A 57,464-nucleotide genomic window follows, 5' to 3' on the forward strand; every position below is an offset into this window, starting at 1 on the left:
TCGGCTACCACGTGGTGGCAATCGTGGTGATGGTCGTATATACCGTCCTTGTTGGGTTCGGTTGGTGGATGGTTGCGGTACTGGTGTTGGCGCTGGCCCGCGCAGTGTACTTCCCACTGAGCGCGCGTCGCGGAAAGCGGTGGACTGCCAAGGACATCGGCAAGGCGGAGGTTGTGCCGTGCGTCCTGGCGGCGCTCGCGGCACTTGGGGTGCTGCTCACCGGATAGAGCGGCGCCTGACCAGATTGAGCAGGGTGTATCACAGATCTTCCGCTTCTCTGGCGGTAAAGCTGGGATACTGTAGTTTATGTCCTCTCGAAAAATTCTGCTTCGTCCAGAGTATAGCCATCCAAGCTCTTTATGGCCGTCTAAAGAACTAGTAGTCTCTGAGCCTAAAAACCTAGGGTTCTATCTTCCTGAGGAGATAGGGATTAAGCCAGCTTTAGGAAACGAAATCCTTGAGTGGACGAGGGAATTTCAGGATAATTTTCTCGAGAAACCCGATAGCTTTCATCAGCGCCCGCGCTGGAAAGACCAATTCGATAGATTTCAATGGTATGACGCGGGCTGGGATATCACGTACGCCTTGAGAGATTCATTCCCATCGACGCAGATCATTCCCCGGTTTTCGCAATTTGTTTTTTCCATCAATGAGCGAAGAGAGAATTTCGGAAAGCAGCCACTATGCCTTCCCGGGGACGAACGGGAAGGGTACGTGTCCATCAAGGAATGTCGGGAATAATGAAGAATTGTGGATCGCGCCGTCTGGGACAAATATTGCGAACCAAAACCTAAATAAGTTCAAGGGCTTCTTACCCGCGCCGATATATGCTTTTCCTCATAAAATAATCGATGTTCAAACCTACAAGACCCCGTGGCCGGGTGACCCTCGTGTCAATATTCAAAATGCGAAGGGCAAGGCCAAGCCATATCAAGTGAACCAGGTTCTCGAAGCAATTGAGAAACTAGGCACGCAGAAGAGTGAATCGGAGTAGCCAGCATGGACATCAATAAGTACACCTATCAAGTCTCCTGGTCGGAAGAAGATCAGGAGTACGTGGCGACCGTGGCTGAGTTCCCCTCATTGTCTTGGCTGGATGCAGATCGGCACCAGGCCGAGCGCGGTTTGATTGATCTTGTGACTGAGGTTGTCGAAGACATGGAGGCCTCCGGCGAGGTGGTTCCCGTGCCATTGGGGAGTCGTAACTATTCGGGGAAGTTCAACGTGCGCACGTCTCCGTCGCTGCATCGGCGGTTGGTTATCGCCGCTAAAACAGAGGGAATTTCTCTCAACGCACTAGTCAATCAAAAACTCGCGTCCGTCTAACTGGCGCACAGACCACACGCGCACTGAGATGCTCACGACGAGACGCCACTCACCTGCTAGACCGGCCCGGCGCGCGCCTTCTGCACGGCCCGGCCGACGCGCACGCTGACCTGCACGTCCGGCCCGTCAACCTCGCACGTGTCGACGCTTCCACCGTTGGCCTGGGCGGTGTCGTTGGCGGTGGAGCAGGCCTCGACACCTTGGTAGAGGGCGGTGGCCGCGGCGACAGCTGCGAGGTCGGCGGCGACGCGCGCCCGATGGGTGTTCGCCACCCCGGCAACCACCGCCGCAACCGCAAGAGCCAGCGCGGTCACCGCGGCGATGATGCCCGCCGTGGTGACAGATGCGGAGCCTTCGTCGCTTCGGAGTTGACCAAGCATGTCTAGCCTCCGAACTCGGTTGGGAAGACGGCGGTGGCCTCCATGCCGCGCACGCGGGCGGTCACGGTGACCATGCCGCCGCGTTCCTGGGTGGTCACGCGCCCGGCGGGCGGGTCGTAGTCCAGGCCGATGGCGTGCGCGCGGGCTGCGGCCCCGGCGATGTCCACCGCCGAGATGTAGGCGCCCATCGCGGCCAGCGCCGCCACGATCACACCGGCGACGACCACCAGGGCGCTCAGGGAGAGCGCTGCCTCGATGGTGTTCATGGGCTAGCCCGGCTTGTTGGTCAGCGCGTCGGTGATCACGCCTTCGATGGCGTCGGAGACGCCGTTGCTGGTGACCACCATGTAGAGCACCCCGGCAAGGGCCGCGGCAGCCAAAGTACCAAAGGCGTATTCGATGGTCGAAAGCCCGTCGTCGTTGGATAGTTTCGCCTGCATGCGCGTGATAATTCGGGCAGCTGCAGCGTGAACAAGATTCATAGACATTTTTATCTCCTTATTAGTTGTTGGTGTTTTAAAACAGGGTTTGGCCCAGGCTGACCACCACGGGCGCCAAGCCGAGGACGAAGAACGCCGGCAGGAAGAAGGCAGTCAGCGGGAGTGCGATGAGCACCCCGGCGCGCTCGGCGCGGGCGGTGGCGTGGTCGGCGGCGTCTGCGGTCAGGCTGACCGCGATGCGCTCGCAACCCGCGGCGAGGGTTGCACCCGTGGCATTAGATAAAGCCACCAGGTGCGCGAGCTCCTCCCCGCCCGGCACCGCGTGTAGCTCCGCCCAGGCGCGTGTCGGGTCGACCCCGAGTGCGCTGAGCGCCGCCACGGTGTGCCAGGGGCTTGGGCCCTCGCCGTGGGTGTCGGCCACTGCGCCCGCGGCGGCTGCAACCGGCAGGCCTGCGCGGCAGCACGCCGCGAAGAGCCGGATGTCGGTTGCGCTCCTGCCGGGGCTTGGCGACGGCCCGTCCCGCGGGCTCTTCGGCGCACGGGGCACGTCGCGCCCCACCCGGCCGCGCGGGCTGTGTCCGGCGACGACCATCGCGCCAGCGATACATACAGCGCTAACAAACGTACTCATTGGGTTGCCCTTTCGATGATGTGTTGTGAAGTACAGAAACCGGCCCCCACCAGCGCGGTGCCGACGATGAGCAGCACCCCGCCCAGGTTGGTCCCGGCCAAAAAGTGCAGCGGGCGCGCCCCCATCGCGGCACCCATCCCGATCCCGGCCAGGGGGAGCAGGGAGAGCACCACCGCGCTCGTTTTCGGTCCGGCCAGCGCCGCGGCGGTGGCGGCGCGGTGGCGCAGCGCAGCGTCGATCTCCTCGCGGGCGGCGGAAACCAGGGAGGCGATCGGCACGCCGCGTTGCACCCCGACCCGCCACAGGGCCTCCACGCGGGACAGCTCCGGGGTGCGCAGGCCTGCGGCGTCGCCTGTGCGTAGCACGTGGCAGAACAGGGAGGCGTCGGCTCGAAGGTCGGTGGGGGTGGTGTCGGGGAGTTGGTCGGTGGCGCGCAGCGTGGCGTCGAGAAGCGAGGAACCTGCCTGCAGGCTGGCGCTGATGTGGCCGAGGAACTGCGAGGCCGCCTCCTGGCGCCGCACCAACGCCTGCCCGGCGCGGCGTCGCGAGTAGGCGTAGAGTGCCGTCGCCCCGACGAGCGCTGCAGCGATGACCACCGCCGCACGATCCGTCACGATGACCAGCAGCGCCACCGCGAGCGCCACCGGCGGCACCCACCCCCAGGACACCGCGCGCGAGCGAATCCGGCGCGCGGGTACCCCTCCCGTCCAGGCCGCACAGGCCGCGAATGCGAACAGGTACGTCATGGCCGCTGCCAAATCACTCGCGTGGTCACCGGGTTGCCCTCCAAGACGCCGATCTGGTGCAGGACGCGGCGGCCGTCGGGGCGGCGCTGCATCACAATCACCGTGTCCAGCGCTGGCGCAAGCTGCGCGTGCAGGGCGTCGCGCCCCATCCCGCCGAGCGCGGCGAGCGCCTCAAACCTGGCCGGGACCTCCTCGATCGCGTTGGCGTGCAAGGTGCCAGCACCGCCCTCGTGACCGGTGTTCAGCGCCGCGAGGAGGTCCGTCACTTCCGCCCCGCGGATCTCCCCCACCACGATCCGGTCCGGGCGCATCCGCAACGACTGGCGAACCAGATCCGCAATCGTGACCTGGCCGGCGCCCTCCGTGTTCACCGCCCGCGTATTCAGGTTCAGCACGTGCGGGTGGTTCGGGGTCAGCTCCAGGGTGTCCTCGATCGCCAGGATCCGCTCGTGCGACGCCACCTCCGCAAGCATCGCGGAGAGCAACGTCGTCTTGCCCGAACCCGTCCCGCCCACGATGACGAAGGCGCGCCGGGCCCGAACAATCTCGCGCAGCATCTCGGCGCGTTCCTCGTCCATCGTGCCGCTGGACACCAGCTCGTCGAGGGTCGCGGTGGTGGTGCGCAGCACGCGCAGCGACAGGCACGTACCCGCCACGGCCGTGGGCGCCAGCACCGCGTGGAAGCGGATAATCGAGCCGTCCGGCCTGCGGAAATGTCCGTCGCAGTAGGGTTGGGCGTCGTCAAGGCGGCGCCCGCAGCGCAGTGCGAGGCGCGTGGCCAGACGGCGCACGGACTCCTCGGAGTCGAAGCGGATCTCGCTGCGCTCGAGGCCGTGCCCGCGGTCCACGAACACGCGGTCGGGGGCGTTGACGCAGATGTCGGTCACCCCGCCACCGACGAGCAGCGGCTCCAGGGGCCCGGCGCCGGAGGTGTCGTCGCGAAGTTGGCGCATCGCCGCCAGCACGTCCACGTCACTGATAACGACGGCCTCTTCGCGAATCAGCGCCGCAAGCCGGGTGGCGTCGACCTCCCCGGGCTCGTCGGCCATGCGGCGTTGCACGCGTAGTAACAAGTCCTGATCCACTAGGCCACCTCCTCGAGCACAGCCTTCGCCGCCTTCGCAAGCCCAGTAGGCAACCGCTGCGGCAGGCCGCGCTGCTCAACGCGCTTCGTCAGCCCGCGCACCTGGCCGATGGTGGCCACCACCCGCGAACCCGCAATCGCAGCGATCTCGTCCACGCCGATGCCAGCCCACCCGATGTCCCTGACCACCAGCACGTGCCGCAGTCCTGCTCGCTCGCACTGGGCGACCAGTTGCGCCGCCGCAGACACCGCCCTGACCTGCGGGGCGACCAGGATCGCCACTACGTCGCAGCGCGCGGGCAGCTGCGCGCACGGGGCGTCCACCACGGTCACCCCGCCGGTGCCGAGCACCTCCACCAGCGCCTCAAGATCCTCCACATCATCCCCGAAACCAGCGCCGGAGGCCTCCCTGCTACACGTCATCACCGCCACGCCGTCCGGGGTGGCGGGCAGCGCACGGCGCACGTCCTCGCGGGCGACCGCGCCCTCCCCGATCGCGATCTCGCCCCACCGCGCGCCGATCTCCTCCTCGATACCGAGCAGCAGGTCCAGCCCGCCGGAGTGCGCGTGCCCATCAACCAGGGTCGACGGGGCCGCGGCCCTGGCGCACGCCGCCGCAAACGTCGAGGCCCCCACGCCGCCGGAAGCGCCGACCACGCCGATCACCCGACCCCGCTCCTTCGGTGTCCGCAGCGCCCCGAGCGCGCGCAGCAGCTGCCCGGACTGGTCCGGGACGTCGTAGGCGCCGCGCTGCTGGCCGAGCTCGAAACAGTTCGGGCGGCGCAGTACCGCGGGTGGCAGGTGGGTGGCGAAGTGGGCGTCGATAAGTATGGCGAAGGCCTGCTCACAACGGCGGGCGACCTCCGCCGGCTCGGCGCTACTGAGGTCGGTGACGGGCATACCTGTTGCCGCCGCGAGGTGCATGGCTTCGGGGTGCAGTGCCGCGTCGTTGACGGCGATGGTGATGTTGTGCGTGCTCATGGCTTCGAGCATCACCCACGCCACAACCGCCCCACAACGATTTGGAACGCGCCTGTGGATAACTCCCGTGCTGCCTGAACGTTCAACCTCCTTTTGTGGATAAGACGCTACACAGCCCAACATGTTCGTGTATGTGGCGTTAGAATGTGCCACATGGCTTCGAACTCGGCACCGGTAGCGGCGTTTTTTGATCTGGATAAGACGATCATCGCCACGTCGTCCGTGTTCGCGTTCGGCAAAGAGTTCCTGAACAACGGCATGATCACACGCCAGGAAGCGCTGGACCTCTACCTGACCAAAGCCGCCTACATGCTCATCGGGCAGAGCAGCGAAAAGATGGACACCACCCGCGACAACCTGGCCAACATGATCACCGGCTGGAGCGTCGAGGATGTCACCGCTGTGACCACTGAGACCATGCACAACGTGATCACCCCGGCGATCTACTCGGAGGCCCGCGAGCTCATCGAGGCGCACCGCGCGCTCGGCCACGACGTCATTATTATTTCGGCGTCGGCAAATATTCTGGTGGCGCCGATTGCGAAGGAGCTGGGCATCGACATGATTGTGGCCAGCGAGGTCGAGGTTGTCGACGGCACCCTCACCGGCCGCATCACCCGCTACCTCAAAGGCGACGCCAAGGCCGAAGCCATCCGCGAATTCGTCGCCGAACACGGCTACGACCTGGATCGCAGCTACGCCTACTCCGACTCCGCCACCGACATCCCCATGCTGGAGCTGGTTGGCAACCCCGTCGCCGTCAACCCGGACCGGGCGCTGCGCAAGCACGCACAGGCGGAGGGCTGGGACGTGCAAACGTTCAAAAACCCGGAGCCGCTGATCCAGATGCCGAACGCAAAAGAAGTCGGGATCGGGGCGTCCGTCATCGCGGGCGTGACCGCGTTAGCCGTGGCAGGGACGCTGCTGGCGAAGGCCATTAAGAAAGATAAGTCTGCCTAGACCCTGAGGGTGTGCGACAAATCCCATCAATGGTTGCTAGGGTTGAGTGCATTCAATAATCGCAGGAAGGTTGAACATACAGTGAGCAACGAAGGTCTGTACACCAGTGGAACGTCCGCAGTGTCCGCAAAGGTTAACTCGATTCCTTTGCACGACACCGATGTCACCCACCCGGGCAAGGACTCCATCGGTACGTTGATTTCGAACGCCTCCGAGCAGGTTTCCACGCTTGTTCGCGGCGAGATTGAGCTGGCCAAGGCCGAGGTCATCGGCGAGGCCAAGAAGGGCGCCGTCGGCGGCGGCCTCCTGGGCGTCGCGGGTGTTATCGCCCTGTACTCCTCCTTCTTCCTCTTCTTCGCATTCGCCGAGATGCTGTCCTCCTGGATGCACCGCGGCTGGGCGTTCCTGATCGTCTTCGCCATCATGATCGCCCTGGCGGGCATCCTGGCGCTGGTCGGCGTGAAGAGCCTGAAGAAGATCCGCGCCCCGAAGAAGACCATCGATTCCGTCAACGAGCTGAAGAACCTGCGCCCAGGCCAGGCACAGAAGAACCTTGCCAAGGACAGCTCCGGGCTCTACACCGGCTCGAACTAGGGCGTGCCACACTTTTCGACGTCCCCTTCGGCCATCGACCTACCTGGTCCCTTCACCCACGAGTGGTTGCACACTCGTGGGTTGCGTCTGCATGCAGCCGTCGCGGGCGACCCTACGAATCCGCTGCTGTTGCTGCTGCACAGCGCGTTCGGCGGCTGGTACGACTACCGCAACCGCATCGCCGACTTTGCCGATTCCGGCTATCACGTCGCAGCCCTCGACCTGCGTGGCTGCGGCCTGTCCGACAAGCCGGTGCGCCGCAGCGGCGACGCCCTCCTGCTGCACGCCGGTGACCTGAAGGGCGCGATCCACACGCTGGGCCACGACTCCGCGGAGGTGATCAGCGCTGGCGCCTCCACCGTGATCACGAACACGCTGCGGGAACGCTCCCCGCACCTGGTCACGCGCCACACCTCAGCACCATGGACCGGCAGCAAAGCCGCCTTTGTGCCGACGCCCCTCTACCGCCACTTCCCGGCCCTCTTCGACCAACTGTGGCTGCGTGACCTGCTACGCAACCAGCCCGAGGACGCCACCGCCGACCACCTGCGCCTGCGCCGGGACGGCACCCACATCACCAACGCGCTGCCCTACATTCTGGAACTCGCGCGCATCGAAGCCCGCATGTAGCTAGCGCCCGACGCACGCCCCCGTACCAACCTGCTCACGCAGCCCAGCGATCTCGCCCGTACGCTCCAGGATCTGCTGCGCGGTGAGCACGTAACCGGTCTCCGTGGCGTCCACAGAGGCACCGAACACCATGCCCGCGACACCGCCGGACGGGGTCAGCATCGGCCCACCCGAGTTGCCCTGACGGATATTGCCGCGGATCGTATACACCTGGCGTTGCACGTGCCGCTTCGCGTAAATATCGGGGCCAGACAGGCTGACTTGGTTGCGCACCCGCACCGGCATCGCCTCAAACGGGCCGGACTCCGGGAAACCCATCACCAAGGCACTGTCGCCGGTGCGCAGCGTGCCCTCGGCCCAGCGCAGCGGCGCGATCCCCAGCGCCTCCGCGTGCAGCACCGCGATGTCCGCCTCCGAGTCGTAGAAGACCACTTTGGCCTTCTTCACCCCAAGCACCGTGTCCAAGGACACCGTCTCCGTACCCGCCACCACGTGCGCGTTGGTGAGCACGTAGCCGTCCTCGATCACGAAGCCGGAGCCCATCAGCCGCCGACTGCAGGACTCCGCGTCCCCCATCACGTGCACCACGGAGGCGCGGACGGCGTCGACAAGCTCGGGGCGCGCAACCGACGGGTCCGGGGCGTCGACCTCCGCGTGCCCATCCGAGGCAAACGGGGAAATCAGCGGCGGCAGACCCGAATCCGCCAGCACTGCCGCCACCTGCGACGGCAACTGCTTGCCCGCCGCCGGCATCGCGGCATCAATCTGCGTGAGCACCCGCGAGCTCTGCAAGTGCTTCGCCCACGCCCCCGGCAACGACGCCGCCAACGGCATACACACGCACCACACCAACGCCACCGCCACGGCCCCCTGGAACAGGGCACCGAACAGCGAATCGAGACGCTGCGCCGCCTTCCGTCGGAACCGGTCATGCACCCAGTCACCCACCGTCGATCCCGCGAAGGACCCCAGGCAGACCACCAGCACAACCACCACAATCAGCACCGCCACGCGCACCCACTGCGCGTCCGCGCGCTGAATCAACGGCGGCACCCCCACCACCGCGAGCGTCAGGCCAGCCACGATCCCCAGGGCCGACAGCACCGCCGAAAACGCACCGCGACGCCAACCGCTCACACAGGCGGCGAGCACGATGATGAGGATGAGGACGTCGATAAGCACTAGAGCCCCACCGCTTCCTCAAGCTCCTCCAGCGAGCCGAACTCCTTCGGGAACAACCCAACCTGCCGCCCATCGCGCAACACCAACGTCAACGGCACCACCGCAGGCAGCCCCAACGCGCCCGCGAACGCATTCTCACTGTCCTGGTAACTCGGCACATCGACACCCAGATCCCCCAACAACGCCGCCCCATTCGCAGCGTTACCATCCGCATGCACCCCGACCACGCGCACGTCCGGGTGCGCCTCCGCCAACGCATCAAACAACGGCAACTCCGCGCGGCACGGCTCACACCACCACGCCCACACGTTCACCACCGTCAGACCCGACTCCGACTCCTGCCCCGTGCCCCCACCCAAACACGGCAGCGCGACACCCGCCACAGTGGGCCCAGGGCAATCCGGGCGCTGCTCCACCTGCGCCGTCGTGGCGGGCTGGTTATCCGGCTGCGCCGGATCCCCAGGTTGCAACAACTGCCACGCACCCCCAACCACCAGCGCCGACACCACCACAATCGCAGCGACGCTCGCAACCACCGACCTACTCGCGCTCACACCTGCTCCATCTCGCCCTTGACACGTTTCGCCGCCTCAGCAGGATCCGTCGGACCCTCCAGACCAAAGCTGGGACAATCGTACGCGATAGGGCAGACACCACACGCCGGCGACTTGGCATGACACACCCTCCGGCCCTCAAAAATGATCCGGTGCGAAAACATCGTCCACTCCGAAGGCTCAATCAACTCAGCCACAGCTTGCTCGATCTTCACCGCATTCGAGCCCAAGGAGGCGTCGATAAGCTTCAGCCTGTGCATCAAACGCTGAAAATGCGTATCGACGGTCAGCCCCGGCCTCCCAAACGCATTCCCCCGCACAACGTGCGCCGTCTTGCGCCCCACCCCCGGCAAGCTGACCAGGTCCTCCAACGCGACCGGCACCTCACCCCCAAAATCCGACACCAACTTCTGCCCCAACCCAATCAAGTTCGCAGCCTTCGCGCGGAAGAAGCCCGTCGGGCGAATGATCTCCTCCACCTCCGCCTGCGACGCCGCCGCATAATCCGCCGCCGTCGGGTACGCCCGGAACAGCGCGGGGGTGACCTGATTCACCCGCACATCCGTCGTCTGCGCCGACAACACCGTCGCCACCAGCAGCTCCAGCGGGTTCGAAAAATCCAACTCCGCATGGGCATCAGGGAACGCTTTCGCCAGCGTACGATTAATCCTCCGCGCGCGACGCTTCCGCGTCAACGGCGACTCCTCCCCCTTCAACACCGGATGCTTACCAGGGACCCGCCGCTGCTGCGGCGTCAACGAACCAGACATGCTTTCTCACCTTAACGGGGTAAGCGATACGATGGACGCATGGCAGTACTCTTAGTCGTCGCGATTCCCCTCATTCTCGGGCTGTTCACCATAGGAATGGAACACCTAGAGTCCGCAGTCGTCGACTAGTGGTACAGTTCCAGTGTGGTGTGACTCACGCACACTTCAAGAGCTAACGTGACAACCGACACGGACTGTCACACCCGTCCACAAGGAGGATTCATGGAAGGCGCACACGAAATTCTCGCCCGCGCGGGCATATTTCAAGGCGTGGATCCCGCGGCCGTCGCAGCACTGATCCAAGACATGGAAACAGTCACATTCAACCGCGGCACCACCATTTTCGACGAAGGTGAACCCGGCAACCGCCTCTACATCATCATCAGCGGCAAAGTGAAACTCGCCCGCCACGCCCCCGACGGACGCGAAAACCTCCTCTCCGTCATGGGCCCCTCCGACATGTTCGGCGAACTGTCCATCTTCGACCCAGGACCACGCACCTCCTCCGCAGTGTGCGTCACCGAAGTCACCGCGGCCACCATGGACTCCACGCTGCTGAAGAAGTGGATCGACAACCACCCTGAAATCTCCCAGCAGCTCCTCCGCGTCCTGGCCCGCCGCCTCCGCCGCACCAACGCGTCCCTCGCCGACCTCATCTTCACCGACGTCCCCGGCCGAGTTGCCAAAACCCTCCTCCAGCTGGCCAACCGGTTCGGCACCCAGGAAGGCGGCGTCCTGCGCGTGAACCACGACCTCACCCAGGAAGAAATCGCACAGCTTGTCGGCGCCTCCCGCGAGACCGTCAACAAAGCCCTGGCAACCTTCGCCCACCGCGACTGGATCCGCCTCGAAGGCAAGTCCGTGGTCATCGTGAACACGGAGCACCTCGCCCGCCGCGCGCGGTAGGCTGCTTTTCTAGTTTTTGCCTGTTTTGTGAGCCCCCCGGGCCTTCCCCGGGGGTTTTCTTCTGCACTTGTGGGGACCTCTTTCACCGTCAGTGCCAAAGGACGCTCCTTATTTTGGATAGCCCTTTTACTACCAGGCTGTTTGAATGTCTAGTTTCTTCTGGATTGCGTCCCTTGGCACTGGAGCCCTGGGAGTGTGCACCAAATTCCCACACTCGGCTTCGGCGACCTGGGCTTTTGCAGACCGGCCTGTTGAAATCCCGGAATCTGGTGCCGAGCAGATTGGGCCAAGCACCAAAGGCAACACAAAAGCCCTAGCTGCCAGCATCCACGACTAAGGCAACTAGGGCTCTAGAACTCAAAACACGAACAACTAGTGTTCCTTCAGATAACGCAGGGCGACGCGCGTGGACTGTTCCGCGGCGCCGCGGAGGACTGGGTCGACGTCGTCGTAGATGGCGTCGACAAGGGTGTTGATGTCTACGTCCTCGCCGTACTTCTTCAGGGCCTCACGGATCTGGTCGAGGCGCTGCTCGCGGCGGTCGATGTACTTGCGGGCGAACGCGGAGAGGTCCGGGGCGTCGGGGCCGTGGCCTGGGAGCAGCGGGATGTTCTTGCCGCGGCGCTCCAGCATGGACAGCGTTTCTAGGTATTGGGCCAGGTCGCCGTCGGTTTCGGAGATCATGGTGGTGTGGCGGCCGGCGATGGTATCGCCGGTAATGATGCCTTCGAGCTGGTCGTCTTCGACGTCGTGGGTGTAGACGAAGAAGCAGGTAGAGTCCGCGGTGTGACCCGGGGTCGCGACGACCTGGATCTTGGGGGAGACGCCTTCGATGGAGATGATTTCGCCATCGGTGAGTGGCTCGGCGCCGTGGGTGTAGCGGGCGTCAAGAGCACGGATTGGGGCGCCGGTGAGCTGCGAGAAGCGGCGGGCGCCGTCGGCGTGGTCGTGGTGGCGGTGAGTCAGGAGGATGAGGGCAACCTTGTCCGCTTTAGACTGCAGGACGTTGAGGTGGCCTTCGTCTTCTGGGCCCGGGTCGACGACGATGCTGTACTCGTCTTCGGGGTCGCGCACAACCCAGGAGTTTGTGCCTTCGAGCGCCGCGTAGCTTGGATTGGGCGCAAGAACGACCGCGACGGATGCCGTTACAGGACGCAACTGACTATAAGCGGGATGCTGCATGCCACCCACCCTACCGCCTTGCGCGCGGAATTTGCTGCGAAACAACGCGATTCCCCCGCTTAGGGGCACCGCACGGTATCACTGCAGCTCGACGACGAGCTCCACTTCGACTGGGCTGTCGAGCGGCAGCACGGCAACGCCGACGGCGGAGCGGGCGTGGGCGCCGGCATCGCCAAAAATGTCGCCGATGACATCGGAGGCGCCGTTGATCACGCCGGGCTGGCCGGTGAAGGCCGGGTCGGAGGCGACGAAGCCCACGACTTTCACCACGCGCTTGATGCGCTCGAGGCCCACCAAATTATCGACGGCAGCTAACGCGTTGAGGGCGGCCTGCCGGGCGTAGCCGTAGGCGTCCTCGGCGGAGACGTCCGCGCCGACTTTGCCGGTGGCGGGCAGGGTGCCGTCGATAAATGGGAGCTGCCCGGAGGTGTGCACGTGGTTGCCGGTCTGCACCGCGGGAACGTAGGCCGCGACGGGCGCGGCGACGGCGGGCAGGGTGATGCCGAGTTCGGTAAGGCGCGCGGCCCAATCGGTGTGTGCCATGGCCTACTCCAGCGGGCGCTTCATGTAGGCGACGACGCTGTCCGGCGTCGGCCCTGGGGTGACGGTGACCAGTTCCCAGCCGTCCTCGCCCCAGGAGTCCAGGATTTGCTTCGTGGCGTGTGTGAGCAACGGAACCGTTGCGTATTCCCATTTCGTCATGGCCACTACCCTAGACGAATTCTAGAGGCCGATAATCTCGCGGCCGGCGACGAGGTGCTCGCCCCAGTCGTTGACCTGTGGGTTCTTGCGCAGGACGGCGCGGCGCTGGCGCTCGGTCAGGCCGCCCCACACGCCGAACTCGACCCGGTTTTCGAGGGCCTCGGCGAGGCACTCGAGTTGGACGGGGCAGCGTCGACAAATTTCTGCGGCCTTGCGCTGCTCGGCACCTTGCACGAAGAGAGCATCTGGGTCACCTGTGCGACAGATTGCACGCGTAATCCACTCCCCACGGTCAAACACAAGATCCCCAGCAGAGTTCACACGGCGCGGAATGGCGCGGGTGTCCTCGTACGTCGCGGTTCCAAGAGTGGCAGTCATGAATCGGTCTCCTTTCAAGCGGAGGCAAAGTATAATACTTAGACCCATTAAGCGCTTGTAAGTGTATTCACAGGGTATGCACCTTGTAAAATGCATCACATGAAAGGTGGGGGCGTCCTATTCACTCTCTCCCGCGTTTCATTTAAGGTAACGGTGTGACTGCACTTCGTTCCTTTGGAAACCTTTTGCTCGGCCTTTGCGCCGTTGCGCTGGCGATTGCCCTGTGTTTGGCGCCGGTCGCAGGCCTGACGGGCCTCGCGATTGCGCGCACCGCGAATACAATGCAGTCGAATCTGCTCGACCTGACACACGGCGATGTCCCCGGTGTCACGACCGTTACGGACGTCAACGGCACCCCCATTGCGTGGTTATACAAACAGCGTAGATACGAGGTTCCAAGCGAAAAAATTTCAGCGCATGTAAAACATGCGCTGGTTTCCACAGAGGATCGACGCTTTTATATGCACGACGGCGTTGATATGCAGGGCTTCGCGAGGGCCATGGTGACCAATGTGCTGGCGGGTGGTGTCGAGCAGGGGGCGTCGACAATTAATCAGCAGTACGTGAAGAACTACCTGTGGCTGGTGGAGGCAGGTAACGACGAGGAGGCGCAGGCGGCGACCGAGCAGTCGATCCCGAGGAAGCTGCGCGAAATGCGCATGGCATCCGACCTGGACAAGACGCTGACGAAGGACGAGATCCTCACCCGCTACCTCAACCTAGTTTCCTTCGGAAACCACGCCTACGGCATCGAGGCCGCAGCCCGCATCTATTTCGACATCCCGGCCGCTGAACTGAACCCGCCGCAGGCGGCGCTGCTGGTGGGGCTGCTGCAGTCCGTGGAGTACCTGAACCCGTACACGAACCCGGAGGGCGCGACGCAGCGCCGCAACACCGTGCTGCAGAACATGGTGAACGAAGGCCACCTCACGCAGGCGGAAGCGGACCGCTACGCGGCGACCCCACTGGGCGTGGTGGACAAGCCGAAGGGTTTGCCGGACGGCTGCATCACCGCCGGTGACGCAGGCTTTATGTGCGACTACGCCCTGCAGTACCTGGAGAGCAAAGGCTTAAGCCTCGACGAGATCGAGCGCGGCTCCTACACCATCACCACCACCCTCGACCCGGCGGTGCAGGCCTCGACGGTGCAGGCGGTGCGTAACAACGTCAACCCAGCCACCCACGGCGTGGCCGAGGTCCTCAACGTGATCCGGCCCGGCGCGGACTCCCGCGACATCCTCGCGATGGCATCCTCGCGCTACTACGGCCTCGAGCTGGAGAAGCACCAGACGATCATGCCGCAGCCGACCTCCATGGTGGGCAATGGCGCCGGTTCCGTGTTCAAGATTTTCACGGCGGCTGCAGCGCTCGAGCAGGGCTACGGCCTCGACTCCATGCTGAACACCCCGGCGCGCTCCGTGGTCTACGGCATGGGCAAGGGCGGCGCCGCCGGCTGCCCGCCGGGCGCCTACTGCGTGGAGAACGCCGGCGTCTACCCGCCGCAGATGACGCTACGCGACGCCTTAGCTCAGTCCCCGAACACCTCGTTCATCGAGCTCATCCAGAGCGTCGGCGTCACCCCAACAGTGGATATGGCGGTGCGCCTGGGCCTTCGCTCCTACACCGAACCCAATACGTTTGGCGACGGCCGCTCCGTCGCCCAAGCCGCGAAGGAAGAGAACATGGGCTCCTTCGTGCTGGGTCCAACCGCCGTGAACCCGCTCGAACTGTCCAACGTGGGCGCCACGCTCGCCGCGGGTGGCCGCTGGTGCGAGCCGAACCCGATCAAGAGCGTCGTGGATAAGCACGGGCAGGAAGTGTTCATCCAGCGCCCGCCGTGCGAGCAAGTCATCGACCCAGACATCGCCGGCGCGCTCGCCCTCGGCATGTCACACGACACTATCGACGGCACCGCCAAGGACGCAGCCGCCGCCTCCCGGTGGACCGCACCCGTCGCTGCCAAGACCGGCACCACGGAGTCCCACCAGTCCTCCGCGTTCCTCGGGTTCACCCGCGGGATGGCCGGCGCGCCATACATCTTCAATGACGGCACCCAGACCACCCCGCTGTGCACCGGCCCGGTGCGCCAGTGCTCCGCAGGCAACCTGTTCGGCGGCAACGAGGCCGCGCGCACCTGGTTCCAAGCCGCCCACGGCGTGCCCGGCGCCGCGGCGGCAGGCCTGCCGCCGACGAACGCGACCTACACGCGCGGCACGAAGCAGTCGGCGCTCGACGCCGTCGTCGGCCTCCCGGCCGCCACCGCGAAGCAGCAGCTCCAGGCGCAAGGGTTCAACGTGACCACCCAAACCGTCTTCGGCAACGGGGCGCCCGCAGGCAACGTTATCGCCGCGATCCCCGCCAACCCGGCGCTCACGCAGGGCACCATGGTGACCCTCAACGTGTCCGACGGCAGCGCCGCCTCCCCCACCGCGTCGCCGTCGGCGTCCACCCCGCCACCAACGAGCACGCAGGCCCCCGCCGTCGACTTCGACGGCATCCAGCAGTCACTGAACGACGCCCGCGATGCGCTCACGAACGTCTTCCAATAAGGCTGGTTCCTAGTTCATCCCTAGCTCAGGCGGGCCTTGACCGCCGTGGAGAGCCGCTTGCCGTCAACACGGCCGGCGGCTTTCGCGTTCGCAGCCTTCATGACCTGCCCCATCTGCGCCATGGACTCAGCGCCGACCTCGGCGATGGCCTCCTCCACCAGGGCGTCAACCTCCTCGTCCGTGAGCTGGGCGGGCTGGTATGCCTCGAGGATTTCGGCTTCGTGGAGTTCGGCGTCGGCAAGCTCTTGGCGGCCGTTCGTGGCGTAAATCTCCGCGGACTCGCGGCGCTTCTTCACCTCGCGAGCAATAATCTTCAAGATCTCCGCATCATCCACCTCGTGCTTCGAACCCTCGGTCTCAGCGGTCTGGATGGCGGCCAGCAACATACGGATCGTGCCGGTGCGTTCCTTCTCCTTCGCCTTCATCGCGGTCTTCAGGTCTGCGCGCAGCTGTGCTTTCAATTCACTCATGTGGGAAAGCGTAGTCCATCTGTACGCTAGGACGCGTGAATACTTCCCTCAAACGCCTCACGCGTGCCGCCGGCGTCATCGCTGCGACCGGCATGGCCACCGCCGCGTACGGCGTGAGCCAGCTGAACAACTACCGCCTGAAGGAATACACCCTCCCCCTCCTCCCACCCGGCACCCTCAACGGGCGGGACTCCTTCGACATCTTGCACGTCAGCGACCTCCACATGATCCCAGGCCAACGCGCCAAAGTCGCCTGGGTCTCCAGCCTCGCCGAACTCCAACCGGACCTGGTGATCAACACCGGCGACAACCTCTCCGACCCCAAGGGCGTGCCCTGGGTCTTCCAGGCCCTCGGCCCGCTCCTCGACGTCCCGGGCGCCTTCGTCTTCGGCACCAACGACTACTGGGCGCCCCGCCCCGTCAACCCCTTCAAGTACCTCCTCGGCACCAAGCGGGAGCCCTCCTACGTCGACCTCCCCTGGGAAGGCATGCGCGCCGCATTCCAGGAGCACGGCTGGCACGACGCCACACACCGTCGCCTCGAGTTCAAAATTAACGACGTCCGCCTCGCCCTCGCCGGCGTCGACGACCCACACCACAACCTGCACGACTACTCCACCATCGCCGGCGCCCCCAACCCCGACGCCGACCTCTCCATCGCGCTTCTCCACGCCCCCTACCGGGAAGTCCTCGACGCCTTCGAGCGCGACGGCTACCAACTGGCGCTGTCCGGCCACACCCACGGCGGCCAGATCTGCCTACCTGGCGAGCGCGCCATCGTCACCAACGCCGACATCGACCGCGAGCGCGCCTCCGGCCTCCACCGCTTCGGCCGCATGTGGATGGAAGTCTCCAACGGGCTGGGCACCTCCAAATACGCCCCCGTACGGATCTTCTGCCCGCCATCCGCAGCGCTCCTCCACATCACGGAGCGGTCCTGACCACGGCTTTTGTTTTTCGCGGGCACAGGAGTAAAGTAACCAGGTGCCCACGGGATATGGCGCAGCTTGGTAGCGCGCTTCGTTCGGGACGAAGAGGTCGCAGGTTCAAATCCTGTTATCCCGACCAATGAAACCCCGCCGCTTTCGCGGCGGGGTTTCACGTTGCTCAGGTGGGCTTGGGACCCGCGCACCACATTCCTTGTTTTTGGGGAGCACCGTCGGCGTTTCCCCAGGTCGCCAAGGGGCAGGGTGGGAATTTGGTGTCACGACGAACGGGCTAGACACCAAATTCCCGGTTTTTCGCACGAAGATCTGGAAAAGCCCTGGTCACGAAAACCTCATGGGAAAATTTGGTGTCACCCCAACCGGGGCGAGTGCCAAAGGACGCAACACCATTTGGATTAGACGTCTAAACCTGCAGGTCCAAAAAGGCCTACTTTTTGGAAGATGCGTCCTTTGGCACTGGCTCACCATCTTTGGAGGAACCGAGGACGGTCATGCCACGGTCAAAGCCCTCGGGCTGGCATGCCTGGGCGATCAGGGAGATCGCCAGGCCGCCGACTGCGATGGCTCCAAACGCGATAGCAACGGGCTGCAGCTGACGGGCGTCGACGCCGAACTGCCTGTTGACGGCGGCAATCTGGTCCTCGAACCCGCGGCCTACGTGGCGCAGGGAGTCGTTGAACTGCCCAAGAGCGGCGTTGATCTGGGGCTGCATCGTGTTCGCAACGCCAATGCCAACTGCGGCGGCGAGCCCGATTGGTAGCAGCCAGAGGATCGGGCTGTTGAGCGCGAACATGTTGGCCATGCAGCGCTTGGAGCCGTCGGCAGATGAATCGGCGGGAGCGGGAGTAGGCGTAGAAGGCGCACGCGTGGTCGGGCTCGGGGCTGCACCGCCCTTCGCGATGACCCCCACGACCGTCTTCACCTCGTACGTTGCGCCCGTGACGGTGGTGACCATGACTGGGATGTCGACCTTCTCGCCTACTTCGGCGGAGGCGGGTGGGGTGACCAGCAGGTCACCGGTTGCGGACACGGAGGCCCGCCACCCGGTCGGCAGGGCGCCGAGCTTGTAGGTGTTGCCGTCGGTGTGGCCGCTGATCTTGATGGACGTCGGCGCGCCCGGCGCGGTGATGGCCGGCGGGTACGACGGTGCTGGCGCTTCAGTCGGCGCAGTTGAAGGAGCAGTCGGAGTGGCAGTCGGGGACGGCTCCGGCGCAGCAGTCGCGGAAGAAGTAGGTTCAACTGGCCCGGTCGGCACGTTGGCCACGGTGAAGACGGCCTGGGTGGTGTAGGCCTCGCCGTGGGCTGGGGTGACGGTGACAGGGACGCGGATCCAGGTGCCTGGGGTGGTGGACTTCGGCGCGGTCGCGGTAACGGTGCCGTGCTCGTCGACGCTCACCTTCCAGCCATTGACCCGGTCGGGTACCGAGTAGCGGTTGCCGTCGGTGGCATTCGTTGCAGGCTGAGTACTCGTCTCGCCGGGAAGGACGGAGGCGGACGCGTAGCTGACGTGCGGGGATTCGTCGGTTTCCTTGATGGCCGCGAATGCCGGAACGACCAGGATGGCTCCGTCGGTGTAGGTGACCTGAACGGGGATGAGGATGGAGTCGCCGGGCTTGGCGTCGGCTGGTGGCGTCGAGAAGACGCGGCCGTGCTCGTCGACGGTGGCGGTCCAGCCCGGGATGGTTGGCTTCCACTCGGGGTCGATTTCGAAGGTGGCGTCGGAAGGAACCTTGGAGCCCTCGTGGAGAGGGACCTCGTCGGTTGCGCCCGGTTCCTGGACGACCTTGCCGTAGGTTGGCACGATGTGGCCGACGCCGACCTCGATGATGCGCTTGACCGGGGTCTTGGTTGTCGTGGTGTGTTCGACGGGGTTGCCGACGACGTGGCCGTCGACAAGCTGCCAGGCCTTCTCCGTGATGGTTTGGCCGTAGGAGCCTTCCTGGATGGTCTTGACCACGCCGGCGGGCAGGCTGTCTACCTGGCGGATTTCGGTCTCGAACGGCACGGGGGTGTGGATGGTCTCGCGTAGCTCTGTCTGCTTGGATTCCTTCTTGGTGCCGACCAAGATGACCTGGTCCTCAGCGTCCACGACCTGTGGTTTTTGCGCGATGCCGTCGATAATTTTGTAGGAGATCCTGCCCACCTTGCCGCGCTGTGCGACCTTGTGGGTGCCGGCCTCGAGCGTCGGGTCTTCCCGGATGATGACGCGGTACGGCGTCTCTTCAGACCAGTGGATTTCCGGCGTGACGCCCGGTGTTTCCTTCGTGCCAACGCGCACGATGCGGTCCTGCGGGTCCGCAATGCGCGTCTGCTCGATGCGTGTGCTGACCACCTCGGAGTTCGTGATGGTCCTGGTCGTGTTCACTTTGTCGGTGCCGAGCACGCCGGGGTGTTCGGCGTCGACGGCCTGCGTGCCTACGTCGAGTGTGGGGTCGAAGACGATCTGCGTCTCAAACGGCACGATGACTTCGTACTCGGTGTTGATGTCGAAGGAGACGTCAGGCGCGGACTCCCCGACCACAACGAATGCGGCGGTGACCACGTCTTTCGAGCCGTCCTGGTAGGTGACGGTGACGGGGACGTTGAGGTGGTCGCCAGACTCGGCGTCCTTCGGCGGGGTCGCGGTGACAACGCCCGCGTCGTCGACGCGGAGCTTCCAGCCGTCGAGGCTCGCGGGCACGCTGAACGGCGTCTTTTCCGCGAGGTCGCGGGCAGGGATGCGGGTGGGCTCGGTGATCTCAGATCGCTTGTCGACGCCCGGCTTCGCCTCCTGCTGCTCGTATCGCGGCTCGTAGACGGCGCGCTGCTCACCGAGGACGACCACGGTGGCGACGATGATGGCGGTCGTGCCGTCCTTATAGGTCACGCGCACCGGAATATCCGCGGAGCTGCCCGGTACGGCGCGCTCGCTGACCGGGGTGGTGATGGTACCCGTCTTCGGGTCAATCTTGACCTGCTCCCACCGGAGGTTACGCGGCGGAGCGATGTAGTGCTTGTCCTTCGGGTCCGTGATCAGTGCGAACTTCGGTTCCGAAATGTCCCGGACGCTTCCAGTGTCCAGCTTGCTCGTGACCGTGGTGCCCGGCTTGCCCGACTTGGTTTGGTACCGCGGGTTGTTCATGCCCTTGTCGTCGCCGACGACGGTGAACGCCGCCGGGACGTCCGCCTCGGAGCCGTCCGGGTAGCGGACGTGGATGTCGATGATCGCCTGGTCACCGGGCCGCGCGTCCTTCGGCGGAGTGGCCGTGACCACGCCCTCCTTCGACACGTCGAACGTCCAGCCGTCCGGGAGTTGCTCCGGCAGGCTGTATTTCGCCTTCACCGGGTCCGCCAGCAGGGTGCTGATCATCGAGGAGACCGGCAGCCCGGGCTTGGTGAAGCTCTGCGGGTAGTTCGCAACGTCGGTGCCCGTGCCGTCGCCGATCACGTTGATGGTGGCGGTGGTTTCCTGCGGCACGGCGCCGCTGGCGTAGTGGGTGCGCACCGGCACCGTGATGTAGGCGCCCGGCAGCGCAGTGTCCGGGATGGTGACGGTCAGCTCGCCGGTGGTGGCGTCGAGAGTGACGCTCCAGTCGCCGACTTTGTACTGCTGGGAGCCGTTAGGGAAGGTATAGCGGTTCGGAGTTTCGTCGATTTCGTTGCCGCCGAGGCCAACCTTCGGCACGGTCGGCGTGAGCGTCACGCTGTCCGTCGCCTTGCCCGAAATCGAGCCATACGACGGCACCTTCACGTCCGAGAACACCTGGAAGGACACCGGAGCTTCGTCGGTCGTGCCGTCCGGGTAGGTCGCCTTCACCACGGGTTTGATGGTGGTGAAGTTCGGCACGGTTGCCTTCGCCTTCGCGGTGACGGTGCCTTCCTTATCGACTGTGACGTTCCAGCCGTCTTTGTCGGAGGGGGCGTCGATAAGCTCGAATTTCTTCGGCTTGATGACGTCCCCCTTGCCCAGCACCCGCGTCAGGCTCGCCTTCGCGGTAAGTGTTGTGTTTTGGGCGCCCTGCACTGGCTCCGCGGGGTACTCGAGGTTGGTCTGCTGCGTGTGATTCGGCTCGACGACAACGAGCAGCGGGATCGCGTCCTGAGAGCCGTTCGAGTAGCGAACATGCACCACAGGCTGCGCAAACGTCCCAGGGGTCGGCTTATCGACGCCCTCCGGCGCCGTCATGATCACCCTATAGTCGCCCTTTTCCTCGTCGGTGAACTTGGCGGTCCAGCCGTCGTAGACGAGGCTCTCGTCGAGGGTGATGGTGGCGTCGAACTTCTCTTTCAGGTCGGCGAGGGTGTGCCCGTTTGCGTCGGGGAGCTCCTCGAAGACAATCGCGTCCTTTGAGATCCCGGAGGTGATGTTGACCTCAGACCTGGTGAACTGCGGATCGTGGTAGAGCGTGTCGTCGACGCTGATCGCGTGCGAGCTGAGCTCGTTGGCGGTGTTGTAGCGTGGCAGCGCAATGGAGCTGGCCGTCACCCCAACCCTTGTATCTTCGTACGCGTGGTTCTGAGCGATAGCCTCGAGCTCTTCGACGCTGCGCGGCAGCGCAACCGCGGTAAACGTGAGGCCCTGGAGGCCGTCGAGCTCGGCGTCGTCGGCGAACTTCGGCCAGGTAAGGAAGAAGTCGGAGCCATCGCGCGTGATGGTGACGTGCTCGAACACCTTGCCGCTGCCGTCCGCGACCTGTATGCGCAGACGATCCAGGTCGCGTTCCGTGAACATCCCGCCAGCGGAGGCGATCTTGACCTTCTCCCCCGGCTTGATCACGGCCTTCGAAATGTGCTCCCAATCAAGTTTGAGGGGGACGCAATCGTCGGTCTCGCTCGGCCAAGGGTTTGCGTTCGCGTCAGCTTGGAAGTTTTGGCCTTCGAAAAACCTGTGGTCAGAGTCTTCCTTTGTGTAAGCCCCTTTCCACGCAAAGGTGAGCCCTTCCGGGCTCACGGCTTGTTGCTGGAACTGTTCCGTGAAGGGGAACGCGCCGTTCAAGTTGCGCTGAACTCGGGAAGCGGTAATCTCCGCCGGCTCAGCAGCGTTGTTTACCGTGAACGGGTTACCGCCATCGAGCTTCTCGCCCGCGGGGACAACGCCTAGCTCGCCAGCTTCGACTGGAACAGGCCCACTATCGCTAAACCCTGTATCCGTGAAGGTGCGCTGCTTGTCCGCGTTGAAGTGCAGCTGAATGCCGAACTCAGTTGCGCTCTCGGAGTGCTCACCAGGGTTGAGCGCGTCAAACCTGAAACCCGCAACGTCCTTGCCGCCATCGTCCTTCTCCAGCACCACTCGGCATGCATCATCGCCCAGCCCCTCTGACTTCGTCTGCTGCTCAGCGCCGATCACCGCACCGGTGTACGCCAAGTTCTCCTGCGCATATGCAGCAGGGGAAGGTACAACCACAGCCGCGCTCCCCAACGCGAGCGCTATCGCAGACGTTACGGTAACTCCAACACGTACTTTCCGACGCCCCGCGCCCGGAAATGTGCCTTGCATGTGGCTGCCCTTCACTTTTCACAACGATTTGTCAGTAACAGCGTAATTCGGGCTGTGCGCTTCGTACACTCTTAACGTTGCATAAGTGGCAATAAGTGAAGGCCCCGCCAGCCGAAGCCGACGGGGCCTTCCCCATCCCTAACCCCTTTCTTGCCCACAATGGGCGAAAGGAGACCACTCAATCCAAGCCCCTATTACTTGAAATGAGCATCGCTAGATTAACACAAACCCATCCGAAAGTAGGAACCATGTCCGTGTGCTCGGATTATTCCTCCACGTGAACCGCAACGTCACGTCGCTGCGGTACTCCGCCCAGCAGCCCGACCGCCGCGACGAGCGCGCTCATAGCGATACCAATCCATAGTGCCTGCGCAGAACCGTTATTGCCCGCGCTCGAGAGCGACGCGGCCAGCCAGTGCATCGGCATCGCCGAAGAAAGCGCCTCGAGGACCCCACTAACAGGGGCAGCTGCGGCGGCTTTCCAAACCCACCCGACTACCCCCATCTGAAGAATTATCAGGATTGCCGCAACCAGGCTCCCCCATCCGCGACCAAACAGTGCCGCAAGCGCGGTCGTCACTCCGGTAGAGGCAGCTGCGCCGCACAGCAGCGCGAGAGCCGCGATTCCCAGGGTCGCCGGGCTCAAGTTGTGGCCGAGGATAAACACAAGGGTCCAACCGGCGACCGCCAGGAGCACGACGCCTAGCGCCAGCGCCAGCCAGCGCCTCGTGCGGGACAGCCACGCCGCCGCGGCGACGCCGACGCCGCCCAACCCCACGAGTGCCGCGACCAGCATCGCCGCGACCGGGGCCAGCGAGGACTCCTGCGGCTCCTGCGCTGCGCCCTCCACGCCCGCCTGGGCCGCCGCCGGCGCCGGGAGCGCGCCACGCACCGCGCGAATCTGGTCGGCGGTCAGGTTCGCCATGTGGTCAATCTTTGCGACACCCTCATCAAGCTGTGCAATACCGCCGACCGCGCCCTGCGCCTCGTTATTGAGCTGAGTCAGTCCACTCGCCAGCTGCTGGGCGCCGTTCGTGGCCGTGTAGACGCCGTCGTGGTAGGCGTAGCCCGGCACCGCTAGCTGGTTGGCTACCTCGCGGGAGCCGTCGCGCAGCTTGTTCATCTGGGCGACAACCTCCGGCGGCAACTGGGCATTGTCCGCCTGGACCTTCAGTTGTTGAAGCTGCTCGCGTGCGGCGATGACGTCCGGGTCCTTGGAGGCCTTCGTCGATACGAGGGCGCGGTCGATGGCAGCGGTGACCTGGCCACGCACCGCATCGAAGGCCGTGGCCTGCTCAACAACCTGGCCAATCGCGTCCGCGACCTCCGTCGCGCCACCCCCGAGCTGGCCCGTCGCCGCCTGTAGCTGCACCATCCCGGCCGACAACTCCTGCGCACCAGCCTGCGCCTGGGAGATCGCGGCGACGAGTTCGTCGGCGCCGCCGGTGAGTTGGGAGGTGCCGTCGACAAGCTCTTTGGTGCCCTGCGTGAGAAAGCCCGCCTGCGTGTTGGCCTCCCCCGCCGCGCGGCGTGCCTCGTTCGGGTTGCCGCGATCCGACGGCAGCTGCGGCGCGGCGGCGTCGCCTTGCGTGGACATCCAGGTACTCACCGGGCTCAACGGCAAGAACGCCGCCACAATACACACCAACAACACACACAACACGCGCCACTTCATGTTGCACAATGTAACCCCTGCAACTGCATGAAGGCTGGAGGGCACACCGCACGTTGGCAAAGTTGTTGTGGCCTTGTCCAAGCTTGTTGCTACCCTTTAAAGCAACTGACAGTTTTCAAATCCCAAACTCAGAGAGGGTTCACCATGGCACTACCTCTCGTGCTCGCATTCGTGGCCGCGACGGTTCCGCTATCGCCGCTGCTCGTGCGAGTTTTCGACAGGAAAGCAGGCTGGCCGCTGGCGCTCCTGCTGTTCGCCGCAGCGATCACGCTGGGCCGCGAATTTCCCAGCATTTCCCAAGGAAATATAGAAACATGGTCCGTGACCTGGGCCAATGACATCCTCGGGCCCGGCACCGAAATCGCGTTCTCACTGCGCGCGGACGGCCTGAGTATCTTCTTCGCGTTGCTGGCACTCATCATTGGCGGAATCGTCCTTATATATTCGGCCGCATACCTGCCGAAGCGCGAGGGCAACACCAGCTTCTACACCATTATGACGGCGTTTACCCTCTCGGTACTGCTGCTCGTGCTTGCGGACGACACCGTACTCCTCTTCATCGGCTGGGAACTCGTCTCGATTGCGTCCTTCCTGCTCATTGCGCGCTCCGGCTCCGGTGGCGAAGCCGGCTCCTACCGCACGCTCATCCTGACCTTCTTCGGCGGGCTAACGCTCCTGGCTGGCCTGGCGGTTGTCTCCGTCACGGCGGGAACGACGCAGCTCAGCGCGGTGCTCGCCTCGCCGGTGTGGGCGCAATCGCCAGGTCTGACCACCACGGTGGCGCTGCTCATCGGCTTCTCCGCGTTTACGAAAGCCGCGCAGTTCCCCTTCCACTTCTGGCTGCCCGAAGCCATGGCGGCAGCCACACCAGTCTCCGCGTTCCTGCACGCGGCGGCAGTGGTCAAGGCGGGCGTCTACCTCCTGCTGCGCTTCTCCACCATCTTCCACGACGTCACCGCATGGAACACGCTGCTGCTGGTCACCGGCCTGTTCACTGCACTGATGTCGGCCGCCTTCGCCATCACGAAGACGGACCTGAAGCACCTGACGGCCTACTCCACGGTCTCCCACCTGGGCTGGATCGTCGCGGCGATCGGTATCGGCACCCCGGCGGCACTCGCCGCCGCGATGGTGCACACGCTGGCCCACGCGCTGTTCAAGTCCTCCCTGTTCATGCTCATCGGCGTCGTTGACCACCAGGCAGGCTCCCGCGACATTCGCCGCCTCGGCCCGCTGCACAAGCAGATGCCGTTCACCTTCGCCTCCACCTGCGTGGCCGCGGCCTCCATGGCCGCCATCCCGCCGCTGTTCGGCTTCATCTCGAAGGAATCGATCCTCACGGCGTTCGACGCCACCCGCTTCGGCCCGCTCCTGCTCGCCGTCGCAGGCCTCGCCGCCCTGCTGACCTTCATCTACTCGGCAAAGATCGTCTTCGGCGCATTTATCGACGGCACCAAGCCCATGCCGCACGTCACCGAAGCGCCCGTCGCGCTCTGGCTGCCAGCCGCGCTGCCCGGCCTGACCTCCCTGCTCCTGCCGTTCATGCTCGGCTGGGTGGACAGCCCAATCAACGCGGGCGTACGCACCATCACGGGCGACACCGAGTTCCACTCACACCTGGCGCTGTGGCACGGCCTGAACGCGCCGTTCATCGTCTCGCTGGCGGTGCTGGTGTTGGGCATTTGCTTCATCCTCTTCGTGCGCAAGCCGTTCTTTGAGGCCGTCGAGAACAAGCAGCTGCTGCCAACCAGCGGCAACGACCTGCTCAATGCCATGGTCCGCGCGTTTTCCACCGTCGGGCGCTGGCTCGGCGCGATGGCGGACACCTTCAACCCGTCGCGCCACCTGCTGCCGACGGTGCTGTGCATCCTCGTCCTTGGCGTGAGCACCGCGGTGTTCACCGAGGGTGTCGACGGCATGCCGCTCGCACCACGTGCCGAAGGCATCGACGTGTGGTGGGACCTCATCCCATTCGCCATCATCACCCTGTCCGTCATCGGCCTGGTACGCACCCGCTCCCGCCTCGCGGCGGCGGTACTGCTGGGCACCACCGGCGTCGGCATGACGCTGCAGATGCTCATGCTCGGCGCACCCGACGTGGCGCTCACCCAGTTCCTCGTCGAGTCGCTGACCGTCGTGATCATCATGGTGGTGCTGCGCTACCAGCCACGCACCTTCCCCAAGACCCCGACCTCACGCAAGGTCTTCGCGGCCATCGTCGCTGCCATCGCCGGCGTGGTCGCCTTCCTCGGCGTCTATGCCCTGCTGGGCCGCCACGACCGCTCCGACCTCGCCCTGTGGTACCTCACCGAGGGCGGCAAGATGACCAGCGCCGACAACATCGTCGCCGTCATCATCGTTGAGTTCCGTGGCTTCGATACCCTCGGCGAGCTCTCCGTGCTCGGCATGGCGGCAGTAGTCATCGCGGCCGTCGTCCGGTCCATGCCACGCCACATGTTCGAGGCCGGCACCCGCCCACGCCCATTCGGCCAGTCGCAGCTCAACTCGCTGCCACTGCGCAAGGCGTCCGCGCTCGTCGTACCGATCCTGGCGCTGCTGTCCGTCCTCATCTTCTTCCGTGGCCACACCGCGCCCGGCGGCGGCTTCGTCGCAGCGCTCGTACTGGCCACCGCGTTCGGCCTCAACTATCTGTCCCGTGGCGCGGACGCGTACGTCGTCAAGCAACTCACCCCGATCAGGCTGACGGGCTGGGGCATCATCATCGCCATCAGCTCCGGCTTCCTCGGGTTCCTCGAAGGCGGCTTCATGTACGCCATCCACGGCACCATCGCTGGGGAGCACATGACGACGTCCCTCATCTTCGACTTCGGCATCTACCTCGCCGTGCTCGGCATGGTCACGCAGGCGCTCAACGCGCTCGGCGGCTACCTACGCCCCGGCACCGAGATTTCCGACCTCACCTACACCCGCGGCGGCGAAAACCCACTGCCGGATGTACCAGAGCCGGAAGCACCCGCCGAGCCTGTCGACGCCCACCCAGCCCCACTCAACCCCGCGGAAAACCCGCGCCCAGTTACCACGAAGGAGCTGTAAACCACATGGTCATGGCACTTACCATCGCGGTCCTGGTTGCAGGGTCCGTCTACATGATCCTCCAGCGCGGCATGGTCCGCATCATCTTCGGCATGTCCCTATTCGGACACGCCTCCAACCTGACACTGCTGGCCACCGGCATCGGCGCCTGGCGCGGCGAGGCATTCCCCTCCCGCACCGCCTTCGCCGACCTGTCCGACCCGCTGCCGCAAGCCTTCGTGCTCACCGCCATCGTTATCGCAATGGCGACGACCACGATCCTGCTCATGCTGGCCTCCCTCGGCAAGGATGACGACACCATGGACAACCCAACCGGCGTCGCAGGCACCTACGACCTCATGCGCCTAAGCCCGTCCGCGCTGTCCACCGCAGGCCGCACCGCGCGCCTCAACCCGAACAAGATGAACAAAACGGAAGGAGCACCACGCGCATGAGTGCGGACGCAATCCTCCCAGTCTTCGTCGCCCTGCCGCTGATCATGGCGGCAGTGACGACGCTCAGTCCCTGGAAACGCGGCAACGACGCCCTGGGCCTGATCATCCCCGCCATCAACCTCGGCATGGCCATCTGGTTGTACGGCTACACCGCCGAACACGGCACGATTGCCCACGTCATCGGCCTGTACCAGGGCGGCGTCGGCATCTCCTTTGCTGCCGACCAGTTCTCAGCCATCATGCTGATCACCACCATGATCGTGGCGCTGACCTCCAACTGGTTCGCCAGCGTCGCCGGCGAGACTCAGGCGCGCTACTTCACGCCGCTGACCCTGGTGCTCATCACTGGTGTCTCCGGCGCGCTGCTCACCGCGGATCTGTTCAACTTCTTCGTCATGATCGAGGTCATGCTGCTGCCGTCCTATGGCCTCATCGCCATGACCGGCACCCGCAACCGCCTGCTGTCCGCCCGCACGTTCGTGCTGGTGAACCTGGCGGCATCGACACTGCTCGTGATGGGCGTGGGCTACATCTACGGTGTGGCCGGCGCCGTCAACATCGCCGCCCTGCGCGGTGCCGCGGCCGGCAACGGCCCGATCACCGTGGCCACCGGCCTGGTCGTCATCGCCATCGCCGCCAAGGCCGGCGTCTTCCCGGTCCATACCTGGCTGCCACGCACCTACCCCTCCACCAGTGCCGCCGTCATGGGCCTGTTCTCCGGCCTGCACACCAAGGTGGCCGTCTACATGCTCTTCCGCATCTGGGTGGTCATCTTCGACATGGACGCGCGCTGGAACGCACTGATCATCGTCATCATGGTGATCTCCATGCTCATCGGTGGCTTCGCCGGCCTTGCCGAGCACACCATGCGCCGCGTCCTGGGCTACCAGATGGTCAACGGCATGCCGTTCATCCTCATCATGCTGGCCTTTACTAACGACGACGCCCGCTACGCGCTTGCCGCCGGCCTCATGTACACGCTGCATCACATGATCACCATCGCAGCACTCGTGCTCAACGTCGGTGCCATCGAGGAAACCTACGGCACCGGCACCATCTCGAAGCTGTCCGGCCTCGCACGCCGCGACCCGCTCACCTCCGCGGTCTTCGTCGCCGGCGCGTTCTCCATCGTCGGCTTCCCGCCGTTCTCCGGCCTCTTCGGCAAGGTCACCATCGTGCTCGCCGCCGCTACACCCGGCGACTGGCGCTCCTGGGTGGCAATCACCACCATCATCATCGCGTCCTTCGGTGCGTTGCTGTCCATGATGCGCGTCTGGAAGCGCGTCTTCTGGGGCCGCCCAATGCAGCACTACCCGAAGGCCCTCAACGTCCGCGCGAAGCTGCTCGCACCGTCCGCACTGCTCATGTTCATGTCCCTCGGCATGTTCATCGGCGCCGGCCCACTCTGGGCAGCCAGCACCGCGGCCGTCGACAGTCTTCTCGACGTCGACTCCTACACCACCGCCGTCCTCGGCGACGACGCCATCGGCATCCCCGATGTGGACACCCTCCAAGGAGGTAACTAACCATGCTGCAACGCTTCGCACACGGCGTGGGCTACACCGCCTGGCTCATCAAAGAAATCTTCGCCTCCGGCTTCAGCGCGGCCGCGGCCGCGTTCAAACCCAACACTGGGCTGGACCCGATCATCATCTACTACCCGCTGCGCCTGACCACCGACTGGCAGATCTTCTGGTACTCCACCTCCATCACCGTCACCCCGGGCACCCTGTCCCTTGGACTGCGCTACCCCGCCCAGGAAGACGGCCCGATCGTGTTGCTGGTGCAGGCCGCGTTCGGCAGCGACCCTTTGGAGCAGATCGCTGGCCTCATCGACATGGAAGAGCGCATCAACCCGGCAGTCAAAGCCACCCCGTTGGACCCAGCAACCATCGGGTGGGACCCCTACGTGGACCTCGGCGACCCCGACGACCACACCCTGCCACCAGCGGAAAGGATGGACTAGAACATGTTTGAAATGATCCTCATGGGCTGCGTCATCGTCATGGCGCTCAGCCTGCTCGTCGGCCTCGCTGGTCTGATCCTGGTCAAGGACGAGCTTTCCCGCGCCGTCATGGCCGACCTCATTTTCTACGCCATGGTCACCATCTTCCTCGTCTGGTCCATCTGGACCCAGACCATGATCGGCTACGAAATCGCCATCCTCGCAGGCCTCGTCTGTGGCGTTATCCCGACCATCTCCATGGCCCGCATCATCACGAGAGGACGCCGCTAATGACCATCATCGAAATCATCGTCGCAGCGCTCGTCATCGTGGCCACCCTACTGGTGGTCGCCACCGCGCTCCTGCAGCTGCGCGCCCCCGACGCACTAACCCGCGCGAACCTACTCGGCCCAACCGTCTGCCTGGCCTTTCCGATCCTGGTCGTTGCCAAGCTGATCTGGTCCTGGTCCACCACCGGCTTCGACCTCAATGACTTCCTCCGCGCCATCATCGCCATCGCCGGCGTATGGATCGTCGGCTCCGTCGGCTCCTTCATCATGGGCCGCACCCTCTACGGCGTGACCGTCTCCGATAAGCGCGACCGGCACCCGAACCGGCCGAACTACCGGATTTAGGTCTGGTTTTGGGGTTTGCTGGCGCCCAAAACCATTCATAGCGTGGGCTTAAAGGAGTGCAATGCAGGTCGCGCATTTTCACCCGCCCGAGCCGATTTCCGGCGACCAGCATCGCACTCCATTAACACCTCGACACGAACAAAACGCTCGGGGTGGCGCCGTGTCTGTACCCCACAAACACCAAACCCGCCGGGACGTCACCGTCCTGGCGGGTTTTTAGGTGTGAGCGTTCAGGGCTTAAGCGCTACTTCTGCTGCGCTGCGCGCTTAGCGGCGAAGGATTCGCGGACCTTGGTTTCCAGGTCAGCGTCGACCTTGCCCCAGTATTCGTAGACGCGCTCCTCGATCTCCTTGTTGGTGATCGCCATCATCTTGTTCGTGATGTTGTGCACGAAGCGTTCCTTGGCGGCGTCGTCGAAGACGTCGCGGTAGAGGGTGCCGGCTTGGCCGAAGTCGTCATCCTCAGCGTGCTTGACGTAGGCGGCGCGCACCAGGTCGGTGCCCTCCGGATCCGGGTTGACGTACAGGTTCTCGGCGAGGCCGAGGTCCTGGCCGCTGGCGGAGGTTTCGCCGTCGTCGAGGTAGCCGGCGCCCTTCTCGTAGGAGTTCGGGCTGTAGTTTGGTTCGTTCTCTTCGTTGAAGAAGTATGCCATGGAGCCGCGCTCTGCGTAGGTGTTCACCTCGTTGATCGGGCGGTTGACCGGCAGATCCTTGTAGTTGGCGCCGATGCGGTAGCGCTGCTGGTCAGCGTACGCAAAGACGCGGGCCTGAAGCATGCGGTCTGGGGACAGGCCGACACCTGGGACCAAGTTGGCTGGGTCGAGTGCCAGCTGCTCGATCTGTGCGTGGAAGTTCTTCGGGTTGCGGTTGAGGACGAAGTAGCCGACGTCGATAAGCGGGTAGTCCTTCTGCGACCACGTCTTGGTGAGGTCGAACGGGTTGAAGCGGTAGTCTTTCGCTTCCTCGAACGGCATGATCTGGACCTTGACGTCCCAGATTGGGTAGTCCCCCTCCTTGATGGCATTGAAGAGGTCCTCGCGCTGGAAGTCCGGGTCCGTGCCGGCCTTCTCGGTGGCTTCTTCGTCGGTGAAGCATTCCCAGCCCTGGCGGGTCTTGAAGTGGTACTTGACCCAAACTGGGGTGCCTTCCTCGTTGATCCACTGGAAGGTGTGGGAGCCGAATCCGTCCTGGTGACGGGAGGTCTTCGGAGTGCCGCGGTCGCCGAGTAGGTAGGTCACCTGGTGGGCGGATTCAGGGGTGCGGGTCCAGAAGTCCCACTGCATCTCGTCATCGCGCAGGCCGGAGTTCGGCTGGCGCTTCTGGGAGTGGATGAAGTCCGGGAACTTGATGCCGTCGCGCAGGAAGAACGTCGGGGTGTTATTGCCGACAATGTCATAGTTGCCGTCTTCGGTGTAGAAGCGCAGTGCGAAACCGTGAACGTCACGCCAAGTGTCTGGGGAGCCTGCCTCACCAGCAACGGTGGAGAAGCGTGCAGCCATCGGGGTGACGGTGCCAGGCTGGAAGAGCTTCGCCTTCGTGTACTTGGACACGTCCTCGGTGATGTGCAGCTCACCGAATGCTCCGTGGCCCTTCGCGTGTGGAATACGTTCGGGGACATTCTCGCGGTTGAAGTGCGCAAGCTTCTCGATGAGGTGAATGTCATCCAGGACATTCGCGCCCTGACGGCCCTGCGTAACACTCACGTTTTCCGATGGGACGGGCTGGCCACTGAGCTGGGTGGTTTGACCCTTGCCCGCTGGACGTTCGCCGTTCGAAAGGATGTGGTCTACGTTCTTCTCTGCCATTGTTAGGCCCTCCTTATTGTTAGGGTTCGATTTATACAGTACGCGAATATCAGAGTGGCATCAAGGGTTTTTCCAATACTGGTACCCTTTTTATTCGTGAACAGCAGCGATAGCCAGTACGTCACCGACCTCGCCCTCCGGGCAGGTCGGGGCGACAAAGCTGCCCTCACCGACTTCATCGCCGCCACCCAGGACGACGTCTGGCGCCTCCTCGCCCACCTCGCAGGACACGACGCCGCCGACGACCTCACCCAAGAAACCTACCTGCGCGCCCTCGGCGCCCTCCCGCGCTTCGCCGGCCGCTCCACCGCCCGCACGTGGCTCCTCTCCATCGCGCGCCGCACCTGGATCGACTCCGTGCGCCACGACCGCAGTCGCCCGCGCGCCACCAACAGTGACTACGACGACGTCGCCAACCAACAGCCCAGCACTGACGACCCCAACCTGTGGCCCGAAGTTATCGACGCCCACAACCTCCTCAACGAACTCGCCCCCGACAGGCGCGAAGCCATCGTCCTCACGCAAGTGCTCGGTTACAGCTACGAGGAAGCCGCCAAAATCGCTGGCGTGCGCATCGGGACCATCCGCTCCCGCGTCGCCCGCGCACGAAAAGACATCATGCGACTTACGGAACAGACCTAGCTCATTACCCCCTTTTCGTTTATTGCACAGCAGGCCCTCGAAGACCTTGACATCGCGCTTTCACAACCCCACTCGAGCAGCGTCGACATTGTCGTCGATGGGTCCCAGCAGCCGATACGCATTCCACGATCCGCTGCCTCTGCACTACGCGAAGTGCTCGCCAACGAGGCGGAGGGCAGGCCGGTTGAAATTGTTCCGGCACAAAAAGAGCTCACCACCCAGCAGGCGGCGGACCTCCTCCACGTGTCCAGACCTCACGTCGTGAAGCTCATCGACACCGGCCAATTAGCCGGCCACAAAGTCGGGGCGCACCGGCGCCTCTACGCCGACGACGTCTTCGCATTCAAACGCAAAAGGGACGCAGCGCAGCGCGCCAACACGGACGAATGATCCACCTGGAACCAAACCAAAAAGGTTCCGAATTCACCGACCAGGCCCAACCCATCAACTACACTGCCTTTTATGATTCGAAACGCAATAGCGATCTCCTTTGCCTTCATCGGCATCGTTGTCGGCGCCGGGTTTGCGTCCGGGCAGGAAGCGATGCAGTACTTTGTAGCCTTCGGCACGCAAGGCATTTGGGGAGCACTCTTGAGCTCGGCCCTGATGCTGGTCGGCGGTATCTCCATCCTCCAGCTTGGCTCCTACTTCCAGGCGACTGAACACATGGAAGTGCTCGGTAACATCACTGGCAAGGTCATGGGCTGGGTTCTGGACATCTCGACCATCATCACGCTGTTCTCCATCGGGTTCATCATGTTCGCAGGTGCGGGCGCCAACCTGAACCAGCAGTTCGGTATCCCGGTCTGGATCGGTGCGGTCATCATGCTGGCAATGGTGCTCGGCGTTGGCATGCTGGACGTCAATAAGGTGACCAGTGCAATCGGCATCCTCACCCCATTCCTCCTGATCTTCGTGATCGGCGGCTGCACCTGGACCATCGTCAACGCGCAGCCAGACTGGGATAGCATCAACATCGCAGCCCAGGACGTCGCAACCGAGCTGCCAAACTGGTGGATCGCCGCACTGAACTACACCGGCCTGAACTTCATCTGCGTTGTGTCCATGGCGGTCGTCATCGGCGGCAACTACCTCGACCCGCGCGAAACCGGCCTCGGCGGCCTCTTCGGCGGCATTGCCTACCTCGCGATGCTGCTCCTGCTCGGCATGGGCCTCATGGTCAGCATCAGCGACGTCAACGGCCACGACATGCCGATGCTCACCCTCATCAACAACATCAACCCAACACTCGGCCTCATCATGACGTTCGTGATCTTCGGCATGATTTTCGCCACCTCGTTGGGCATGTTCTACGCCCTGGGCAAGCGCCTGGCGCGCGGTCGCCAGCAGAAGTTCCGCGTCATCTACATCTCCGCGTGCCTGATCGGGTTCGTCCTATCTTTCGTCGGCTTCAAGGACCTCATCTCGTTCGTCTACCCGATCCTGGGCTACCTGGGCCTGGTACTCATCGTCGTGGTCACATCAGCCCGCATCCGCGGCTCGGAAACCCTGCGCCACGAAGGCAGCCTGCGACGCCGCGCCCTCGAGCTCATGAAGGACAAACTCGATCCGCGCGTGAAGTTCACCCGCCACGACCAGCGCGAGCTGGACAAGATTACCGAGAAGTCCGTCATGGAAAATAAGGACTTCAAGGAAGCCATGATCGAAGAGGCCGAGCAGGCCCTCGAAGCGGAAGAAGTCCTCGAGACGGAAGAGGCTGAGAGCCAGGCTAAATAATCCTGCCCAGCCAAGTGCCAAGGGACGCAAGATGCGTGCTTTGGCACTTTTTCTTTGGCTCATACAAGGGTGAGCGCACCAGATTCCTGTTTTTCGGAGAGGAGTCGGAACGTTTCCCCAGGTCGTAGGCAGTACTTGATGGAATGTGGTGTCCCCACCACCCGGTCCGACACCAAATTCCCGCTTTCAGGAGCAGCCCTGAGCGTTTCCCCAGGTCGTTGATTCTGCATGGGCGAATTTGGTGTGCACCCAGAGAGGCCTAGTGCCAAAGGACGCAACCGGTTTTGGTGCAGCCATTCAACACTGCAGGTCAGCAATGTGCTAGATGTTTTCCGGTGCGTCCATTGGCACTGGCTACCTAGCAACCACACCTCAAACCCAGGATCCAAGAAAGTATTGGGGCATTTCCCCTAGTCACGGACCGGCCTGCCCCAAAAGCCGAAGCAGAAAAGCGGTCCCGCCAGGGAACAAACCCCAGGGGACCGCCCTCAAGCGCCCTCAAGCGCCCTCAAGAAGCCAGAAAGCTACTTCACAAGCAGCTCCGCGATCTGAATCGTGTTCAGTGCGGCGCCCTTGCGCAGGTTGTCGCCGGAGACGACGAACACGAGGCCGCGGTTGCCGTCGACGGCCTGGTCCTGGCGGATGCGGCCGACGAGGGAATCGTCCTTGCCGGCGGCGGCGAGAGGGGTCGGTACGTCGACGACAGAGACGCCCGGCGCGGTCTCCAGGACGGCGCGAGCTTGGTCAGGGGTGATTTCCTTCTCAAACTCGGCGTGGACGACCATGGTGTGCCCGGTGAACACTGGGACGCGGACGCAGGTGCCGGAGACGCGCAGATCTGGGATGGAGAGGATCTTGCGCGATTCGTTGCGGAGTTTCTGCTCCTCGTCGGTTTCTTCGGTGCCGTCGTCGACGAGGTTGCCGGCGAGTGGCAGCGCGTTGAAGGCGATCGGTGCGACGTATGGGCCGAGCTCCTCGGGCTGGAGGAGGGAGCCGTCGAGGGCGAGTTCGGTGTTGCGCTCGCCGATTTCGGCGACCTGGTTTGCAAGCGCCTGTACACCGGCGAGGCCGGAGCCGGAGACCGCCTGGTAGGAGGCTACGCGCATGGTGTGAAGGCCGGCGGCGTCGTGGAGTGCTTTGGCCACGGGCATGATTGCCATGGTGGTGCAGTTCGGGTTCGCGATGATGCCTTTGGCTGGCGCCTTGGCTTCGTCGGGGTTGACCTCGGAGACGATGAGGGGGACGTCGTCGTCTTTGCGCCACGCGGAGGAGTTGTCTACGACGGTGGCGCCGGCGGCTGCGAAGACTGGGGCCCACTGCTTGGAGGTGCCGCCGCCTGCGGAAAAGAGCGCGATGTCGACGTCGGCGACGGAGTCTTCGGTGACCTGGGTGAGGTCTTCGACGACGACGTCCTGGCCGCGGTATTCGAGGTGCTTACCCGCGGAGCGTGGTGATGCGAAGAAGCGCACTTTGTCCGCTGGGAAGTCTCGTTCGGCGAGGATTTCGCGCATGACGCGGCCGACCTGGCCGGTTGCACCTACTACTGCGATGGTGGTCATGAAGTGTGTCCTTTCTTAGCGTCCGGTGCCAGCGTAGACGATGGCTGGTTCGTCGCCGCCGAGTTCGAACTTGTCGTGGATAGCGCGGGTGGCTTCCTCGAGGTCGATTTCGCGCACCACGGCGGTGATGCGGATTTCGGAGGTGGTGATCATGTCGATGTTCACGCCGGCGTCGCGAAGTGCTTCGGTGAAGTCGGCGGTGACGCCCGGGTGGGTCTTCATGCCTGCACCGATGAGGGACACCTTGCCGATCTGGTCGTTGTAGGTGATGTTGTCCCAGCCTTCTTTCGCCTGGAGGGCCTTGAGCAGTTCCATGGCGCGGGGGCCGTCGGCAATTGGGAGGGTGAAGGTGATGTCGGTGGTCAGGTTGTGGAGGCTGGAGATGTTCTGCAGCACCATGTCGATGTTGATCTCATTGTCGGCGAGGACGCGGAACACCTTGGCGGCCTCCCCTGGCAGGTCCTTGACGCCGAGGATGGTGATTTTCGCTTCGGAGGCGTCGGTGGCAACGCCGGACAGTACTGCTTCTTCCATGGGGATATCCTCCAATGCTCCGGCGACGAGGGTGCCGGGATCGTTGCTGTATGACGAACGCACCCGCATGGGTACGTTGAATGCGCGCGCATATTCCACACTGCGCAGCACAAGGATTTTCGAGCCGGACGCGGCGAGCTCAAGCATCTCTTCGAAGCAGAGCTTGTCGAGTTTGCGGGCATCGTGGACGATGCGTGGGTCGGCGGTGTAGACGCCGTCGACGTCCGAGTAAATTTCGCACTCGTCGGCGCCGAGGGCGGCGGCGAGGGCGACGGCGGTGGTGTCGGACCCGCCGCGGCCGAGGGTGGTGACGTCCTTGGTGTCACGGTTGACGCCCTGGAAGCCGGCGACGATGGCGATGCGGCCGGCGTCGATAGCTTCTTGGACGCGGCCCGGCGTCACCTCAATAATGCGGGCGTTGCCGTGGCGCTCGGTGGTGATGACGCCCGCCTGCGAGCCGGTGAAGGACTGCACATCAGCGCCGAAGGATGCGACCGCCATCGCGACCAGCGAGTTCGAGATGCGCTCGCCTGCGGTGAGCAGCATGTCCATCTCGCGGGCTGGCGGCGTTGGGTTGACGCGGGCGGCGAGGTCCAGCAGCTCGTCGGTGGTGTCGCCCATTGCGGAACACACCACCACGACATCGTGCCCCTGCTTCTTAGTGGCAACGATGCGTTCAGCAACCGCGCGTATGCGGTCGGCGCTTTCGAGGGACGAGCCCCCGTATTTCTGCACGATCAATGCCATGGTAGAACCTTCCATCGGTGTAAAAACTGTCGCGTGAAAATCCGCACTATAAGAATAGCGTCCCAAAAACGACTATGGGGCGACATGGCACAGAAAATTAGTATTATCGTTGACCATGCAGAACGACTTCCTTGCGATTAGCTTTGCGCTCACGTCTGCGCTGCTCATCGCGGTGGGGACGGTGTGGCGCCACCGCATCTTGCGCGCCGGCCGCTCCACAACGGAGGTCAATCCCTCACCGCTTTCTTCTTTGCGACGCCCCGCCTGGTGGGCATCGCTCGCCCTTGCGCTGGCCGCGTACGGATTTCAGGCGCTGGCGCTGGCGTTCGGATCCCTGCTGGTAGTCCAGCCGATTCTGGTGCTGTCACTGATGTTCACGCTGCTACTTTCGGCGCGCGTGGAGCACCGCACAATGTCGCCGCAGGGCACGGCGTGGGCGACGCTGCTGACCATTTTCGTTGCGGTGGTGATCCTGGTGGGCCGCCCGGTGCCGGGCACCGCCCCGCCGGGAATGGTCGGCTGGGTGCTGGCAATCGGGGTTGGGCTGGCCTGGATGGTCGGGACGGTCGCGTTCGCCCGCACCCGTGGCGCCGCTACGCAGGCGCTGGCCTACGGCATCCTGTGCGGCGCGATCTTCGGCTACCTGGCGGTGTTTTCCAAGGTGGCTGTGGACGCCTACGTACACGGCGGAGTCGTTGGACTTGTGGAGTCGTGGCAGTTCTGGGCCATGCTGGCCTGCGCGGTGCTGGGCACGGCAGTGCAGCAGTTCGCGTTCGGCGCCAGCAAGCTGGCCACCACGCTGCCGGCCATGAAGGTTGTTGAGCCGCTGGTTGCACTCACCTTGGGCATCGTGCTGCTTGGGGAGAACTTCGCCGTGTCCAGTGTTGGGGGTTGGGTAGCGATGGTGGCGTCGATAATTATGATGCTGGCCAGCGCGGCGATGCTCACACGGGTCAGTATTCAAGTGGGATAGGCCCAAACCGTGTATGCTTTGGCGCATGTCACATCAGCTGCTGCTCCTAATCTGCCGCGGCGGGATACAGGCCTCGTTGTAACACGGCCGGCGCCCGTCGCGGAGTTTGCGCACGCCGACCGTGAAACTCGCCACGAAGGAGAACAGCCACAATGACCACCCAACCAGCCTGGAATAAGCAGCAGCCATCGAAGATGCCAGCGCACCGCTACCTGCCGTTTGCGCAGGAAGTGGAGCCTATCCGCCTGCCGGATCGCACCTGGCCAGACGCCACCATCACGCACGCACCACAGTGGTGCGCGGTGGACCTGCGCGACGGCAACCAGGCCCTGATTGACCCGATGAACCCGGAGCGCAAGCGCCGCATGTTCAACCTGCTGGTGGAGATGGGTTACAAGGAGATCGAGGTGGGCTTCCCGTCCGCTTCGCAGACTGACTTCAACTTTGTGCGCGAGATCATCGAGCAGGACATGATCCCGGATGACGTCACCATCCAGGTGCTGGTGCAGGCCCGTGAGCACCTGATTCGCCGCACGTTCGAGGCTTGCTCGGGCGCGAAGAACGTGATCGTGCACTTCTACAACTCCACGTCGAAGCTGCAGCGCGAAGTGGTGTTCCGGAAAGACCGCCCGGCGATCAAGAAGCTGGCGACGGACGCGGCGGAGCTGATCAAGGGCATCGCGAAGGATTATCCGGACACGAACTGGCGCTGGCAGTACTCGCCGGAGTCCTTCACCGGCACTGAGCTGGACTTTGCGGTTGAGGTGTGCGACGCCGTCGTCGAGATCATGGACGCGACCCCTGAGCAGCCGATGATCATCAACCTGCCGGCGACCGTCGAAATGATTACCCCAAATGTGTATGCGGACTCGGTGGAGTGGATGCACCGCAACCTGAAGCGCCGCGACTCCATCATCCTGTCGCTGCACCCCCACAACGACCGCGGCGAAGGCATCGCCGCGGCCGAGCTGGGCTACATGGCGGGCGCGGACCGCATCGAAGGCTGCCTGTTCGGCAACGGTGAGCGCACCGGCAACGTCGACCTGGTCACGCTGGGCCTGAACATGCTGACGCAGGGCGTCGACCCGCAGATCGACTTCTCTGATATCCAGCGCATCCGCGACGTTGTGGAGTACTGCAACCAGCTGCGCGTCCCCGAGCGCCACCCATACGGCGGCGACCTGGTCTTCACGGCGTTCTCCGGCTCGCACCAGGACGCTATTAATAAAGGCCTGGACGCACTGGCGAGCAAGGTGCGCCCAGGCGCAAACTCCACCGAGGTGCAGTGGGAAGAGCTGCGCGAGACGGTCTGGGAGGTCCCATACCTGCCGATCGACCCGAAGGATGTGGGCCGCGACTACGAGGCTGTCATCCGCGTCAACTCCCAGTCCGGCAAGGGTGGCGTTGCCTACATCATGAAGACGGACCACGGCATCGATATGCCGAAGGCGATGCAGCCGGAGTTCTCCGCGGTGGTGCAGAACATCACCGACAACGAGGGCGGCGAGGTCAACTCGAAGAACATGTGGGACATCTTCGCCACGACCTACCTGGACCCAGATTCGCCACTGGAGCTGCACTCCTTCCGCACGTCGGATGAGGAGGGCAAGGACACCACGACGACCGGGATCCGCGCGCGCGTGACCTACAACGGCCAGGACCACGAAGTCACGGGTGTCGGCAACGGCCCGATCGCGGCATTCGCGAACGCGCTGGAGCACATCGGCATCAACGTCGAGGTGCAGGACTACTCGCAGCGCGCCCGCTCCGCGGGTGACGACGCCGACGCGGCCTGCTACATCTACGCGGATGTCGACGGCAAGTGTGCGTGGGGCGCTGGCGTGGCAGGATCGACGACGTTGGCGTCGATGCAGGCCATCGTGTCCGCGGTGAACCGCTCGACGGTCGCGTAACACCACCCCCGTCAGGGGGGTCGTTCTGCCTGGCGGACTGAGATGCGAGTGATAAAGCGCGCTCGCTTCTCTTACGCCTCTCTCAGCGTATAAGAATCCGCGCTGCGTACGACCGTGACGTGTCACACGCCTCCACAGGTCGACATGCGTTTACCCAGGTGCGCGCCTTATACTCATTGCTCGGAGATTTATCTACTGGCGAGGCAGCACCGGGTAAGGCAGGGCGAAATGGCAACAACATACGTGGTTCCAGACCACGGGCTTGGTGCTGTTCGCAACATCCCGGTGCACGAGGCGGAGCAAGAGCACATCATTCACCTGCTCGATTCTGCCGATACGGACGTTGCGGACCTCGCGGCGCTGCTTATCCCGCGCGCTGAGGGCGGCGGGTTCGACATTCACTTCCAGGACTCAGTGCTCGGCAGCATGAGCGCCTCGGACGCGCGCGAGTACGCGGAGCTGTCCTGGATCGTGGAAGCCTCGATGATCCCGCAGGTCACGGTGCGCGCCACCCGCCTCGCGGACGGCTCCCTGCAAACCGTCCTTCGCCTGCCACGCCCCGGCCTGTGCATCCCCACCAACCAGCCCCCGACCGAGCCCTGGGTGTTTCTCGACGACACCCGCACCTACGACGTCTCCTTCCTCCCGGACGCGCAGGAAGCCCAGGAAGTTTCGGTGCTGGACCGGAAGCATTACCTGCTCACGCTGAGCGCCACTGAGGATGCCGCCGAAGATACTGTGCAGGTCGCGATTGGGGATCGGGCCGTCGGCACCCTGGTGGGGCCAGTGGCCACCGCGCTGCTGCCGACGCTGCAGTCCCTCAGCGAGCGTGGCCTGCTGGCGGTAGCTCACGGCTACCTCGCGCCGCTGGGTGGCAAGCCGTCGTTGAGCGTGACCGTTGGCCCACTCGCCCCGGACGTGCTTCCGCCCCTCTCCCCGATTCCGCCGGTGCAGGTCCACCCGCGCCACCCGGATACCTCGGCAATGTCGGCGACCACCGTGATCCCCGTGGTACGCCCAGAGGAGCTGGAAGACAGCGCCGACGCGGTGGCCAAGTCCGCCGCAGCGAAGGCTGATTCGGAGGAGTTCCCCGCCGTGGAGACCCCGGCGGACGAGAAGGCCCCGGAGGCGCAGCCGAAGAAGAACCAGCCGATCCACCCGATGCGCTGGGTAGCCGCTATCATCGGCGCGCTGCTGATCGCGCTGATCGGCTCGGTGGCGTTCAGCGAGCAGTGGAGCGGCTCGCCGGACACAGTTTCCACGTACATGACGGAGCCTGCGCACTCCCCGAGCAAGTCCGGCCAGAAACCGGAACCTTCGAAGCGGTCGACGGAACAGACCACTGAGGAGACCACGCCGCCTTCTTCGGAGCCCGCGTCTGCGCCGGCTTCGACGCCAGCCCCGGCGCAACAGGAACCGGCGTACCAGGTGCCAGCACAGCCGGCCCCGGTGTGGCAGGCTCCAGACCCTGCGCCCGTGCCCGCGCCGGCCCCTGCACCAGCGCCTGTGCAGCAGCCCGCTCCCGTGCAGGAACAGCCCGCGCCGGCCCCTGCACCAGCGCCTGCCCCCGACTACCAGTACAATTTCGGCGGCCTGCAGATCCAGTCGGACACGCCGCTCGGCGGGCCATTACACCGCGTGCAGTGGCCATAGCTACTATCAGAGTGATGACAACACCTGACCACGAGCTCTTTCCGTTCGTCGCGGTAAGCGCCCTTTCGACAAGCATCCACCCCTCTACGGGGCGTTTGCTCACCCTCGATGCGGTCACGTTCGACGAAAACGGCGAGGTCGGCGAGGACTTCCACGCCGTATTCAACCCGGTCAAAGACGCCGGCCCGCGCCACCTCCACAACCTGGAGAAGAGCGACTTCGCTCAGGCGCCACGGTTCGCGCGGCACCTCAAGACACTCAACAAGCTTATCGACGGCCGCACCCTCATCGTGCTCGACAGCCCCACGGAGTGGGGGTACCTCGTCTCCGAGTCGCGCCGCGCCATGAACGCCGCCGCCCGCGCCAACCGCCAACGCGCCCGCAAGCACAACCGGCGCCGCCAGCGCGTCGGCCACATCCCGCGCCCCGAAGCAATCGTGGACATCCTCGGCAGCGCACGCCGCCAAGGCCACATCCTCATCGACGAGCGACTCAACGCCGTGGCCAACCAAGTCGGTGTGCTCTCCGAACCGGCCACCGCCACCGTCGAGCGCGCCAGCGTCCCCGAGGAGGAACTCTCCCGGGCGGCCACACTGAAGCTCGTCGCGGTGTACCTGCAGCTGCGCGAAAACGGCACGCTGACCAGCATCGACCCGGAGGACCTCAAGGCGGACCGTTTCGGTCTGCAGCGCTCCGCACTGCGGGTGGACGCGCATAAGCGCGAAGGGGACGTCGATAATCCGGGCGTCTACACGGGCGCAGGCCTCAAGCCAGGCATGGAGATCTCCATCTCCGACGACGTCGCCGTCGACCCCGACGAGCTCATCCAGGCCGCGCTCGACGCCGGGCTGAACTACCAAGAAAAGCTCACACGCACCGCCTCCCTCGTCGTCTCCGACGCCCCATCCCGCGGCGCCGAACTGCGAGGCAAAGCGATGCACGCGCACCGCAAAGACATCCCGGTGCTCAGCGCGCAGGAGTTTCTCCAGGCCGTAGCGCACGACTAACGTAGAGGCATGCTCTCACAACTGCGTACCTCTGTTGCGCTGGCCGCCGCGCAGGCCGCCACGTTCGCGTCGCGCGCCACCGGCCGCGGCGCCGGCGGCATGATCGGCGGGCTCGTTGCCAACGCGATCGACCCGAACATCATGGCAGGCCTGTCCAAGGGGCGCCCGGCCGTGCTGGTGACGGGCACGAACGGCAAGTCCACCACCACAAAGATGCTGGTGGCGGCGCTGCGCTCCACCAGGACCGTGGCCACCAACGACGGCGGCGACAACATGGACGCCGGCATCATCTCCGCGCTCATGGCGGGCAAGGACGCCTCCACGATCGCCCTCGAGGTCGACGAGCTGCACGTCCCCCACGTCGCCGACCGGCTGCAGCCGAAGGCGTTCGTACTACTCAACCTGTCGCGCGACCAGCTGGACCGCGTCGGCGAGATCAACAAGATCGAGCGCGCCCTCCGCGGCGCCGTCAACGCCCACCCGGAGGCCACCGTCATCGCCAACTGCGACGACGTGCTCATGACCTCCGTCGCCTGGGACCACCCCAACGTCATCTGGGTTTCCGCGGGCGCCGGCTGGCTCGGCGACTCCGTCACCAACCCCCGCAGCGGCGGCCACGTCGTACGCACCGAGGGCGACTGGTACGCCGTCGAGCCCCTCCCCGACGGCTCTGAGTTTCGACGCCCCACCCCCACCTACGCCGTCACCGACGACGGCCTGCGCTGCCCGGATGGGGGCGTCGTCACGCTTGACCTGGCGCTGCCGGGGCGGGCCAACCGCGGCAACGCCGCACAGGCCGTAGCCTGCGCCGTCGACGTCTTCGGTGTACCACTCGCCTCCGCGCTCGCCGCCGTCGCCGACGTCCAAGACGTCGCAGGACGCTACTCCACCATCCACTTCGGCGACCACGAAGTCCGCCTCCTGCTGGCCAAGAATCCGGCAGGCTGGCAAGAGGCCCTCTCCATGGTGGACCGCACCGCCGACGGCCTCGTCATCGCCGTCAACGGCCAAGTCGCCGACGGCGAAGACCTCTCCTGGCTCTGGGACGTCAAATTCGAGGACTTCCACGGCATTGCCGTCAAAGCCGCCGGCGAACGCGGCACCGACCTCGCAGTGCGCCTGCTCTACGCCGACATCGAGCACGAACTGATCCACAACTGCGTCGACGCCATCCGCGCCTGCCCACCCGGCCGCGTCGAAGTGCTGGCCAACTACACCGCCTTCCGCGACCTCAAAAAGGACCTACACAAGGAGCTGGACCGTGACTAACACTTTGACCATCGGCCTGCTACTCCCCGACGTACTCGGCACCTACGGCGACGACGGCAACGCACTCGTCCTGCGCCAACGCGCCCGCATGCGCGGCATCGACGCCCACATCCGGCCCATCCCCCTCACCGAGGACATCCCCTCCGACTGCGACATCTACACCCTCGGCGGCGGCGAAGACTCCGCCCAAATCATTGCGGCCTCCCGCCTGCAAGCATCCCCCGGCCTGCAGCGCGCCATCGACGCCGGCCGCCCCGTCTTCGCCGTCTGTGCCGGCATGCAGGTCCTCGGCCACAGCTTCACCGCCCACGGCGAAGAAGTCGCCGGCATCGGCGTCCTCGACGTCCGCACCTCCCCCATGTCGGAGCGCGCCATCGGGGAAGTCCAATCCCACCCACTTCTCGACGGCCTCTCCGCCCCCCTCACCGGATTCGAAAACCACATGGGCGGCACCACCCTCGGCCCCGACGCCTCCCCACTCGGCCAGGTGAAACGTGGCGTGGGCAACAACGGTTCTCGGGCTGGCGTTGAGGGCGTTGTGCAGGGCAGCGTCATCGCCACCTACATGCACGGCCCTGCCCTGGCCCGCAACCCCGAACTTGCCGACCTCCTCCTCGCCCGCGCCCTCGGCATCGACGCCCAGGAACTCACCCCACTCGCGTTGCCCGAGGTGGACCAGCTGCGCAAGGAGCGCCTCAGGTAGGTTGCCGCTAGCGCTCTAGGAGCCAGTGCCAAAGGACGCAATTCGTTCCGAGGAACTCGGGAAAAGCCCAGGTCGCAAATAAGCGGTTGCGTCCTTTGGCACTCGGCCCGGTTGGGGTGACACCAAATTCCCTCATTGGATTTTCGCGACCTGGGGAAACGCCTCAGCGCCTGCCACCTAGGGTTATCAATGATATTTCGCAATAGCCAGCAATGAACGCTTGCATTGCGCAAGACGTTACATTATCTTCTGAAACATATAGCGCACCTTGTCCAGGCGGCTGTTTGGACGGCGGGGCTGGATGACTGGCTTGCCGACAGCGGCCTGATACCCTTTCAGTTCTGTAAGGCATACGCTCTGCCCGTTGGTGTAAAAGGCCAGATCAGTACGGTATGCCTGTATACAGCGGGCGGAAATCTCGCCAGTAAAGACAACTTCATCCTTTTTTACCTGGACCGTTTCGATGGTGGCACAGTATTTCGGTGCATCATGATAAGCCCTGGAAAGATATTCCCGGGGCGCATAGAGGGTGAAGGAGAGATAAGGTTCCAGCAGTTGCGTCCCTGATTCCTTCAATGCCTGTTCCAATACAATCGGGGCCAATGAGCGGAAGTCCGCCGGCGTGCTGACCGGACTGTAATAAAGCCCGTATTCAAAGCAAATCTTACAGTCCGTTACGTTCCAGCCGAACAAGCCCTGCTCCAGCCCGTAACGGATACCATCCCTGACAGCGTTTTGAAAACTCTGGTTCAAGTATCCCAGCGAAACCCGGCTCTCGTATTGTACACCGGAGCCAAGCGGGAGTGGTGTAACAGACAGTCCGATGGATGCCCAAAACGGGTTGGGCGGCACCTCGATATGGATGGTGTGGCTGGCTGCTTTGAGCGGCCGCTCCATATAAATGACGGTGGGTTCCTTTACCACTGTTTCAAGCTTGTATTTTTCCGACAGCAAAGCGGAAACAACCTCCAACTGCACCCGGCCCAAAAAAGAAAGAATGATCTCATGGGTGATGGAATCCACCTCGCAGCGCAAAAGCGGGTCAGTATCCGCAAGTTGCGTAAGAGCGTCCAGCAGCCGTTCTCTTTGCGCTGCCGTTTTCGGCGCAATCGACGTCCGCAGCATGGGGAGGGGGTCCTCACGCCACCTTTTACGAGGGAGCCGGGTTGGGTCCCCTAATACATCGTTTAACCTCACGCTGTCGCTGGGAAGGATAACAATTTCACCCGGATAAGCGGTGTCTGTCCGAACAATTTCCCCTTTGGATGGAATACGCATCTCTGTGATTTTCAGCTTTTCTCTCCCGGCCAGGGCCACCGTATCCCGCAGGCGCAGCGTTCCGCTGTATAGCCGTAGATAGACACGCCGCTGGCCGCAATCTGTATACTCCACCTTGAAAACGCTGCCGCATAGGGCGGCGCTCCCCTGTTCCCCAATCGGTTGGAACAGCCCTGTCACCGCATCCATCAACGGTTGAATGCCAAGGCCCTTTTTGGCGCTGCCATAATAGACCGGGAACAGGGAGGCGTCTTGAACCCGCCGCTGTTCCTCCCGCACAAGTTTTTCCCGGCTGATTGGTTCTCCTGCGATATACTTTTCCAATAATTTATCGTTATTTTCGATGACCGCATCCCATGCTTCTATGTCGGTATTTTCCTCCAGGACTATTTCCGGGGACAGCGACACCGTCTGCTTGATGATAATATCGGCGGAGAGCTTATCCCGAACAGACTGAACCACGCTCTGCAAATCAACGCCAGCCTGGTCGATCTTGTTGATAAAGATAACGGTGGGAATGTTCATTTTCCGCAGGGCATGGAACAGAATACGGGTCTGGGCCTGCACGCCATCTTTAGCGGAGATCACCAAGATGGCCCCATCTAAAACAGCCAAAGAGCGGTACACCTCCGCCAAAAAATCCATGTGGCCGGGCGTATCCACAATGTTGACTTTACATCTGTGCCACTGGAAGGAAGTGACTGCCGCTTGAATGGTAATCCCACGCTGCCGCTCCAAAAACATGGTGTCCGTCCTCGTTGTCCCTTTTTCGACGCTCCCCGGTTCTGAAATGGCTCCGCTGGCATATAGCAGGCTCTCCGTCAAGGTCGTCTTTCCAGCGTCTACATGGGCAAGAATTCCAATATTGATTATTTTCATGTGATTGTCCTCCCTTTACTGCCCCGAAGGGCATAAAAATCCCCAGCAGTAAAATACTTTTACCACTGGGGATGATAATTTGCGGACATACACATATACAGCATACACCTGTTTGTGAGTGCTGTTTTTGGGGATATGTCAAAATTGATAAGGCAAAAGTATTCTTAAATTGGGTACAAAAAACTAAGCCCCTACAAAAGGGACTATCATAATCCTTTGTTCCCACTATTTGATTATAGTTTTATTTAAGAATACCTTGCCGCATATTTTTTACTCCTTTTCGGGAATTGAATTATTATATCACATCAGTTTTAGGAAAACAAGTATCTAAAAGAAATTTTTCTTCCCCTTATATGTAACAATCATACCGGCTTCCTAACGTTCAGAATGGTTTCTACTGTCTGCTGCGGTGTTTGGTTGGAATTGTCCAGCCAAAAGCCGATCCGTGGTGTTGTCTGCATTTTACTAAATACAAATTCAATGTATACAGAAAGAAATATATAAGGAGTGGGAGGGATTCCGCCGTAGTCGGCATTGTAGGAAAATCCAAAAGTTTAGATTTTCTCAAAATGCTTATCTTTTGGTCTTTGGTTCGGAATAGTGTAGTGCTGGCGGTCTATCTATTGTTTTCGGTTGCTTGCTTCTTTACCGTACATGAGCATTCAGTGTTGGGGATAAACACGACTGCCGCAGCATCCGGCATGACCAACTCACTATCGGAAAGCGTGGCACCGGGTGCAAGGGTGACAGTCGGCAACGCCAGCACATCGCGTGCAGAAAGCATGCTTGCACGCCGACGTTTACGAGTCCTGCCGGGGTCGGGGTTGGTGTTGTAATCGGCCCAATCCTTCTCTGGTGGCTTGGGGATCAGCGGGGGAATATCGTGTGGGGACATGGGTGCGGACCTCCTTCGGGTTCTGGCCCACAACCAGCCTGCCACCTAGGGTCAGTGAGGGAATTTGGTGCACAGCACCTCCTACAACGTGAGCCGCCCGGAGAGCGCGCGGGAGAGGGTGAGTTCGTCGACGAACTCGAGGTCGCCGCCGAGCGGCATGCCGGAGGCCAGGCGGGAAACGGTCAGATCTGGGAAGTCCTTGAGCAGGCGGGCCAGGTAGGAGGCGGTGGCTTCGCCTTCGGTGTCGGGGTCGGTGGCGAGGATGACTTCGGTGATTTGGGGGGCGTCGTCGCCGTCGAGGTCGGGAAGGACGCCGCCGATGCGCTTCAGCAGGGGCGTGACGGCGAGGTCCTTGGGGCCCACGTTCGCGAGTGGGTCCAGTGCCCCGCCGAGCACGTGGTAGCGGCCGTTGAACTCGCCGGTTCGCTCAATGACCTGGATGTCTTTGGCGTCTTCGACGACGCAGATGAGGTCTTTTTTGCGGCCGGAGTCGGCGCAGATGCGGCAGACCGCTTCGCGGGAGACGTTGTTGCAGATGCGACAGAACGTCACGCCGTCGCGGACGCCGGCGAGGGCGGCGCGGAGCCGGTCGATATCTTCGGGCTCGGTTTGGAGAAGGTGGAAGGCGATCCGTTGCGCAGACTTGGGTCCGACGCCGGGGAGGCGCGAGAGCTCGTCGATAAGGTCTTGGAGCGGTCCTTCGAACATGGGGGTCCTTTACAACACAAAACGCCTGGCGAAGTGCCAGGCGTTCAAGCGGGTGGGTTTAGATGATGCCGCCGAACGGAATCTCACCAGGTGCAGGCTGCTGACCACCAGGAGCCTCCTGTGGCATTGCGCCGCCGGTCAGTGGGCCGATCTTCTCCTGCGCCAGTTCGCCGGCCTTGTTGTGGGCGTCGCGGTATGCGGCGAGGATGAGGTCCTGCAGCGTCTCGACGTCGTCGGCGTCAACAGCCTCCGGCTTGATCTGCAGGTCGGTGATCTCTGCGCCACCGGTCATGACGACGGTGACCAGGCCGCCGCCAGCGGTGCCGGTGACGGTGGTGCTGAGCAGCTCCTGCTGTGCCTGCTGCAGCGCCTGCTGCACCTCGGCTGCCTGGCGGATGAGTTCCTGCATGTCCTGAGGCATATTTGGCTGGGTCATGGTGTGTAACACCCTTTCGTGTCAGTGATTTTGTCTAATTTGCTCACCAGTGTACCCGGTAGTTCCTGAATGCTTACAAGGGCTTGGCTCCAAGTTCGCTGGCAAGCAGGTCCATGGCGACTTCGGTGGCGTCACGACGGTCGAAGGTCGCCGACTCGGCCTCGGCCTGGTCGACCATGTCGCGCTCTTCATCCTCTTGGCTGTAGGGCTCGGGCGGCGGCGGAGGCGGCTCCCATCCGGCGTCTTCGTGGAATGGTTCGGGCGGCGGTGGGACTTCCTCGCGCTCGCGGCGCTCCTGTTGCGCGCTGCGCTGCCCGGCGGCCTTCGCTATCGCCCGCCAGTCAGTGGGCTGCTGTGCTGTGGGTTTTGGGGTTGCTTCACTTTTCGACGCCCCCTTCGCCCCTTTCGTGCCCACCACGCAACGCACGGCAACCTTGGTGCCAAGCGCTTCGGAGAACACCGCGACGATGTCCCCGTTGTTGTTGTCGGCGTTGAGGCGCTCCGCGAGGGCACCCGTGTTGTGTCCGATGAGCAGTGTGGGCTGGCCGTCTTCGTTGTCGAGGGAGAGCGGTTTGGCTTCGGCAAGCATGATTTCGGCGACCTGGTTGCGCTTGCCCACAGCTTGGCGCAGCTTCATCCAGTCACGCTGCACGCGTTCGAGGAGGTCTTCCGCAGGTGCTGGCTCTGGCTTCGGTGCCGGGGTTGGTTCCGGCTTCGGCGGCGTTGCGGGTTCCGCGGGTGGTTGCGGCACCGGCTTCGGTTCAGGCTTCGGCTCGGGCTTGGGCTCAGGCTTCGCTGCAGGCTCGGGTTTGGGCTCAGGCTTTGGCGCGCTCTGCGCCTTTCGGCGCTCCGCGATCCTGGCCGCAGCAGCCGCAGCGGCCGCGGCTCCCCCACCCTGCGAAGGAGCCTGCGACGGGGCCGGCTGGGCAGGCTGGGCCGCCTGCGCAGGGGCAGCAGGCGCCGGTGCAGCTGAGGTAGCCGAGGAAACCGCCGGGCGGTCGCCCATCGTGAGCAGGTGCGCCATCATCACTTCCAACAACAGGCGCGGGGACGTCGCGCCGCGGAGGTCGCCGATCCGATCGTTGACCTCGGTCGCGAGCGCGGCCAGCGTCGACGGGTGGAACTGTTGCGCTTCGGCGCGGAGGATTTCGGCGCGGTCGACGGGGGCGTCGACAAGCCCTTCGCCGAAGGCATCCGGCACGGTGACGATGAGCAGCAGGTCACGCAGCCGGTCCAGCAGGTCGAGGGCGAAACGGCGCGGCTCGTGGCCGGACTCGATCACCTTGTCGATGGTGTGGAACATCGCCGCGGCGTCCTTGGTGGCGAGGGCGTCGACGGCGGCGTCGAGAAGCGTGAGGTCCGTGACCCCGAGCAGCGGCAGCGCCATCTCGTAGGTCAGGCCGTCCGGGCCGGCGCCCGCCAGCAGCTGGTCCAACACCGACAGCGTGTCGCGCGGCGACCCGCCTCCAGCGCGGATGACCAGCGGGTACACGTTCTCATCGACGTGCGCCCCCTCCTCCGCCACAATGTTTTCCAACAGGTGGCGCATCGCCTGCGGGGTCAGCAGGCGGAACGGGTAATTGTGGGTACGCGAACGGATCGTGCCAAGAATCTTTTCCGGCTCGGTCGTCGCAAAGATGAAGATGAGGTGCTCTGGCGGCTCCTCCACAATCTTGAGCAGGGCGTTGTTGCCGGAGGGCGAAATCATGTGCGCCTCGTCGATGATGAAGACGCGGTAGCGGGACTCCGCAGGCGCGAACATGGCGCGTTCGCGCAGCTCACGCATGTCGTCGACGCCGCCGTGGGAGGCGGCGTCGAGCTCCATCACGTCCAGGTTCCCGGTGCCACCCGGCGCCAGCGACACGCAGGACGCGCACTTGCCACACGGAGTGGATGTCGGCCCCTCAACGCAGTTCAACGAGCGCGCCAGAATGCGCGCAGAGGACGTCTTGCCGCACCCCCGCGGCCCAGAAAACAGGTACGCATGGCTGATGCGCCCGTTGTCGAGAGCGTTCGATAACGGCACAGTCACCTGGTCTTGCCCAACCAGCTCACCAAACGTTGCAGGACGATATTTCCGGTACAGAGCCACGGCGCCAAGTGTAGACGATCAGCCCTCTTCCCGGCGCCAATCTTTCACATCCACGCCACGCCTGCGCAGACGCCGCTCCAGCACCGGATAGCCCTGCTCGGAGGCGATCCCGAACTCCTCATCCGTCAGCGCAATCAGCTCCAGAAGCAGCGTGATTCGGCCTGGTTCTCGCACCAGCGGGGTGCCCTGCGCGAACACCTCCGGCTCCCGCAGCAGACCATGCCGCACGGTGCCAGGCGCGTCCGCCAGCAGCCCCTCGAGCAACACGCCCGGCTGGCCCGGCACGCCAAGTCGCTCAAGCTCGCGGGTCGCGTCCACGACGGCCTCGGCAAGCACCTGCTTCTCGACGTCTCCCACCGCCATCACCTCGCACACCACTTTGGTGGCGTCATCGTCAGCCAACACCAGGCCCAAATCGGTGCCGCTGAACCCGGCGGTGACCGCCACGTTCGAACCGTTCAGTTCGGCGGTGGCGACGGCGCGGGCGTCGATAAGCGAAAGCTGCATCCCCGGAAACACCGAGGCCAGCCAGGCGGCGAGGTCGTCACCCGTCATGCGCTGAGCTTCTCCACCGCCGCGAGCAGCACGCACGTGGCCACCCCGTCCATCGCCCGCGTAACGTCTTCCAGTGGCGGCAGCGACGGCGCTAGGCGAATATTGCGGTCGTTCGGGTCCTCCCCCTTCGGGAACGCCGACCCCGCCTTCGTCAGGCTAATGCCGGCCTGCTTCGCCAGCTCCCACACGCGAGTTGCAGTCCCGTCCATCACGTCCAGGGAGATGAAGTAACCGCCCTTCGGCGTCGACCAGGACGCCGCACCAGTGCCCCCGAGACGGTTCTCCAGCACCTCAAGCACCGCCTCAAACTTCGGTGCCAGCGATTCCGCGTGCTTCCGCATCACCTCACGCACGCCATTCGCGTCCTTGAAGTACATCGCGTGCGCCAGCTGGTTCACCTTGTTCGGGCCGATGCCTCGCACATTCGCGATCGACTCGTACCACTCCAAGTTCTCCTGCGAGGAGGCAAAGAACGCCACGCCCGAACCCGCGTGCGTAATCTTCGACGTCGACGACATGTACCAGAACCGGTTCGGGTTACCCGCCTTCGCCGACAGCGCAAGCACGTCCGCGTTCACCGGGAACGTATCCGTCAGCGTGTGTACCGCGTACGCGTTGTCCCACACAACGCGGAAGTCCGGCGCGGCCGTCTCCATCGCCGCCAGACGCTCGATGGTCGCCTGCGAGTACACCGCGCCCGTCGGGTTGGAAAACACCGGCACGCACCACATGCCCTTCACAGCAGGGTCCTTCACCAGCTCCTCCACGACGTCCATGTCGGGGCCGTCCTCCAGCAGCGGGACGGTGATCATTTCGAAGCCGAAGCGCTCCGTAATCGTGAAGTGGCGGTCATAGCCGGGCACTGGGCACAGCCACTTGATCGCGTGCTCGCGCTGCTCATCCGCCCACGGCCGCGGCGAATCATTCGTGCCGAACGTGTACGCCCAGGACACCAGATCGAACATAATATTTAACGACGACGAGTCCCCCGCCACCAACAGCTTCGGATCAATCCCGAGCACCTCAGCCCACAACTCACGAAGCTCCAAAATTCCCGTCAGGCCGCCGTAATTACGCACGTCCACACCCGACGCATCACGGTGATTCCCCACACCCGGCAGTGCTAACAGATCGTCCGCCAAGTCCAACTGGCGCGCCGAGGGCTTCCCCCTCGTGAGATCCAACGCCATGTTGGTCTCCTCCAGCTGCTTGTACTGCTCACGCAACTCAGCAGCCAGGCTTGCAAGCTGCTCAGCATCTAGTTCTTTCAACGGGGTGTTCAATGTCTTGGTGTCCTATTCGAGTACGTCGGCGTATCTACTAACGACCCATCATCGTACTAGCGACACCCCACCCCGCGCGACGGTTTTTCCCCAGTTTTACCCCATAAAAAAGGGGACCTCACGCACCTGCCAGCGCCCGCTTACCCTTGCTGCGTTCCCGCCCTGGGGGAGTTCACGAGATGAGCACCGCGTGAGATCCTGCAGAACACTCTAGCCTGAAGCTTTAGGCGTTGCAAAACATTGACTGCGCAGGCGTTTTGGCGGAACCTGGGGGGATGGGTTAAAGTAGTCCCTCGACGCATGATGTGTCGCAACTAGGAGGATTCGACTAGCGGCCTATGTCACACGCCTGGAACGCGTGCGGGTTTCACGACCCTCGTGGGTTCAAATCCCACATCCTCCGCGCTATTCAGACAGCGCACCCGGTTGAAGTTTTTCGCCGGGTGCGCTGTTTTTGTATTTGCGTTGGGCTTGCTGTGCACCACATTCCCTGTTTCCAGAGTGACGCCCGAACGTTTCCCCAGGTCGCGCTCGCTTCGTGAGGGAATGTGGTGCACTACCCATCGCCCGAGTGCCAAAGGACGCAACCCACTTTTCACGACCTGGGCTTTTACCCCCTCCCCCAACAAAAACTGCGTCCTCTGGCACTCACACCACGCACGGAGACACCAAATTCCCCCACCGGCTGCCAGTGACCTTGACTTTTCCAATCCGTCCCGCGAAAACCCAGGAATGTGGTGCGCGAGGAGGGTAGTTGCGCACCAAAATCCGGCATTTTGAAAAGTCGCCAAGGCATTTCCCCAGGTCGCACCGACCGTATGAGGGAATTTGGTGCGCGGGTCCAGCACGACAAAACCCCGCGACCCAACTCACAGGTCGCGGGGTTGTTTACAGAGGAGCTACTTGTTCTCTGTAGTGGTCGGCTCAGCCGAGGTCGTGGCTGGTGCCGTGGTCGATGGCTTCCGGCCGAGGAAGTCGCCGAGCGAGGAGCCCTCGTTGGAGCTCTGCTGGATCTTGTTGGCTGCGCCGTTCTCGCCTGGGGCACACAGGGAGAGCAGGCCGGCCAGGGCACCAATGCCGAGCGTGACCGCTGCGATGGCGCCGAGGGCTTCGGTGGCCTGCGGGCCGAACTTGGCGTTCAGGCGGGCGGCTTCAACGTCGAGCTGCTTCAGGAAGTCAGGTCGGTTGTCGCCGAAGTTGCCGAACGGGTTCGGGATGTTCATCTGCTCGGAGACACGGCGTGCGGAGGCGCTGATCTCTGGGCCCATTGCGGCGATGAGTGGCGCGCCGACGGCGACTGCCAACCCGAGCGGGATGAGCCACAGGAGTGGCCCGCCGTGGGAGGACATGTCGGCGAAGCAGCGCTGCAGGTCATCGGTCGAGCTCTTGCCTGGGGTCTTCGGCTGGTCTTCACCCTGGACAACGACGTGGACGGTGACGTCGCCTTCGCGGCCTGGGATCGTGATGTCGAAGCCCTTGGGGTCCGGGGTTCGCTCAGCTGGCGGGACGATGATGACCTTGTCGCCCTCGCGCTGAGCGGTCCAGCCGTCGGGGAGTTTGAGGTCGCCGATGTTGGCACCTGGCACGTGGACCTCAACGTGCGATGTGCCCGGTTTGACCTCAATGGTCGGAGGGGTGTTACCTGCGGAGGTTGACGGGGTATCACCAGTGACGGTAACGACGGCCGGGCGGGTGACGGTCTTGCCGTCCGTGTAGGTGATTTCTACTGGGACGACGACCTGCTCGCCTGGCTTGGCGTCGGCAGGTGGCGTGACGGAGACGGAGCCGCCGTCGTTGATGGTGACGCTCCAGCCTTCCGGCGCCTTCCAGCCGTCGACGATCTTGAAGGTCGCGCCGTCAGGCTGCGTGCTTGGCGGCACGACAACGGTGACGCCGCCCTTGGTACGGCCAGGGTTGTAGTCGACTGGTGGCTGGCCTTCGGGGGTGTCGGCGTCGTCAACAACCAGGATGGTTGCTGGGCGCGTTACCTTCTGGCCGCCTGGGTAGGTGATGTCGACTGGGACGACGGTGTAGTCGCCGGACTTGGCGTCGGCAGGTGGGGTGGCGGTGACGCTGCCGTCCTCACCGACGGTGACCTTCCAGCCCTTCGGCGCCTTGTATTCAGGCGAGATGACGAAGGTGGTGCCGCCCGGCGCGCGTGGCGTCGGGTTGACGGTCACGGTCTGGTTCGGCTTGGTCTGCTTCGGGGCGTAGTTCTGGTCGGGGGCGGACGGGGTGGCCGGGTTCGGGTCGACGGGTGCGGCCGGGTCATCGATGACGGTCACGACGATTGGGCGCGTGATGCTGTTGCCGTTCGGGTCGGTGACCTGTACGTTAATCACGCCGAAGTCGCCTGGCTTGGCGTCGGCAGGCGGGGTGACGTGCGCGACACCGGTGTTTTCGTCGATGTTGATGGTCCAGCCTTCGGGGATGTCCTTCTGCTCGACAACGTAGGTGGAGCCCTCGGTGCCACCCTTCGGGGTGACAACTACGACGGTGCCCGGCTTGGTCGGCTTCGGTGGGAACTGGACGTCGTTGGTGCCCTTGGGGGCGTCGTCAACAACTACGACGACTGCTGGGCGGGTGATCGAGGAACCATCCGGGTAGGTGATCTGGACAGGCACGACAATGCGGTCGCCTGGCTTGGCATCGGCCGGCGGGGTCGCGGTGACGGAGCCGTCCTCACCGACGTTGACCTTCCAGCCCTTCGGTGCCTCGTAGGCGTCGTGGATGGTGAACGTGGTGCCCTTCGGCGCATCAGCGCTGAACTCTGGGGCGCCCACGGTGACCTCGACACCTGGGCGGGTGGTGTCCGCCAGGTAGTACGCGTCTGGGTTCTGTGCCTGCGGCGGCGCGCTGACGATGACGGTGCCCGGTACGACCTTGGTGGAGCCGTCTGGGAAGGTCACCTCGACGTTGATGGTCTTCGTTTCGCCGTCGCGGGCGTTCGCCGGCGGCGTTGCGGTGATCTCGCCGGTGCGCTTATCGACGCCCACCGTCCAATCACCGAGCTGCTGGTCAGGGGCGATCTTGAAGGTCGTGTCGGCCGGCAGCTCCTGGTCACGGACCTGCGGCAGCGTCACTGTGACGGATGGGCGGGTAATCACCACGTCGTAGCCAGGGGTGTGCTCCTGCGCCAGGGTCGTGTCAACGCCGACCACGGACTCCAGCACGTCGTGGGATCCGTCTGGGTAGGTGGCCTTGACCTGCACGGTCACGGTGTCTTCCAGGCGCGCGCTGATCGGCGCGGTGACCTTGAGCGCGTTGCTGCCCTCTTCCAGAGTGACGTCCCATGGGCGAGCCTCGCTGCTTGGGGTAGCGCCGATAACCTCGAAGGTGGTGCCGTCAGGGTACTTCGGGCTGCCCGGCTTCAGCGCGACGGTTGCCGTCTTGCCCGGGGAGGTCTTCTCGTTGCCGTAGCTTGGGGCCCACTGCTGGGTCTTCAGCTGGAACGTTTCGCCGATCTTGGCGTTGTCCTTGTACTTCTGCAGGTTTAGCTGGTCGGAGCCGTCGCGCGGGGTGGCGTACACCTCAACCTGGAGCGCTTCCGGCTTCTCGTTGTCGATTTCGCCGGTCCCGCCGACAGGCAGGGTGACATGCACGCGGCCATCCCTATCGACGCGCGCATTCGCGCCCTCGACAGCCTTACCGTTTCGCGTCACGACAGCAATCACGCGAGCGTAATCTTCCCCAGCACCGTTGGTGACCTGGATGTTCGTCGCAAACTCCTTGCCGTTCGCGGTGACAACCGGCACCTCGTCCTGAGCCGCCTGCAGCGGGAAGCACTGCGCGTTCTCTGCCGGGACCGGCAGCAGGTCAACCTCGGCGATGTTGCGGGCTTCGAAGCCCAGGCGGTTCGGGAAGTTCTCGTAGCCGTTGCCTACGCTTCGGGCGACCCACGCGAACGTGCGTGTCTCGCCTTCTTTGATGTCCTTCACGTCCTCGAGGGTGACCTTCGCGGACACCACCGGGGAGCCTTCCGAAAGGTGCAGCTCGACCGGCTCAACGTGCGCGGTGCCGGTGACCTTCAGGTCCATATTGGTGGTGCTATCCTCGCCGGAACGCACCGCTCCCGGGATAGTCTCCCCCGCCTGTACCGCTGAAAGGGTGAAGGTCTCCTCAAAATCGGAGATGCGGGTCTGGTTCATGCGCAGCTCGGAAATCAT

52 protein-coding genes, 2 tRNA genes and 1 other RNA gene (2 of these 55 cut by a window edge) are annotated in these 57,464 nt (G+C 63.8%); 26 read left to right on the forward strand and 29 right to left on the reverse strand.

Annotated elements, in window-relative coordinates:
- The 3 genes from BJP05_RS09790 to BJP05_RS09800 all read left to right on the forward strand — a co-directional run.
- Nucleotides 1-227, forward strand: partial view of a YwiC-like family protein gene (locus tag BJP05_RS09790; protein ID WP_070363242.1) — the end only. 571 nt of this gene lie to the left of the window's left edge; only the last 227 of its 798 coding nucleotides appear in the window; its start codon lies beyond the left edge, outside the window; the stop codon is at nt 225-227.
- Nucleotides 228-649: 422 nt separating this feature from the next.
- Nucleotides 650-994, forward strand: coding sequence for a hypothetical protein (locus tag BJP05_RS11490; protein ID WP_240492752.1), 345 nt, complete (start codon nt 650-652; stop codon nt 992-994).
- A 5-nt stretch (nt 995-999) separates the two neighbouring features.
- Nucleotides 1,000-1,326, forward strand: coding sequence for a type II toxin-antitoxin system HicB family antitoxin (locus BJP05_RS09800; protein ID WP_070363243.1), 327 nt, complete (start codon nt 1,000-1,002; stop codon nt 1,324-1,326).
- Nucleotides 1,327-1,382: 56 nt separating this feature from the next.
- Here the strand turns inward: BJP05_RS09800 and BJP05_RS09805 are convergent, their stop codons facing one another.
- The 7 genes from BJP05_RS09805 to BJP05_RS09835 form a co-directional block, all read right to left on the reverse strand.
- Nucleotides 1,383-1,706, reverse strand: a complete 324-nt coding sequence (locus tag BJP05_RS09805) for an Rv3654c family TadE-like protein (protein WP_070363244.1) — start codon at nt 1,704-1,706, stop codon at nt 1,383-1,385.
- 2 nt (nt 1,707-1,708) lie between these two features.
- Nucleotides 1,709-1,972 carry a hypothetical protein gene (locus BJP05_RS09810; RefSeq protein ID WP_070363245.1) on the reverse strand — a complete coding sequence of 88 codons (264 nt, stop codon included), beginning with the start codon at nt 1,970-1,972 and terminating at the stop codon, nt 1,709-1,711.
- Nucleotides 1,973-1,975: 3 nt separating this feature from the next.
- A complete protein-coding gene (locus BJP05_RS09815; protein ID WP_070363246.1) occupies nt 1,976-2,188 on the reverse strand; it encodes a DUF4244 domain-containing protein in 213 nt (70 codons plus the stop codon).
- Between the two features lie 34 nt (nt 2,189-2,222).
- On the reverse strand, nt 2,223-2,777 hold the full coding sequence (locus tag BJP05_RS09820) for a type II secretion system F family protein (protein ID WP_070363247.1): 555 nt from the start codon (nt 2,775-2,777) through the stop codon (nt 2,223-2,225).
- A complete protein-coding gene (locus tag BJP05_RS09825) occupies nt 2,774-3,445 on the reverse strand; it encodes a type II secretion system F family protein (RefSeq protein WP_145945275.1) in 672 nt (223 codons plus the stop codon). The genes BJP05_RS09820 and BJP05_RS09825 overlap by 4 nt, the downstream gene beginning before the upstream one ends.
- 74 nt (nt 3,446-3,519) lie before the next feature.
- The gene (locus BJP05_RS09830; protein WP_145945276.1) at nt 3,520-4,608 is read right to left on the reverse strand and encodes a TadA family conjugal transfer-associated ATPase; all 1,089 of its coding nucleotides are present in this window, start codon (nt 4,606-4,608) and stop codon (nt 3,520-3,522) included.
- On the reverse strand, nt 4,608-5,588 hold the full coding sequence (locus BJP05_RS09835; RefSeq protein WP_240492753.1) for a hypothetical protein: 981 nt from the start codon (nt 5,586-5,588) through the stop codon (nt 4,608-4,610). The genes BJP05_RS09830 and BJP05_RS09835 overlap by 1 nt, the downstream gene beginning before the upstream one ends.
- Before the next feature lie 153 nt (nt 5,589-5,741).
- Between BJP05_RS09835 and BJP05_RS09840 the strand changes: the two genes are divergently transcribed.
- The 3 genes from BJP05_RS09840 (at nt 5,742) to BJP05_RS09850 (ending at nt 7,772) form a co-directional block, all read left to right on the forward strand.
- Nucleotides 5,742-6,548 carry an HAD family phosphatase gene (locus BJP05_RS09840; protein ID WP_070363250.1) on the forward strand — a complete coding sequence of 269 codons (807 nt, stop codon included), beginning with the start codon at nt 5,742-5,744 and terminating at the stop codon, nt 6,546-6,548.
- Between the two features lie 81 nt (nt 6,549-6,629).
- The gene (locus BJP05_RS09845; RefSeq protein WP_070363251.1) at nt 6,630-7,142 is read left to right on the forward strand and encodes a phage holin family protein; all 513 of its coding nucleotides are present in this window, start codon (nt 6,630-6,632) and stop codon (nt 7,140-7,142) included.
- An 81-nt stretch (nt 7,143-7,223) separates the two neighbouring features.
- On the forward strand, nt 7,224-7,772 hold the full coding sequence (locus BJP05_RS09850; RefSeq protein WP_070363252.1) for an alpha/beta fold hydrolase: 549 nt from the start codon (nt 7,224-7,226) through the stop codon (nt 7,770-7,772).
- Here BJP05_RS09850 and BJP05_RS09855 read toward each other — a convergent pair whose 3' ends face one another.
- From BJP05_RS09855 to nth, 3 genes are read right to left on the reverse strand one after another with little or no spacing between them, the layout of a single operon-like run.
- A complete protein-coding gene (locus tag BJP05_RS09855; RefSeq protein ID WP_070363253.1) occupies nt 7,773-8,954 on the reverse strand; it encodes a MarP family serine protease in 1,182 nt (393 codons plus the stop codon). It abuts the gene before it with no gap.
- A complete protein-coding gene (locus tag BJP05_RS09860; RefSeq protein ID WP_070363254.1) occupies nt 8,954-9,508 on the reverse strand; it encodes a TlpA disulfide reductase family protein in 555 nt (184 codons plus the stop codon). Before BJP05_RS09860 ends, BJP05_RS09855 begins: the two co-directional genes overlap by 1 nt.
- Complete coding sequence (nth, locus tag BJP05_RS09865; protein WP_070363255.1) at nt 9,505-10,278, reverse strand: endonuclease III; 774 nt, start codon at nt 10,276-10,278, stop codon at nt 9,505-9,507. Before nth ends, BJP05_RS09860 begins: the two co-directional genes overlap by 4 nt.
- Before the next feature lie 222 nt (nt 10,279-10,500).
- On the opposite strand from nth, the gene glxR reads away from it, so the two are divergent.
- Nucleotides 10,501-11,184 carry a CRP-like cAMP-activated global transcriptional regulator GlxR gene (gene glxR / locus BJP05_RS09870; protein ID WP_070363256.1) on the forward strand — a complete coding sequence of 228 codons (684 nt, stop codon included), beginning with the start codon at nt 10,501-10,503 and terminating at the stop codon, nt 11,182-11,184.
- Between the two features lie 372 nt (nt 11,185-11,556).
- Here glxR and BJP05_RS09875 read toward each other — a convergent pair whose 3' ends face one another.
- The 4 genes from BJP05_RS09875 to BJP05_RS09885 form a co-directional block, all read right to left on the reverse strand.
- Entirely contained in the window at nt 11,557-12,366 is an 810-nt protein-coding gene (locus tag BJP05_RS09875) for an MBL fold metallo-hydrolase (protein WP_070363614.1), read from the reverse strand.
- A gap of 78 nt (nt 12,367-12,444) precedes the next feature.
- The gene (locus BJP05_RS09880) at nt 12,445-12,909 is read right to left on the reverse strand and encodes a RidA family protein (protein WP_070363257.1); all 465 of its coding nucleotides are present in this window, start codon (nt 12,907-12,909) and stop codon (nt 12,445-12,447) included.
- 3 nt (nt 12,910-12,912) lie between these two features.
- Nucleotides 12,913-13,068 (reverse strand): DUF4177 domain-containing protein, encoded by a 156-nt coding sequence (locus tag BJP05_RS11185; protein WP_145945277.1) that lies wholly within the window; start codon nt 13,066-13,068, stop codon nt 12,913-12,915.
- A gap of 21 nt (nt 13,069-13,089) precedes the next feature.
- A complete protein-coding gene (locus tag BJP05_RS09885; RefSeq protein ID WP_083329365.1) occupies nt 13,090-13,446 on the reverse strand; it encodes a WhiB family transcriptional regulator in 357 nt (118 codons plus the stop codon).
- 155 nt (nt 13,447-13,601) lie between these two features.
- Here BJP05_RS09885 and BJP05_RS09890 point away from each other — a divergent pair, with 155 nt between their 5' ends.
- On the forward strand, nt 13,602-15,995 hold the full coding sequence (locus tag BJP05_RS09890) for a transglycosylase domain-containing protein (RefSeq protein ID WP_070363258.1): 2,394 nt from the start codon (nt 13,602-13,604) through the stop codon (nt 15,993-15,995).
- Nucleotides 15,996-16,015: 20 nt separating this feature from the next.
- Here the strand turns inward: BJP05_RS09890 and BJP05_RS09895 are convergent, their stop codons facing one another.
- On the reverse strand, nt 16,016-16,465 hold the full coding sequence (locus tag BJP05_RS09895; RefSeq protein ID WP_070363259.1) for a GatB/YqeY domain-containing protein: 450 nt from the start codon (nt 16,463-16,465) through the stop codon (nt 16,016-16,018).
- Between the two features lie 92 nt (nt 16,466-16,557).
- Here BJP05_RS09895 and BJP05_RS09900 point away from each other — a divergent pair, with 92 nt between their 5' ends.
- Together BJP05_RS09900 and BJP05_RS09905 are read left to right on the forward strand one after the other, a co-directional pair.
- Complete coding sequence (locus tag BJP05_RS09900; RefSeq protein WP_070363616.1) at nt 16,558-17,406, forward strand: metallophosphoesterase; 849 nt, start codon at nt 16,558-16,560, stop codon at nt 17,404-17,406.
- A gap of 50 nt (nt 17,407-17,456) precedes the next feature.
- Nucleotides 17,457-17,533: transfer RNA gene (locus BJP05_RS09905), tRNA-Pro, on the forward strand.
- Between the two features lie 306 nt (nt 17,534-17,839).
- Here the strand turns inward: BJP05_RS09905 and BJP05_RS09910 are convergent.
- Together BJP05_RS09910 and BJP05_RS09915 are read right to left on the reverse strand one after the other, a co-directional pair.
- Nucleotides 17,840-22,888 carry a YPDG domain-containing protein gene (locus BJP05_RS09910; protein ID WP_084028628.1) on the reverse strand — a complete coding sequence of 1,683 codons (5,049 nt, stop codon included), beginning with the start codon at nt 22,886-22,888 and terminating at the stop codon, nt 17,840-17,842.
- 265 nt (nt 22,889-23,153) lie between these two features.
- On the reverse strand, nt 23,154-24,563 hold the full coding sequence (locus tag BJP05_RS09915; protein WP_070363261.1) for a hypothetical protein: 1,410 nt from the start codon (nt 24,561-24,563) through the stop codon (nt 23,154-23,156).
- A 144-nt stretch (nt 24,564-24,707) separates the two neighbouring features.
- Here BJP05_RS09915 and BJP05_RS09920 point away from each other — a divergent pair, with 144 nt between their 5' ends.
- From BJP05_RS09920 to BJP05_RS09945, 6 genes are read left to right on the forward strand one after another with little or no spacing between them, the layout of a single operon-like run.
- Entirely contained in the window at nt 24,708-27,617 is a 2,910-nt protein-coding gene (locus tag BJP05_RS09920; RefSeq protein ID WP_070363262.1) for a DUF4040 family protein, read from the forward strand.
- A gap of 5 nt (nt 27,618-27,622) precedes the next feature.
- A complete protein-coding gene (locus tag BJP05_RS09925; protein ID WP_070363263.1) occupies nt 27,623-28,051 on the forward strand; it encodes a cation:proton antiporter subunit C in 429 nt (142 codons plus the stop codon).
- Nucleotides 28,048-29,577 carry a monovalent cation/H+ antiporter subunit D family protein gene (locus tag BJP05_RS09930; protein WP_070363264.1) on the forward strand — a complete coding sequence of 510 codons (1,530 nt, stop codon included), beginning with the start codon at nt 28,048-28,050 and terminating at the stop codon, nt 29,575-29,577. The genes BJP05_RS09925 and BJP05_RS09930 overlap by 4 nt, the downstream gene beginning before the upstream one ends.
- 2 nt (nt 29,578-29,579) lie before the next feature.
- Nucleotides 29,580-30,017 (forward strand): monovalent cation/H+ antiporter subunit E, encoded by a 438-nt coding sequence (locus BJP05_RS09935; protein ID WP_083329363.1) that lies wholly within the window; start codon nt 29,580-29,582, stop codon nt 30,015-30,017.
- A gap of 3 nt (nt 30,018-30,020) precedes the next feature.
- Nucleotides 30,021-30,287 carry a cation:proton antiporter gene (locus BJP05_RS09940; RefSeq protein ID WP_070363265.1) on the forward strand — a complete coding sequence of 89 codons (267 nt, stop codon included), beginning with the start codon at nt 30,021-30,023 and terminating at the stop codon, nt 30,285-30,287.
- Nucleotides 30,287-30,631 (forward strand): Na+/H+ antiporter subunit G, encoded by a 345-nt coding sequence (locus BJP05_RS09945; RefSeq protein ID WP_070363266.1) that lies wholly within the window; start codon nt 30,287-30,289, stop codon nt 30,629-30,631. Before BJP05_RS09940 ends, BJP05_RS09945 begins: the two co-directional genes overlap by 1 nt.
- 244 nt (nt 30,632-30,875) lie before the next feature.
- Here the strand turns inward: BJP05_RS09945 and BJP05_RS09950 are convergent, their stop codons facing one another.
- Complete coding sequence (locus tag BJP05_RS09950) at nt 30,876-32,435, reverse strand: catalase (protein WP_070363267.1); 1,560 nt, start codon at nt 32,433-32,435, stop codon at nt 30,876-30,878.
- A 96-nt stretch (nt 32,436-32,531) separates the two neighbouring features.
- On the opposite strand from BJP05_RS09950, the gene BJP05_RS09955 reads away from it, so the two are divergent.
- From BJP05_RS09955 to BJP05_RS09965, 3 genes are all read left to right on the forward strand, one after another.
- Nucleotides 32,532-33,077, forward strand: a complete 546-nt coding sequence (locus tag BJP05_RS09955) for an RNA polymerase sigma factor (RefSeq protein ID WP_070363268.1) — start codon at nt 32,532-32,534, stop codon at nt 33,075-33,077.
- Nucleotides 33,078-33,230: 153 nt separating this feature from the next.
- The gene (locus tag BJP05_RS11495; protein ID WP_168156204.1) at nt 33,231-33,467 is read left to right on the forward strand and encodes a helix-turn-helix domain-containing protein; all 237 of its coding nucleotides are present in this window, start codon (nt 33,231-33,233) and stop codon (nt 33,465-33,467) included.
- A 72-nt stretch (nt 33,468-33,539) separates the two neighbouring features.
- Entirely contained in the window at nt 33,540-34,814 is a 1,275-nt protein-coding gene (locus tag BJP05_RS09965) for a hypothetical protein (RefSeq protein WP_070363270.1), read from the forward strand.
- 524 nt (nt 34,815-35,338) lie between these two features.
- On the opposite strand, the gene BJP05_RS09970 is transcribed toward BJP05_RS09965, so the two are convergent.
- Complete coding sequence (locus BJP05_RS09970) at nt 35,339-36,373, reverse strand: aspartate-semialdehyde dehydrogenase (protein WP_070363271.1); 1,035 nt, start codon at nt 36,371-36,373, stop codon at nt 35,339-35,341.
- Nucleotides 36,374-36,388: 15 nt separating this feature from the next.
- On the reverse strand, nt 36,389-37,654 hold the full coding sequence (locus BJP05_RS09975) for an aspartate kinase (protein ID WP_070363272.1): 1,266 nt from the start codon (nt 37,652-37,654) through the stop codon (nt 36,389-36,391).
- Between the two features lie 115 nt (nt 37,655-37,769).
- On the opposite strand from BJP05_RS09975, the gene BJP05_RS09980 reads away from it, so the two are divergent.
- The 6 genes from BJP05_RS09980 to BJP05_RS10005 all read left to right on the forward strand — a co-directional run bounded on the left by BJP05_RS09980 (nt 37,770) and on the right by BJP05_RS10005 (nt 45,172).
- Complete coding sequence (locus BJP05_RS09980) at nt 37,770-38,627, forward strand: DMT family transporter (protein ID WP_070363273.1); 858 nt, start codon at nt 37,770-37,772, stop codon at nt 38,625-38,627.
- A gap of 152 nt (nt 38,628-38,779) precedes the next feature.
- The gene (gene leuA, locus BJP05_RS09985; RefSeq protein ID WP_084028630.1) at nt 38,780-40,540 is read left to right on the forward strand and encodes a 2-isopropylmalate synthase; all 1,761 of its coding nucleotides are present in this window, start codon (nt 38,780-38,782) and stop codon (nt 40,538-40,540) included.
- A gap of 228 nt (nt 40,541-40,768) precedes the next feature.
- Nucleotides 40,769-42,193 (forward strand): hypothetical protein, encoded by a 1,425-nt coding sequence (locus BJP05_RS09990; protein ID WP_070363274.1) that lies wholly within the window; start codon nt 40,769-40,771, stop codon nt 42,191-42,193.
- Nucleotides 42,194-42,207: 14 nt separating this feature from the next.
- Complete coding sequence (locus BJP05_RS09995; protein ID WP_070363275.1) at nt 42,208-43,200, forward strand: DNA polymerase III subunit epsilon; 993 nt, start codon at nt 42,208-42,210, stop codon at nt 43,198-43,200.
- A gap of 9 nt (nt 43,201-43,209) precedes the next feature.
- Nucleotides 43,210-44,469 carry a Mur ligase family protein gene (locus BJP05_RS10000; protein ID WP_070363276.1) on the forward strand — a complete coding sequence of 420 codons (1,260 nt, stop codon included), beginning with the start codon at nt 43,210-43,212 and terminating at the stop codon, nt 44,467-44,469.
- Nucleotides 44,462-45,172, forward strand: a complete 711-nt coding sequence (locus BJP05_RS10005) for a type 1 glutamine amidotransferase (protein WP_070363277.1) — start codon at nt 44,462-44,464, stop codon at nt 45,170-45,172. The genes BJP05_RS10000 and BJP05_RS10005 overlap by 8 nt, the downstream gene beginning before the upstream one ends.
- A gap of 237 nt (nt 45,173-45,409) precedes the next feature.
- Here BJP05_RS10005 and tet(W) read toward each other — a convergent pair whose 3' ends face one another.
- The 8 genes from tet(W) to ffs all read right to left on the reverse strand — a co-directional run bounded on the left by tet(W) (nt 45,410) and on the right by ffs (nt 53,501).
- The gene (gene tet(W), locus BJP05_RS10010; protein ID WP_070363278.1) at nt 45,410-47,329 is read right to left on the reverse strand and encodes a tetracycline resistance ribosomal protection protein Tet(W); all 1,920 of its coding nucleotides are present in this window, start codon (nt 47,327-47,329) and stop codon (nt 45,410-45,412) included.
- Between the two features lie 616 nt (nt 47,330-47,945).
- Complete coding sequence (locus BJP05_RS10015) at nt 47,946-48,224, reverse strand: hypothetical protein (protein WP_005391230.1); 279 nt, start codon at nt 48,222-48,224, stop codon at nt 47,946-47,948.
- Nucleotides 48,225-48,305: 81 nt separating this feature from the next.
- Nucleotides 48,306-48,932 (reverse strand): recombination mediator RecR, encoded by a 627-nt coding sequence (recR, locus tag BJP05_RS10020; protein ID WP_070363279.1) that lies wholly within the window; start codon nt 48,930-48,932, stop codon nt 48,306-48,308.
- A gap of 58 nt (nt 48,933-48,990) precedes the next feature.
- On the reverse strand, nt 48,991-49,368 hold the full coding sequence (locus tag BJP05_RS10025) for a YbaB/EbfC family nucleoid-associated protein (RefSeq protein WP_070363280.1): 378 nt from the start codon (nt 49,366-49,368) through the stop codon (nt 48,991-48,993).
- A gap of 73 nt (nt 49,369-49,441) precedes the next feature.
- On the reverse strand, nt 49,442-51,460 hold the full coding sequence (locus BJP05_RS10030) for a DNA polymerase III subunit gamma and tau (RefSeq protein ID WP_070363281.1): 2,019 nt from the start codon (nt 51,458-51,460) through the stop codon (nt 49,442-49,444).
- A gap of 18 nt (nt 51,461-51,478) precedes the next feature.
- Nucleotides 51,479-52,051 (reverse strand): hypothetical protein, encoded by a 573-nt coding sequence (locus BJP05_RS10035; RefSeq protein ID WP_240492754.1) that lies wholly within the window; start codon nt 52,049-52,051, stop codon nt 51,479-51,481.
- Nucleotides 52,012-53,298, reverse strand: a complete 1,287-nt coding sequence (locus tag BJP05_RS10040) for an aminotransferase class I/II-fold pyridoxal phosphate-dependent enzyme (protein ID WP_240492755.1) — start codon at nt 53,296-53,298, stop codon at nt 52,012-52,014. Before BJP05_RS10040 ends, BJP05_RS10035 begins: the two co-directional genes overlap by 40 nt.
- Nucleotides 53,299-53,402: 104 nt before the next feature.
- Nucleotides 53,403-53,501, reverse strand: an RNA gene (gene ffs, locus BJP05_RS10045) — signal recognition particle sRNA small type.
- 114 nt (nt 53,502-53,615) lie between these two features.
- On the opposite strand from ffs, the gene BJP05_RS10050 reads away from it, so the two are divergent.
- Nucleotides 53,616-53,701 (forward strand) — tRNA-Ser (locus tag BJP05_RS10050).
- A gap of 496 nt (nt 53,702-54,197) precedes the next feature.
- Here BJP05_RS10050 and BJP05_RS10055 read toward each other — a convergent pair.
- Nucleotides 54,198-57,464, reverse strand: partial view of a YPDG domain-containing protein gene (locus tag BJP05_RS10055; RefSeq protein ID WP_145945278.1) — the 3' portion only. It continues 279 nt past the right edge of the window; only the last 3,267 of its 3,546 coding nucleotides appear in the window; the start codon falls outside the window, past its right edge; its stop codon occupies nt 54,198-54,200.

The sequence above is a fragment of the Corynebacterium sp. NML98-0116 genome (assembly GCF_001767255.1).
In the GTDB taxonomy this organism is placed as follows: domain Bacteria; phylum Actinomycetota; class Actinomycetes; order Mycobacteriales; family Mycobacteriaceae; genus Corynebacterium; species Corynebacterium pseudogenitalium.

Coding starts and splice junctions, on each gene's coding strand:
- BJP05_RS11490 (WP_240492752.1), top strand. CDS start 650: ATGAGCGAAGAGAGAATTTCGGAAAGCAGCCACTATGCCTTCCCGGGG.
- BJP05_RS09800 (WP_070363243.1), top strand. CDS start 1,000: ATGGACATCAATAAGTACACCTATCAAGTCTCCTGGTCGGAAGAAGAT.
- BJP05_RS09805 (WP_070363244.1), bottom strand. CDS start 1,706: ATGCTTGGTCAACTCCGAAGCGACGAAGGCTCCGCATCTGTCACCACG.
- BJP05_RS09810 (WP_070363245.1), bottom strand. CDS start 1,972: ATGAACACCATCGAGGCAGCGCTCTCCCTGAGCGCCCTGGTGGTCGTC.
- BJP05_RS09815 (WP_070363246.1), bottom strand. CDS start 2,188: ATGAATCTTGTTCACGCTGCAGCTGCCCGAATTATCACGCGCATGCAG.
- BJP05_RS09820 (WP_070363247.1), bottom strand. CDS start 2,777: ATGAGTACGTTTGTTAGCGCTGTATGTATCGCTGGCGCGATGGTCGTC.
- BJP05_RS09835 (WP_240492753.1), bottom strand. CDS start 5,588: ATGAGCACGCACAACATCACCATCGCCGTCAACGACGCGGCACTGCAC.
- BJP05_RS09840 (WP_070363250.1), top strand. CDS start 5,742: ATGGCTTCGAACTCGGCACCGGTAGCGGCGTTTTTTGATCTGGATAAG.
- nth (WP_070363255.1), bottom strand. CDS start 10,278: ATGTCTGGTTCGTTGACGCCGCAGCAGCGGCGGGTCCCTGGTAAGCAT.
- glxR (WP_070363256.1), top strand. CDS start 10,501: ATGGAAGGCGCACACGAAATTCTCGCCCGCGCGGGCATATTTCAAGGC.
- BJP05_RS09875 (WP_070363614.1), bottom strand. CDS start 12,366: ATGCAGCATCCCGCTTATAGTCAGTTGCGTCCTGTAACGGCATCCGTC.
- BJP05_RS09880 (WP_070363257.1), bottom strand. CDS start 12,909: ATGGCACACACCGATTGGGCCGCGCGCCTTACCGAACTCGGCATCACC.
- BJP05_RS11185 (WP_145945277.1), bottom strand. CDS start 13,068: ATGACGAAATGGGAATACGCAACGGTTCCGTTGCTCACACACGCCACG.
- BJP05_RS09885 (WP_083329365.1), bottom strand. CDS start 13,446: ATGACTGCCACTCTTGGAACCGCGACGTACGAGGACACCCGCGCCATT.
- BJP05_RS09895 (WP_070363259.1), bottom strand. CDS start 16,465: ATGAGTGAATTGAAAGCACAGCTGCGCGCAGACCTGAAGACCGCGATG.
- BJP05_RS09900 (WP_070363616.1), top strand. CDS start 16,558: ATGGCCACCGCCGCGTACGGCGTGAGCCAGCTGAACAACTACCGCCTG.
- BJP05_RS09910 (WP_084028628.1), bottom strand. CDS start 22,888: ATGCAAGGCACATTTCCGGGCGCGGGGCGTCGGAAAGTACGTGTTGGA.
- BJP05_RS09915 (WP_070363261.1), bottom strand. CDS start 24,563: ATGAAGTGGCGCGTGTTGTGTGTGTTGTTGGTGTGTATTGTGGCGGCG.
- BJP05_RS09920 (WP_070363262.1), top strand. CDS start 24,708: ATGGCACTACCTCTCGTGCTCGCATTCGTGGCCGCGACGGTTCCGCTA.
- BJP05_RS09925 (WP_070363263.1), top strand. CDS start 27,623: ATGGTCATGGCACTTACCATCGCGGTCCTGGTTGCAGGGTCCGTCTAC.
- BJP05_RS09930 (WP_070363264.1), top strand. CDS start 28,048: ATGAGTGCGGACGCAATCCTCCCAGTCTTCGTCGCCCTGCCGCTGATC.
- BJP05_RS09935 (WP_083329363.1), top strand. CDS start 29,580: ATGCTGCAACGCTTCGCACACGGCGTGGGCTACACCGCCTGGCTCATC.
- BJP05_RS09940 (WP_070363265.1), top strand. CDS start 30,021: ATGTTTGAAATGATCCTCATGGGCTGCGTCATCGTCATGGCGCTCAGC.
- BJP05_RS09945 (WP_070363266.1), top strand. CDS start 30,287: ATGACCATCATCGAAATCATCGTCGCAGCGCTCGTCATCGTGGCCACC.
- BJP05_RS09950 (WP_070363267.1), bottom strand. CDS start 32,435: ATGGCAGAGAAGAACGTAGACCACATCCTTTCGAACGGCGAACGTCCA.
- BJP05_RS09965 (WP_070363270.1), top strand. CDS start 33,540: ATGATTCGAAACGCAATAGCGATCTCCTTTGCCTTCATCGGCATCGTT.
- BJP05_RS09970 (WP_070363271.1), bottom strand. CDS start 36,373: ATGACCACCATCGCAGTAGTAGGTGCAACCGGCCAGGTCGGCCGCGTC.
- BJP05_RS09975 (WP_070363272.1), bottom strand. CDS start 37,654: ATGGCATTGATCGTGCAGAAATACGGGGGCTCGTCCCTCGAAAGCGCC.
- BJP05_RS09980 (WP_070363273.1), top strand. CDS start 37,770: ATGCAGAACGACTTCCTTGCGATTAGCTTTGCGCTCACGTCTGCGCTG.
- leuA (WP_084028630.1), top strand. CDS start 38,780: ATGACCACCCAACCAGCCTGGAATAAGCAGCAGCCATCGAAGATGCCA.
- BJP05_RS09990 (WP_070363274.1), top strand. CDS start 40,769: ATGGCAACAACATACGTGGTTCCAGACCACGGGCTTGGTGCTGTTCGC.
- BJP05_RS09995 (WP_070363275.1), top strand. CDS start 42,208: ATGACAACACCTGACCACGAGCTCTTTCCGTTCGTCGCGGTAAGCGCC.
- BJP05_RS10000 (WP_070363276.1), top strand. CDS start 43,210: ATGCTCTCACAACTGCGTACCTCTGTTGCGCTGGCCGCCGCGCAGGCC.
- BJP05_RS10015 (WP_005391230.1), bottom strand. CDS start 48,224: ATGTCCCCACACGATATTCCCCCGCTGATCCCCAAGCCACCAGAGAAG.
- recR (WP_070363279.1), bottom strand. CDS start 48,932: ATGTTCGAAGGACCGCTCCAAGACCTTATCGACGAGCTCTCGCGCCTC.
- BJP05_RS10025 (WP_070363280.1), bottom strand. CDS start 49,368: ATGACCCAGCCAAATATGCCTCAGGACATGCAGGAACTCATCCGCCAG.